This window comes from Blautia sp. AF14-40, assembly GCF_003479665.1.
Classification (GTDB): Bacteria; Bacillota; Clostridia; order Lachnospirales; family Lachnospiraceae; genus Fusicatenibacter; species Fusicatenibacter saccharivorans.
Window position 1 is genome coordinate 118,267 of the sequence record NZ_QUHK01000003.1, and the last position, 57,391, is coordinate 175,657.

The 57,391-nt window shown below is 46.6% G+C and carries 58 protein-coding genes, 1 tRNA gene and 2 pseudogenes (2 of these 61 running past the window's edge); 7 read left to right on the plus strand and 54 right to left on the minus strand.

All coding sequences use genetic code 11. The annotated features are described in order from the left end of the window. The 11 genes from selD to DWW13_RS03735 form a co-directional block, all read right to left on the minus strand. Positions 1–869, minus strand: the 5' portion of a protein-coding gene (gene selD / locus DWW13_RS03685; protein ID WP_055220516.1) for a selenide, water dikinase SelD. The gene continues 175 nt to the left of window position 1, outside the view; 869 of the gene's 1,044 nt are visible here — the first part of the coding sequence; the start codon lies at positions 867–869; the stop codon falls past the left edge of the window. A 21-nt stretch (positions 870–890) separates the two neighbouring features. Beyond that, a complete protein-coding gene (locus tag DWW13_RS03690) occupies positions 891–1,415 on the minus strand; it encodes a MogA/MoaB family molybdenum cofactor biosynthesis protein (protein ID WP_118719260.1) in 525 nt (174 codons plus the stop codon). Positions 1,416–1,457: 42 nt separating this feature from the next. Next, the gene (moaC, locus tag DWW13_RS03695; protein ID WP_118719399.1) at positions 1,458–1,937 is read right to left on the minus strand and encodes a cyclic pyranopterin monophosphate synthase MoaC; all 480 of its coding nucleotides are present in this window, start codon (positions 1,935–1,937) and stop codon (positions 1,458–1,460) included. A gap of 53 nt (positions 1,938–1,990) precedes the next feature. Next, a complete protein-coding gene (yqeC, locus tag DWW13_RS03700; RefSeq protein WP_118719262.1) occupies positions 1,991–2,827 on the minus strand; it encodes a selenium cofactor biosynthesis protein YqeC in 837 nt (278 codons plus the stop codon). A gap of 138 nt (positions 2,828–2,965) precedes the next feature. Beyond that, the gene (locus tag DWW13_RS03705; protein WP_118719264.1) at positions 2,966–3,721 is read right to left on the minus strand and encodes an immunoglobulin-like domain-containing protein; all 756 of its coding nucleotides are present in this window, start codon (positions 3,719–3,721) and stop codon (positions 2,966–2,968) included. Between the two features lie 5 nt (positions 3,722–3,726). Then, a complete protein-coding gene (locus DWW13_RS03710) occupies positions 3,727–4,431 on the minus strand; it encodes a polysaccharide biosynthesis tyrosine autokinase (protein WP_118719266.1) in 705 nt (234 codons plus the stop codon). A 15-nt stretch (positions 4,432–4,446) separates the two neighbouring features. Next, a complete protein-coding gene (locus DWW13_RS03715; RefSeq protein ID WP_055220504.1) occupies positions 4,447–5,190 on the minus strand; it encodes a YveK family protein in 744 nt (247 codons plus the stop codon). An 18-nt stretch (positions 5,191–5,208) separates the two neighbouring features. Further along, on the minus strand, positions 5,209–5,937 hold the full coding sequence (locus DWW13_RS03720; protein ID WP_055220503.1) for a CpsB/CapC family capsule biosynthesis tyrosine phosphatase: 729 nt from the start codon (positions 5,935–5,937) through the stop codon (positions 5,209–5,211). Between the two features lie 241 nt (positions 5,938–6,178). Continuing rightward, positions 6,179–7,360, minus strand: a complete 1,182-nt coding sequence (locus DWW13_RS03725; RefSeq protein ID WP_117802055.1) for a MerR family transcriptional regulator — start codon at positions 7,358–7,360, stop codon at positions 6,179–6,181. Between the two features lie 59 nt (positions 7,361–7,419). After that, positions 7,420–8,442: a dTDP-glucose 4,6-dehydratase gene (rfbB, locus tag DWW13_RS03730; protein WP_118719268.1), complete on the minus strand. Its 1,023-nt coding sequence runs from the start codon at positions 8,440–8,442 to the stop codon at positions 7,420–7,422. Between the two features lie 137 nt (positions 8,443–8,579). Further along, a complete protein-coding gene (locus DWW13_RS03735) occupies positions 8,580–9,419 on the minus strand; it encodes a MerR family transcriptional regulator (protein WP_118699954.1) in 840 nt (279 codons plus the stop codon). Between the two features lie 184 nt (positions 9,420–9,603). Between DWW13_RS03735 and DWW13_RS03740 the strand changes: the two genes are divergently transcribed. Beyond that, positions 9,604–10,950: an MATE family efflux transporter gene (locus DWW13_RS03740; RefSeq protein WP_118719270.1), complete on the plus strand. Its 1,347-nt coding sequence runs from the start codon at positions 9,604–9,606 to the stop codon at positions 10,948–10,950. 65 nt (positions 10,951–11,015) lie between these two features. Here DWW13_RS03740 and DWW13_RS03745 read toward each other — a convergent pair whose 3' ends face one another. From DWW13_RS03745 to DWW13_RS03760, 4 genes are all read right to left on the minus strand, one after another. After that, positions 11,016–11,270 carry a DUF6171 family protein gene (locus tag DWW13_RS03745; RefSeq protein WP_055220495.1) on the minus strand — a complete coding sequence of 85 codons (255 nt, stop codon included), beginning with the start codon at positions 11,268–11,270 and terminating at the stop codon, positions 11,016–11,018. 61 nt (positions 11,271–11,331) lie between these two features. Then, positions 11,332–12,834 (minus strand): alpha-N-arabinofuranosidase, encoded by a 1,503-nt coding sequence (locus DWW13_RS03750; protein ID WP_118719272.1) that lies wholly within the window; start codon positions 12,832–12,834, stop codon positions 11,332–11,334. A 200-nt stretch (positions 12,835–13,034) separates the two neighbouring features. Next, positions 13,035–13,108 (minus strand) — tRNA-Arg (locus DWW13_RS03755). Between the two features lie 153 nt (positions 13,109–13,261). Next, entirely contained in the window at positions 13,262–13,777 is a 516-nt protein-coding gene (locus tag DWW13_RS03760) for a transcription repressor NadR (protein WP_055220692.1), read from the minus strand. Positions 13,778–13,997: 220 nt separating this feature from the next. Between DWW13_RS03760 and sigG the strand changes: the two genes are divergently transcribed. Then, a complete protein-coding gene (gene sigG, locus DWW13_RS03765) occupies positions 13,998–14,783 on the plus strand; it encodes an RNA polymerase sporulation sigma factor SigG (protein ID WP_055220491.1) in 786 nt (261 codons plus the stop codon). A 10-nt stretch (positions 14,784–14,793) separates the two neighbouring features. Here the strand turns inward: sigG and DWW13_RS03770 are convergent, their stop codons facing one another. Beyond that, positions 14,794–15,597 (minus strand): AraC family transcriptional regulator, encoded by an 804-nt coding sequence (locus DWW13_RS03770; protein ID WP_118719274.1) that lies wholly within the window; start codon positions 15,595–15,597, stop codon positions 14,794–14,796. A 130-nt stretch (positions 15,598–15,727) separates the two neighbouring features. Here DWW13_RS03770 and DWW13_RS03775 point away from each other — a divergent pair, with 130 nt between their 5' ends. Both DWW13_RS03775 and DWW13_RS03780 read left to right on the plus strand, forming a co-directional pair. Next, entirely contained in the window at positions 15,728–16,858 is a 1,131-nt protein-coding gene (locus DWW13_RS03775; protein ID WP_118719276.1) for a glycoside hydrolase family 27 protein, read from the plus strand. Continuing rightward, the gene (locus tag DWW13_RS03780; RefSeq protein ID WP_022461561.1) at positions 16,858–17,049 is read left to right on the plus strand and encodes a hypothetical protein; all 192 of its coding nucleotides are present in this window, start codon (positions 16,858–16,860) and stop codon (positions 17,047–17,049) included. The genes DWW13_RS03775 and DWW13_RS03780 overlap by 1 nt, the downstream gene beginning before the upstream one ends. Before the next feature lie 64 nt (positions 17,050–17,113). Here DWW13_RS03780 and DWW13_RS03785 read toward each other — a convergent pair whose 3' ends face one another. The 24 genes and pseudogenes from DWW13_RS03785 to DWW13_RS03900 form a co-directional block, all read right to left on the minus strand. Continuing rightward, on the minus strand, positions 17,114–18,031 hold the full coding sequence (locus DWW13_RS03785; protein WP_118719278.1) for a metallophosphoesterase: 918 nt from the start codon (positions 18,029–18,031) through the stop codon (positions 17,114–17,116). Position 18,032: 1 nt separating this feature from the next. Further along, positions 18,033–19,043, minus strand: coding sequence for a glycosyltransferase family 2 protein (locus tag DWW13_RS03790; protein ID WP_118719281.1), 1,011 nt, complete (start codon positions 19,041–19,043; stop codon positions 18,033–18,035). Continuing rightward, positions 19,030–19,818 (minus strand): glycosyltransferase family 32 protein, encoded by a 789-nt coding sequence (locus DWW13_RS03795; RefSeq protein WP_070103219.1) that lies wholly within the window; start codon positions 19,816–19,818, stop codon positions 19,030–19,032. Before DWW13_RS03795 ends, DWW13_RS03790 begins: the two co-directional genes overlap by 14 nt. Next, entirely contained in the window at positions 19,808–21,103 is a 1,296-nt protein-coding gene (locus tag DWW13_RS03800; RefSeq protein WP_118719283.1) for an ABC transporter ATP-binding protein, read from the minus strand. The genes DWW13_RS03795 and DWW13_RS03800 overlap by 11 nt, the downstream gene beginning before the upstream one ends. Before the next feature lie 10 nt (positions 21,104–21,113). Next, a complete protein-coding gene (locus DWW13_RS03805; protein WP_118719285.1) occupies positions 21,114–21,983 on the minus strand; it encodes an ABC transporter permease in 870 nt (289 codons plus the stop codon). Positions 21,984–21,999: 16 nt separating this feature from the next. Next, complete coding sequence (locus DWW13_RS03810; protein ID WP_118719287.1) at positions 22,000–23,211, minus strand: Coenzyme F420 hydrogenase/dehydrogenase, beta subunit C-terminal domain; 1,212 nt, start codon at positions 23,209–23,211, stop codon at positions 22,000–22,002. Between the two features lie 12 nt (positions 23,212–23,223). Then, positions 23,224–24,375, minus strand: coding sequence for a glycosyltransferase WbsX family protein (locus tag DWW13_RS03815; protein ID WP_118719289.1), 1,152 nt, complete (start codon positions 24,373–24,375; stop codon positions 23,224–23,226). Continuing rightward, a complete protein-coding gene (locus tag DWW13_RS03820; RefSeq protein ID WP_118719291.1) occupies positions 24,362–25,354 on the minus strand; it encodes a glycosyltransferase family 2 protein in 993 nt (330 codons plus the stop codon). The genes DWW13_RS03815 and DWW13_RS03820 overlap by 14 nt, the downstream gene beginning before the upstream one ends. Before the next feature lie 3 nt (positions 25,355–25,357). Further along, entirely contained in the window at positions 25,358–26,137 is a 780-nt protein-coding gene (locus DWW13_RS03825) for a glycosyltransferase family 32 protein (RefSeq protein WP_118719293.1), read from the minus strand. After that, positions 26,134–27,204 (minus strand): glycosyltransferase, encoded by a 1,071-nt coding sequence (locus tag DWW13_RS03830; protein ID WP_118719295.1) that lies wholly within the window; start codon positions 27,202–27,204, stop codon positions 26,134–26,136. The genes DWW13_RS03825 and DWW13_RS03830 overlap by 4 nt, the downstream gene beginning before the upstream one ends. A 13-nt stretch (positions 27,205–27,217) precedes the next feature. After that, a complete protein-coding gene (locus tag DWW13_RS03835; protein ID WP_118719297.1) occupies positions 27,218–28,234 on the minus strand; it encodes a glycosyltransferase family 2 protein in 1,017 nt (338 codons plus the stop codon). Beyond that, the gene (locus tag DWW13_RS03840) at positions 28,227–29,333 is read right to left on the minus strand and encodes a polysaccharide pyruvyl transferase family protein (RefSeq protein WP_118719299.1); all 1,107 of its coding nucleotides are present in this window, start codon (positions 29,331–29,333) and stop codon (positions 28,227–28,229) included. The genes DWW13_RS03835 and DWW13_RS03840 overlap by 8 nt, the downstream gene beginning before the upstream one ends. A 2-nt stretch (positions 29,334–29,335) precedes the next feature. Beyond that, positions 29,336–30,535 (minus strand): glycosyltransferase, encoded by a 1,200-nt coding sequence (locus tag DWW13_RS03845; RefSeq protein WP_118697627.1) that lies wholly within the window; start codon positions 30,533–30,535, stop codon positions 29,336–29,338. Then, entirely contained in the window at positions 30,532–31,230 is a 699-nt protein-coding gene (locus DWW13_RS03850; RefSeq protein WP_173815180.1) for a glycosyltransferase family 32 protein, read from the minus strand. Before DWW13_RS03850 ends, DWW13_RS03845 begins: the two co-directional genes overlap by 4 nt. Positions 31,231–31,256: 26 nt before the next feature. Further along, complete coding sequence (locus tag DWW13_RS03855) at positions 31,257–32,087, minus strand: glycosyltransferase family 2 protein (RefSeq protein ID WP_118719303.1); 831 nt, start codon at positions 32,085–32,087, stop codon at positions 31,257–31,259. Beyond that, the gene (locus DWW13_RS03860; RefSeq protein WP_158579741.1) at positions 32,084–33,073 is read right to left on the minus strand and encodes an EpsG family protein; all 990 of its coding nucleotides are present in this window, start codon (positions 33,071–33,073) and stop codon (positions 32,084–32,086) included. Before DWW13_RS03860 ends, DWW13_RS03855 begins: the two co-directional genes overlap by 4 nt. A 145-nt stretch (positions 33,074–33,218) precedes the next feature. Next, positions 33,219–34,337 carry a glycosyltransferase family 4 protein gene (locus tag DWW13_RS03865; protein WP_243025997.1) on the minus strand — a complete coding sequence of 373 codons (1,119 nt, stop codon included), beginning with the start codon at positions 34,335–34,337 and terminating at the stop codon, positions 33,219–33,221. Between the two features lie 162 nt (positions 34,338–34,499). Continuing rightward, positions 34,500–35,123 (minus strand): sugar transferase, encoded by a 624-nt coding sequence (locus DWW13_RS03870; protein WP_118719309.1) that lies wholly within the window; start codon positions 35,121–35,123, stop codon positions 34,500–34,502. Then, complete coding sequence (locus DWW13_RS03875) at positions 35,120–36,616, minus strand: polysaccharide biosynthesis tyrosine autokinase (protein WP_158579742.1); 1,497 nt, start codon at positions 36,614–36,616, stop codon at positions 35,120–35,122. Before DWW13_RS03875 ends, DWW13_RS03870 begins: the two co-directional genes overlap by 4 nt. Before the next feature lie 16 nt (positions 36,617–36,632). Then, positions 36,633–38,036: a polysaccharide biosynthesis tyrosine autokinase gene (locus tag DWW13_RS03880; protein ID WP_158579743.1), complete on the minus strand. Its 1,404-nt coding sequence runs from the start codon at positions 38,034–38,036 to the stop codon at positions 36,633–36,635. 11 nt (positions 38,037–38,047) lie between these two features. After that, positions 38,048–38,923: an immunoglobulin-like domain-containing protein gene (locus tag DWW13_RS03885; protein ID WP_118600902.1), complete on the minus strand. Its 876-nt coding sequence runs from the start codon at positions 38,921–38,923 to the stop codon at positions 38,048–38,050. Positions 38,924–38,949: 26 nt separating this feature from the next. Then, positions 38,950–39,738: a tyrosine-protein phosphatase gene (locus DWW13_RS03890; protein ID WP_118719315.1), complete on the minus strand. Its 789-nt coding sequence runs from the start codon at positions 39,736–39,738 to the stop codon at positions 38,950–38,952. After that, positions 39,701–40,813, minus strand: a pseudogene (locus DWW13_RS03895) (UDP-N-acetylglucosamine 4,6-dehydratase family protein); the annotation flags it as partial. The pseudogene DWW13_RS03895 and the gene DWW13_RS03890, both read right to left, overlap by 38 nt. Before the next feature lie 63 nt (positions 40,814–40,876). Next, a complete protein-coding gene (locus tag DWW13_RS03900; RefSeq protein ID WP_147398312.1) occupies positions 40,877–41,338 on the minus strand; it encodes a hypothetical protein in 462 nt (153 codons plus the stop codon). Between the two features lie 410 nt (positions 41,339–41,748). Here DWW13_RS03900 and DWW13_RS03905 point away from each other — a divergent pair, with 410 nt between their 5' ends. After that, positions 41,749–42,147 carry a LytTR family DNA-binding domain-containing protein gene (locus tag DWW13_RS03905; RefSeq protein WP_158579744.1) on the plus strand — a complete coding sequence of 133 codons (399 nt, stop codon included), beginning with the start codon at positions 41,749–41,751 and terminating at the stop codon, positions 42,145–42,147. A 110-nt stretch (positions 42,148–42,257) separates the two neighbouring features. Here the strand turns inward: DWW13_RS03905 and DWW13_RS03910 are convergent, their stop codons facing one another. From DWW13_RS03910 to DWW13_RS03930, 5 genes and pseudogenes are all read right to left on the minus strand, one after another. Then, positions 42,258–42,917, minus strand: a complete 660-nt coding sequence (locus DWW13_RS03910) for a YkgJ family cysteine cluster protein (RefSeq protein ID WP_118719319.1) — start codon at positions 42,915–42,917, stop codon at positions 42,258–42,260. Between the two features lie 20 nt (positions 42,918–42,937). After that, a pseudogene (locus tag DWW13_RS03915) lies at positions 42,938–43,078 on the minus strand (glycoside hydrolase family 2 TIM barrel-domain containing protein); the annotation flags it as partial. Between the two features lie 114 nt (positions 43,079–43,192). Beyond that, positions 43,193–43,888, minus strand: a complete 696-nt coding sequence (tsaA, locus tag DWW13_RS03920; RefSeq protein ID WP_055220437.1) for a tRNA (N6-threonylcarbamoyladenosine(37)-N6)-methyltransferase TrmO — start codon at positions 43,886–43,888, stop codon at positions 43,193–43,195. Positions 43,889–44,095: 207 nt separating this feature from the next. Continuing rightward, positions 44,096–44,515, minus strand: a complete 420-nt coding sequence (locus DWW13_RS03925; protein WP_118719321.1) for a hypothetical protein — start codon at positions 44,513–44,515, stop codon at positions 44,096–44,098. A gap of 319 nt (positions 44,516–44,834) precedes the next feature. Next, on the minus strand, positions 44,835–45,548 hold the full coding sequence (locus tag DWW13_RS03930) for a DedA family protein (protein ID WP_226906300.1): 714 nt from the start codon (positions 45,546–45,548) through the stop codon (positions 44,835–44,837). A 473-nt stretch (positions 45,549–46,021) separates the two neighbouring features. On the opposite strand from DWW13_RS03930, the gene DWW13_RS03935 reads away from it, so the two are divergent. Beyond that, entirely contained in the window at positions 46,022–47,482 is a 1,461-nt protein-coding gene (locus tag DWW13_RS03935) for a DUF1846 domain-containing protein (protein ID WP_117802108.1), read from the plus strand. 86 nt (positions 47,483–47,568) lie between these two features. Here DWW13_RS03935 and DWW13_RS03940 read toward each other — a convergent pair whose 3' ends face one another. Continuing rightward, positions 47,569–48,000: a cytidine deaminase gene (locus tag DWW13_RS03940; protein ID WP_117760908.1), complete on the minus strand. Its 432-nt coding sequence runs from the start codon at positions 47,998–48,000 to the stop codon at positions 47,569–47,571. Between the two features lie 27 nt (positions 48,001–48,027). After that, positions 48,028–48,804: a uridine phosphorylase gene (gene udp, locus DWW13_RS03945; RefSeq protein ID WP_055220432.1), complete on the minus strand. Its 777-nt coding sequence runs from the start codon at positions 48,802–48,804 to the stop codon at positions 48,028–48,030. 206 nt (positions 48,805–49,010) lie between these two features. Here udp and DWW13_RS03950 point away from each other — a divergent pair, with 206 nt between their 5' ends. Further along, positions 49,011–49,898: a DegV family protein gene (locus DWW13_RS03950; RefSeq protein ID WP_118719323.1), complete on the plus strand. Its 888-nt coding sequence runs from the start codon at positions 49,011–49,013 to the stop codon at positions 49,896–49,898. 233 nt (positions 49,899–50,131) lie between these two features. Here DWW13_RS03950 and DWW13_RS03955 read toward each other — a convergent pair whose 3' ends face one another. The 7 genes from DWW13_RS03955 to DWW13_RS03985 form a co-directional block, all read right to left on the minus strand. Next, positions 50,132–50,704, minus strand: coding sequence for a VanZ family protein (locus tag DWW13_RS03955; RefSeq protein ID WP_118719325.1), 573 nt, complete (start codon positions 50,702–50,704; stop codon positions 50,132–50,134). A 5-nt stretch (positions 50,705–50,709) separates the two neighbouring features. Continuing rightward, positions 50,710–50,964 (minus strand): helix-turn-helix domain-containing protein, encoded by a 255-nt coding sequence (locus tag DWW13_RS03960; RefSeq protein WP_022462342.1) that lies wholly within the window; start codon positions 50,962–50,964, stop codon positions 50,710–50,712. Continuing rightward, entirely contained in the window at positions 50,964–52,163 is a 1,200-nt protein-coding gene (locus DWW13_RS03965) for an ATP-binding protein (RefSeq protein ID WP_117760621.1), read from the minus strand. Before DWW13_RS03965 ends, DWW13_RS03960 begins: the two co-directional genes overlap by 1 nt. A 138-nt stretch (positions 52,164–52,301) precedes the next feature. Next, the gene (locus tag DWW13_RS03970; protein ID WP_118719327.1) at positions 52,302–53,738 is read right to left on the minus strand and encodes a lipopolysaccharide biosynthesis protein; all 1,437 of its coding nucleotides are present in this window, start codon (positions 53,736–53,738) and stop codon (positions 52,302–52,304) included. 77 nt (positions 53,739–53,815) lie between these two features. Further along, positions 53,816–55,351 (minus strand): BCCT family transporter, encoded by a 1,536-nt coding sequence (locus DWW13_RS03975; protein ID WP_118719329.1) that lies wholly within the window; start codon positions 55,349–55,351, stop codon positions 53,816–53,818. Further along, the gene (locus DWW13_RS03980; protein ID WP_118719331.1) at positions 55,341–56,072 is read right to left on the minus strand and encodes an NTP transferase domain-containing protein; all 732 of its coding nucleotides are present in this window, start codon (positions 56,070–56,072) and stop codon (positions 55,341–55,343) included. The genes DWW13_RS03975 and DWW13_RS03980 overlap by 11 nt, the downstream gene beginning before the upstream one ends. Beyond that, positions 56,060–57,391: the 3' portion of a phosphotransferase gene (locus tag DWW13_RS03985; protein WP_118719333.1), read on the minus strand. Its footprint extends 447 nt past the window's final position; the window shows 1,332 of its 1,779 coding nt (coding positions 448–1,779); its start codon lies off the right edge, out of view — the gene reads right to left on this strand; its stop codon occupies positions 56,060–56,062. Before DWW13_RS03985 ends, DWW13_RS03980 begins: the two co-directional genes overlap by 13 nt.

Below are 57,391 nucleotides of genomic sequence, written 5' to 3' on the forward strand. Positions count from 1 at the left end.
TGCATGCCGAACGGTATATCCTTAAAGGTCACATGCTGCTCCAGATGATTCCGGTTCCGCTGGCCTGCCGCAGTGATCAGAAACTCCTCCGCCGCTTCCACAGCCCCCGGGAACACCGGAATCTGATCCGCCCAGATATGGCAGGACACGCCCGACTCCATCATCTCATGCAGATGTCCTAGGAAACTAAAGCCCGTTACATCGGTACAGGCATGAATGTTATACTTCCGTGCCGTCTCCGAGGCGTACTTATTCAGCGTCATCATCGATTCCACTGCCTTTTGAAATCCCCCCGGGTTTTCCTCCCCGACGCGGTGCGCCGCACAGAGAATGCCGGTTCCGAGCGGTTTCGTCAGAATGAGCAGATCACCCACGCGGCCAGTATTGTTCTGCCAGATCCGGTCCGGATGCACGGTTCCCGTGACAGAAAGGCCGTATTTTACACTGTCATCCGCAATCGAATGACCGCCGGAGAGCGATCCGCCCGCCTCCTGCACCTTTTCCGCGCCGCCGCGCATGATTTCTCCGAGGACATTCAGATCCATCTGTTCCGGAAAGCAGACGATATTCAGGGCTGTCCGCACCTCTCCGCCCATCGCATAGATGTCGCTTAAGGCATTCGCCGCCGCAATTTTTCCAAACGTGTACGGATCCTCCACCACCGGCGGAAAGAAATCCAGCGTCTGGACCATCGCAAGGTCGTCCGTCAGCCGGTAGACGGATGCATCGTCTTTGCTGTCATAGCCCACCAGCAGATTCGGATCCTTTTCCCCTTTCGGCAGCTTCTCCAGAATATGTTCGAGCACGCCTGCCCCGAGCTTTGCCGTACAGCCGCCGCTCTTACAGAAAATAATTTTTTCTTCTTCCATCGTTACCTGTTCCCTCTTTTTTCAGCTTCTTCCGCACTCTCCGTCCGTTCCGCGCAGAAGTCCCAGCGCATGCGGCAGGGTATCAAGTACAAATCCAAGACTCTCTTCCACCGCCTTCGGGCTTCCCGGCAGATTGATAATCAGCGTCCGATGACGGATTGCACTCACTGCCCGGCTCAGCATCGCCCGTTTTGTGATCGCCATGCTGCCCGCGCGGATCGCCTCCGCAATACCGGGTGCCACACGGTTTGAAACCGCCAGCGTTGCTTCCGGGGTCACATCCTGCAGGGAAAATCCCGTGCCGCCCGTCGTCAGAACGAGATCACACCGCTCCAGATCGGAAAGACGGATCAGCTCCTCTTCGATCCCTTCCTGCTCATCCGGCAAAATACGCATCGAAACAACCTCATACTGCTCTTTAGGCAGCAGTTCCCTGATTCTTGGCCCGCTTTTATCCTCACGCTCTCCCCGATAGCCTTTGTCGCTTAAGGTTACAATTCCTACCCGGAAAACCGCCGCGTTTTTCTTCTCTTCTGCTGTTTCCATCCTGTTTTTTCATCCTTTCTCTTACAGCTCTGATCCGCTCTTCTACTCCTCACACACATAATGTCCGCTTTTCCCGCCATCCTTTTCCAGCAGATGGATTTCACTGATTTCCATGCCGCGGTCCATCGCTTTACACATATCGTAAATGGTCAGCAGTGCCGTCGAAACACCGGTCAGCGCCTCCATCTCCACGCCGGTCTTTCCGACACACGATGTCGTGCAGACAGCCGTGATCGTACGGTCTGTTTCACACAGGGTAAAGGTTACCTCACAGTTTGTCAGCGGCACAATGTGGCACAGCGGAATCAGCTCCGCATTCTTCTTCGCCCCCATAATACCTGCGAGCCGCGCCACACCAAGGACATCTCCTTTTTTCGCTGTGTGATCCCGTACTGCCGCAAATACCTCCGGATTCACCCTGATTTTTCCGGATGCGCGCGCAATGCGGTACGTATCCGGCTTTTCATGGACATCCACCATGACGGCGCTGCCGTCCTTCTTAAAATGAGTAAATTCTGCCATTTTTTCTCCTCCGTTTTTTTCCTGTACGCTCCGGATCTTTCTCTCTGGATCTTTCACTCCGGCTCTTTCGCTCCGGATTTTTCTCTCTGGAGCGTGTCTGCCCTTCCATGCCAGGAACACGCCATGCTGCCTTCTCCCGTCATCTGGTTCTTTGGCACACAGGTGACGAAAATTTGTCGGATTCCACGCCTCTGCAGCAGCTCCGCAATTTTCCGAACCGCCTTTTTATGCTCCTTTTCCTCATACTGATGAAGAACCGCATAAAAAGCTCTGCCGTCCAGATCTTTTTGCTGTCCCCATTCTGCTGCGATCAACTGTGCCAGATCCTCTTCCGTGATGCGGTGATCCATAGGACATCCAAGCCGTTCGGCCGCAAGCTTGGCCCGAAAACAGCTCTTTTCAAGCGGCTGTCCAAGCGCCGAAAGTCCCGTCACGCCGACCACAAGATCGGAACAGGAAAGCAGCGCCGGCTCATGCTCTGCCGGCACCTTGCACGGCAGATGTTTTGTCCCGTCCGCCTCGATCAGGGTCAGATCTGCTTTTTTCCGTGCAGTCTCAAACAGCTGCTCCTCCGGCATCGCTATCTTTTTTGGATCCCGACAGTCACTTCCGATAATCGCCGCACAGCCTGCCTGAAATTTTCTTTCCACCTCTTTTAGGGTGCGATCCCGCCATTCTTCCGGTGGGCGGTAAAGATGCGTCGAGGTTGTAACCAGCACATTCTGTCCGTTTCGGACACCAAAGCCTGCCATCTCATACAGCAGCGTCGTTTTCCCACCGCCTCCAAGCAGCGAAACCACATGGTCTGGTTCCAGCAAAAATGGAAACGCCGTCTCCATTTCCACAGGCACCAGCCTCTGCCTTTCTGTCGCTTTCCAGATTCGAAGCATCCTTTTTGCCCCCTTCTTTACTTTCTTTTCTTTTTACTTTCTCACTCTACCATACTCATTTTTTGCTGTCAAATTTTCCCCTGACAAAGCGAAAAAAACTGCCCCGACAGGATTTTTCCCATCGGAGCAGTTCTGCTTTTACTGAACATGTACGGTAAGAACCGCCATATTTGATTGATTTCCGTTGCTGTCCGTCACATGGTAGGTCAGGGTATAATCTCCCGGTGTCGCGGTATCAACCTCACCGTCCACCTGAATGTCTGTAAAAAGCGTCTCCTGACTGTCTGCATCGTCCGTAATTTCTTTGATATAGCTGATTTTGTCCAGCTCACTTCCGGCTTTCACCGTCGTCTCGTACGTATTCAGATACATTCTCGGGCTTTCGGATGGCAATGCTTCGATTTCCATTTTGGCATTTGTCTCATTTTTCACACCCTCGGTATCATTCTGCTGTGCTTCTTCCGCCGCCGGAGCAGCATCGCTGCCCTCTGCTTCTGCGTTTTCCGCCGGTGCGGCATCACTGCCCTCTGCTTCCGTGTTTTCCTCCGGCGCAGTTACATCCCCTGCCGCTTTATAATTCACACGGCGCGTCACCTTCGTCACATTGTTGTGGCTGTCCTTTGCCGCATAGATTACCGATGCACCGGTACGGTCATCATTCGGAAAAATATTTTCAATGACCACGGAATCGGTCACATCTCCGTCCCTGTCATCGGTTGCCGTAACGCCTTCCAGCAGCAAAGCCGTATCGCTTCCCTCCTCATACGTCACATCCGCACCGGACGGAACCGCGATTTCCGGTCCTTTTCGGTCACTCGTTACCATCACTGCAGCTGTACCGGCAAAAAGCGCCAGCCACAGGACAATCAGACCTGCAAGAATTCCTTTTTTCATGGCTGTTACTCTTCCTCTTCCTGGCCGTACTCGCCATAATACTTATACTGGCCATACTTGCCGTATTTACCATAAGCCTGTTTCTGCATATCCACCTTGTTCAGGACAACGCCAAGCAGCGGACAGTTACTCTTTTCCAGCTGGCTCTTTACTTCCTGGGCAAAACGATAGCTGATGACACCGGACTCGATCACCATGATGGAACCGTCACAGATTTCTGCAACAATGGCGCTGTCGATTACGCTGCCGAGCGGCGGGGTATCTACGATTACATAATCATATACCTTACGGAGTGCATTTAAAAGACTGCGGAAATTCTTTCCTCCCAGAAGCTCTGCCGGGTTCGGCGGGAACGGGCCGGAATAGATCATGTAAAAATTCTTGATATTGGTAGCACAGATCACATCCTCCAGGCTTGCCTGTCCGGAAAGGAAATGTGCCAGTCCGCGAACCGATTTCTCTGTTTTTGTTCTTCCGAGAAGAACGGATTTACGAAGATCGGCATCAATCAGAATCACTCGTTTTCCGATCTCGGCCAGTGAAATACCAAGCTGCATCGATACGCTGCTCTTTCCTTCGTTCGGAGTGCAGCTCGTAATTGCAATGACTTTCTTATCTTCTCCGCAGAACTGAAGGTTGGTACGGAGAGATTTGTAGGCTTCCACAATCTGATAACCCGATTTTTCCTGTTTTACTACTACCTGATTCACGTTCCGTATCCTCCCTTATTTTTTTCTTCCACGGCCGTTTTTGTTTTTCTTCTTGCTCTTTTTCTGTCCTTCTCTGATCGGAATGATACCGAGTGTGCTGACACCCAGATAACGCTCTACATCCTCAGACGTCTGGATCGTGTCGTTGGTCAGATAAACAACAATGATAACAATGATTGCGATAAAGGCTCCTGCTACCGCACCGATCAGTCCGTTTTTCTTGATGCTCGGACTTACCGGCTCATCCGGGATATTTGCCTCATCTACCACATTTACGGCTTCGGTGTTCATAACGTTCTGGATATGATCTGCTGCTGCCACACGGATCGCATCCGCTATCTGGCTTGCCATATACGGATCCTCATCCTTTACCGTGATTGAAAGAATACGCGTATCGTTCTGCGTGGTAACGGTAAGTTTCTTCAGAAACTGCTCATACGTAAGATCCAGATTCAGCTGTGCAATGACAGTTTCTACCACCTGACGGCTCTGGATCAGCTCCGCATAGTCCTTGGTCAGAAGGGAGCTTGCCTGCAGGTCTCCGCTTGTTACGGTATTGCTGCTGTCCTGTTTGGACAGTACATACATTTTCGTTGTCGATTCATACTGCGGCTTCATCAATACTTTGCTGACCAGTACCATCAGAAGGCCAAGTGCCAGTGCTGCTAAAATCACATAGCCGATTTTGCTGCAGAGCACGCGGAGCAGTTCCAGTAAATCGATTTCAATTTCATCCTGATTCTGTTGATTCGTTTCCATCTTTTTCTCCTGACTGTTTTAGATTTCTCCGGCATCCCTTAAGATTTCCAATGGATTATCATGGAAAATCCGGTTGGCGTATGCCTCTCCCATTTTCTTTGAAACACAGGCAGCACCTGCTCCTATGTTCGGGATTCGTGTTTTTGTATTGTGGGAATCACTGCCGACAAAGCTGAGCAGATCCTCCTTCATCAGTTTTCTGCAGTACCGTTTTGCACCCCAGGTGTACTTTCCGAGAATACTTTCCACATTGACCTGCAGTTTTGCGCCCATGTCCACCAGATCGCCCGAAAATCCAACATCCTTTACCGTCGCCTGATAGCGCTCCACATGCGCGATAATCGGTTCATAGCCGCAGGACAGTACATTGTATACCCTCTCACGGATATGCTGTGCGGAATCTCCCTCGGAAAACTCCAGCAAAACATAAGACGAACCGGCCATGGTCACGTATTTTCGTTTTTCCAGAATTTCCTGAAGATCCATGTTGGAATGAAGCTCACATCCAAGATAAAGCGACAGATCCGGATACTCCTTTTTTGCCGCCTCCTGCAGCTTCTGAAACTGCTCATGTACCTTTTTTGCCGGTGTTTCAAACATCCGACGCCGATAATGCGGTGTCACGATGATGTTTCGGACTCCGTCCCGATACTCCATTTTCAGCATGGCCAGAGACTCTTCCAGATCCGATGCACCGTCGTCTACCCCCGGAACCATATGGCAGTGTACATCAAATAAATCCTTCATACCTTATCCCTCTTTTGTGTTTCTTTACATGCTCTAAGTTGCCCGGCACAGGAAACAGCAGACATTTCCTTGCCGTGTGAACCGTAGTTCTTTCTCCCAGTCACACACACTCAGACATTCTATTATAGTATACATCATTTTGTGATCTCTGGCAACAAAAAACATGCTCTGCCTTTGTTTTTACCAAAAAAGAGACCCACATCTTCCATGTCGGCCTCCACGTTTTTTCGTTTTACACATTTCATTTTCTGCAGATGAACACACCCGCTTCTTTTGTGATCGCAATTCCGCCATGTTTCTGAATTTTCTTTTCCAGAAATTCTTTGAATTCCCGCTGTCTCGGATACAAATACTCATTCTGATTTCCATGACAGGAAAGGATATAGTCCAGAAGCGGCTCCGGCCGGTCGACCCAAAGACTGTCCTCGTAGATTCTTTTCTCTACGCTGCCAAAATAAGGCTTTAACTGCTTTTCTCCGTGATCCAGACCAAAAATAGTATACAGCGCCACCTCCGAAAGATTGATCTGCGGATCAAACTCCTGTACCAGATCGGTAATCTCTTTCATATGGCCTTTTCCATACGTACTGCAGTAGAACACGCCGTCATCTGAAAGCACACGGCTGATTTCCTGCAGACCGCGGGACAGATTCTGGACATAGAACAAAACATGATTTGCAATAATCCGGTCGTATTCCGCATCCGGAAACGGAAGCTTCTGGCAGTCCAGTGTCCGGAAATCAAAACAGGATGCCTTTTCTTCTCCCAGATTTTCCGCCGCATCCCGGATCATGCCGTCTGACAGGTCAGACAGACAGATATACTTTCCTTTCAGCACGGATGGCTCCGCTTTTTTCCAGAGCTGTCCGTTTCCGCAGCCAATCTCCAGAATCCGGCGCGCACCGTCAAAATCCATCTGTTCCAGAAGCCACGGGAACCATCCCTTTTTATTTTGGGAATACTGCTCGTGCAGCGAAATACGGATATTCAGGTTTTCCCCGTTTTTGTACTGCTCCACCAGCATCTTTTCCATATCGGTCAGATGAATCAGGTTCAGAATGCCGGTCCAGTCGATCTGGTTCGTCTCCTCCAGAATCTGTGTCGTATTCTGCAGCGCCTTTTCCATCTGCTCCAGATTTTCCATCTTCTTGTGCACAAGTCCGATCTGCATTTTCAATGATTTCAGAATATCCGCACTCGTATCGTGAATCGTCATATTTCCGATCTCATTCAAGGAAAATCCGAGATATTTCAGCGATAAAATTTTCTGCAGCTTCAGAAAATCCTCATCCGAATACATCCGATAACCGGACTCGTTGATAAAGCTTGGCTTCAGCAGCCCTTTTTTGTCGTAATAGCGAATTGTCCGAATGGTCACATGGGCCATCCGGGCAAATTCACCAGTGGTATAATATTGATCCATATCCACCACTCCTTCGCAAAAGCCGCTTTTTTGCGGCCTTTGCATTTCACTTTTCTCTCTTACAGACGGTCTTTGTACATCTCAGCAAAGTAGTTCTGATACTCACCGCTGATGATGTGTTTCCACCAGTCTTCATTGTCCAGATACCACTGGATTGTCTGTGCAATTCCGGTATCGAAATTGTATTTTGGTTTCCATCCAAGTTCAGTCTCGATCTTGGTCGGGTCGATTGCATATCTTCTGTCATGGCCCGGGCGGTCTTTTACGTATTTGATCAGAGATTCCGGTTTGTCCAGAGCTTTCAGGATGGTCTGTACTACCTGAAGGTTTGTTCTCTCGTTGTGTCCGCCAATGTTGTAAATCTCGCCTACTTTACCTTTGTGGATAATCAGGTCGATTGCTTCGCAATGGTCGGATACGTGCAGCCAGTCTCTGACATTCTCACCGTTTCCGTATACCGGAAGCTCTTCGTCTGCCAGTGCGCGGCTGATCATAAGCGGAATCAGCTTCTCCGGGAAGTGATACGGGCCGTAGTTGTTGGAGCATCTGGAAACGGTAACCGGGGTACCGAAGGTTCTGTGGTAAGCCAGTACAAACAGGTCTGCGCTTGCCTTGGATGCAGAGTACGGGCTGGAGGTGTGGATTGGGGTATTCTCTGTGAAAAACAGGTCCGGGCGATCCAGCGGAAGGTCTCCGTAAACCTCATCGGTAGATACCTGATGATATCTCTTTACGCCGAATTTTCTGGAAGCATCCAGCAGTACACGGGTTCCCATTACGTTGGTCTGAACAAAGATGCCCGGATCCTCAATGGAACGGTCTACATGGCTCTCTGCTGCGAAGTTGACAACAACGTCAAATTTCTCTTTTTCAAACAGATCCATGATGAAAGCTTCGTCTGCGATATCACCTTTTACAAATTTGTAGTTTGGTTTGTCCTCAACCGGTTTCAGAGTCTCCAGGTTTCCCGCATAGGTCAGCAGGTCCAGGTTTACGATCTGATAATCCGGGTATTTGTTTACCATATGATGTACGAAGTTTCCGCCGATAAATCCGGCTCCGCCTGTTACTAATACTTTCATGCTTTTTCTCCTTTTTGGTGTGTTTATCGTCTCAGTTTTATGTCAATTCAACTTGTTGTACCCTCACTATAATGGGTGACGTTGCGTCATGGTCAAGAGGAGAATGAAAAAAGTTTGTTTTTTTCCCTCCTCCCTGTCTATCTTAAAATTTTTACGGCAATTCTCGTAATATACTGTTCCATTTCCTGACTGGTCAGCGCGTCCACCATATATTCCTCATAAAAGCGGTCATCCAGCAAAAGTTTCTGTTCCGTGGCATACCAGAACAGCTTCCGGTACGCCGCTTCAATTCCCTGCCATGGTCCTTTATAATAATAGCAAAGATACTCTCCTTCCGGCCGAACCGTGTATCGCACTTTCGCCGGCACACGATCAAAAATCAGATAAAAATCACGGTAATCCAGAAAATTCCCCGTTTCCAGTGTTTCCCGTTTCTGAACAAACCCCACATTATACGAACTTCGATTTCCGTATTGCCCGCAGTAAGCATAGAGCTCTCCGATTTTCTGATTGACTGCCAGATTATCCGCTGATTCGCTGTGATTTGTGACAAGATACTGCAATGGCAGGGTATGAATCCCTACAGGACAGAAGGGATCTTTTTCAAACGCCTCACGGCATTCCGCCGATGCCTGTGCCAGAAACCGCTTCTTTTCCCCAATCCAGCGCTGCATCTCGCGGAGCCGCTGCATTTTTTCGCGCACCACCTTCTCCTCCTGTTCCAGCAGTACTCCGAATTTTTCAGGACTTCGCTGTTCCAGATAATTTCGAATCTCTGCCAGCGGCATGCCCAGCTCCCGCAGCATTCCGATCACATCAAACGTTTCCATCTGATCCATCGCATAATACCGGTAGCCGTTTGTCCCTCTTCTTTTTGGTACGAACAGCCCAATCTCATCATAATGGAAGAGCGTTTCCTTTGTCGTGCCTACCAGCGCTGCAAATCGCCCCGCGCTTAAATACTCCTGTTTTCCCATTTCTGACTCCTTTTCCTGAATATGTGCTCTCGGAATTTTTCCTGTTTTTCACCTTTTTTGCACTTGACTATAGGGTTACCCTATCCTTTATAATAGCAAACGATTCAAATTTTCACAAGAAATCTTTCCCATCTAAAGCGTGTCTGAAAAAGGCTTTTCACACATAAAAAGGAGGTTTTTGATTATGAGCCAGTCACTCGCCAAGGATTTCAACTTCCGCTCTCTGCTGAAGTTTGCGTTTCCATCGATCATCATGATGATCTTTATGTCTCTCTACAGTATTGTGGATGGCTTTTTCATCGCACAGTACGTGGACAGCATGGCGCTTTCCGCCGCCAATATCGTCTATCCTGCCGTCAGCATTCTTCTTGCCGTCGGCATCATGTTCGGTACCGGAGGCAGCGCCGTTGTCGCCGCAAAGATCGGACAGGAAAAACAGGAGGAAGCCAACCGTAACTTTTCTGCCCTTACCCTTACCACACTGATCATCGGTATTCTGGGCGCAGTGCTCGGCAACCTGTTTTGCCGCCAGATCTGCAGTCTGCTCGGTGCAACGCCGGTGCTGATGGATTACGGTACCGCCTATCTGCGGACGATCCTTTCCTTTGCCCCGGTCTGTCTTCTCCAGGCGCTGTTCCAGTCCTTCTTTGTAACGGCAGGACGCCCGGGACTCGGACTTTCCCTTACGGTGTCCGCCGGCATTACCAACATGCTTCTGGACTATCTGTTTGTCGTTCCGCTCCATCTCGGTGTTGCCGGAGCTGCCCTTGCCACCGGCCTTGGCCAGTGCATTCCGGCCGTTGCCGGCATTTTATACTTTACCTTTGCCCGCAAAGGCCTTCGCTTCACCCGTCCGGAATTTTCCAAAGGCCTGCTCTCCACAAGCTGCTTCAACGGTTCCTCCGAGATGGTCAGCAATCTTTCTGCAGCCGTTGTCACTTACCTTTTCAACATGCTGATGCTGAAATTTGAGGGCGAAATCGGTGTTGCCGCCATCACGGCGATTCTGTACGGACAGTTTCTCTTTGTTGCGCTGTACCTCGGCTACAGTATCGGCGTTGCACCTGTGTTCAGCTTCAACTACGGCAGCCGGAACAAACAGCGGCTGATCCGGCTTTACCGCATCAGTATCCGTTTCGTTGTGGTAAGCTCTGTGATCATCGCACTTGTGGCCGCCTTCGGCTCTCCGGTCATTTCCGCCGTTTTCATGCAGAAAGGCACGTACGGCTTTGAACTGACCCGCCACGGCGGATACCTGTTCTCCATCGCTTACCTGTTCTGCGGTACGAATATCGTCGCCTCCGGCATTTTTACGGCACTGTCAGACGGAAAGACCTCTGCTTTGATTTCCTTTTTGCGCACTTTCGTCTTTATCGTTCTCTCCGCGCTGCTTCTGCCGCTCGTGCTTGGCACCAACGGTGTGTGGCTGTCGATTCCGGTCGCTGAGTTTCTGACGCTGTTCATCTCCGTGCCGAAGCTGTCCCGCTATTTCAGGGATCCAAAAGTCGCACTGGAGACAGAAACGCGTTGATTCTCAAAACCCCGCACAGGGATCCGTTGTTTTCACAGGATCCGCTGTGCGGGGTTTCTCTTTTGCTACCATTTTTTCCCCGGGCAGTCCCGCAGTGCAATCGCTGCCCGCATCTCCACGTAGCAGCCGCACATGCGGCACATGCCGGACAGCAGCTTTTCACACTCCTTACAGATGGAAAGCCGCCGCTCGTATTCCTCCTCCGGCGTTTTATCGTCCGCCGGAATTCTTGCAATATAATCATACATATTCTGAAAAAAGCCTGCCTCGTCCATCTCACGAAGCAGGCATTTTTTACAGATCCTGGTATTTCCGTCCATCAAACTCCTCCGGAACCGAATCTTTTTTCATCCCAGATATCTTCTGGTTTTTATGGTTTCCCTATTTTACGGCAATATGAAGCACACTGCACGCCGGAATGGTAAAGGAAATTCCCTCTTTTATTGCCTGCACACCGTCAAAGCCCTGAACGCCAACCGTCTCCGGCGCTTCAAAGGTGTTTTTATCCTGCATATGGCCGGTTACGATCTCGGCTTTGATCTCGCCGGCTTCTTTTCCAAGAAGTACCGCCTCTACCGGATATGCTTTCTCCAGATCCACATTCGTCATCGTAATATGAAGTACACCGTCTGCATCTACCGAAACAGATTCCGTCAGATTCGGAACCATGTATTCGTCTTCCAGACCAACCTGCTCCGTTTCCAGAGAGCTTGCCAGAAGATCATTTTCCTGATGTACCTGATACAGATCAAAAACATGATACGTCGGAGTTTTGACCAGCTTTTCACCCTCTGTCAGAATCATCGACTGCAGAACATTGACCATCTGTGCGATATTTGCCATCTTGACACGGTCGCTGTGTTTGTTGAAGAGATTCAGGTTGATCCCTGCGACCAGTGCGTCACGCATGGTATTCTGCTGATACAGAAATCCCGGATTTGTTCCAGGCTCTACATCATACCAGGTACCCCACTCATCCACGATCATGCCGACCTTTTTGTCCGGGTCATACTGATCCATAATGGCGCTGTGGCGGCGGATCAGCTCTTCCATATACATCGTCTTTTTCATGGTCTTATACCAGTCTTTTTCCGCAAACTCCGTTGCACTTCCCTTGTGATCCCAGGTTTCCGGCACCGTATAGTAATGAAGCGACAGGCCATCCATCATGCCATGCTGCTGTGGGGAGATTCTGCGGAAGCATGCTTTCATCACTTCCTGCGTCCACTCATAATCATCCGAATTGGCGCCGCAGGCAATCTTCCGGATCTTTTTGTTTCCATCGTAATCACGCACAAAGGTCTGATATCTGCGGTACATATTTCCGTAGAATTCTGGATTCATATTTCCGCCGCAGCCCCAGTTCTCATTGCCGACGCCGAAGAAATCGACGGTCCATGGCTTTTCGTGGCCATTTTCCGCACGAAGGTCTGCCATCGGAGATACACCGTCAAATGTCATATATTCAACCCACTCCGACATCTCCTGTACAGTACCGCTTCCCATATTTCCGTTGATATAGGTTTCACATCCGATCTGACGGCAGAGTTCAAAAAACTCGTGGGTACCGAAGCTGTTGTCCTCGACAACACCGCCCCAGTTGGTGTTGATCATTTTTTTGCGGCTTTCTTTCGGTCCGATACCGTCTTTCCAGTGATATTCATCTGCAAAACATCCGCCCGGCCAGCGCAGTACCGGAACTTTGATATTTTTCAGTGCTTCAACAACATCGGTACGCATTCCGTTCACGTTCGGAATATCGGAATTTTCTCCTACATAGAGTCCTTCATAAATACATCTTCCCAGATGCTCCGAAAACTGTCCCTGGATTTCCTTATTGATTTTTGAAAGCTTTCTGTTCGCATCAATTACTAACTTAGCCATAACTTGTCCCCTTTCGAGATCTTAAATTTGGCTTTATTATAGGAGATGTATCTCACTTGTGTCAATGAGCGTACAAGTTGTTTCCCCATGATTTTTTCAAAAAGTGCGGCCGTCTGGCTGCTGACCAAAAGGCCGCTTGTTTTATTTTTCATTCTGCATACGAAAAAACCGCCCTGGTTTTCACCAGGACGGTTACCGTCCGTGCGTTAGAGGATTCGAACCCCCGACCTTTTGGTCCGTAGCCAAACGCTCTATCCAGCTGAGCTAAACGCACATTTCTTTGTCGCTTTAGAACTCTTTGTTTATCACTCGTTCCCGCTGACATCATGTATATTACACTATCCTAAGAGAAAAGTCAACACCTTTTTGAAAAAAATTTAAAATTTTTTCGAATAACAGTTTTTTGTGAAAATAAGGGCTTTTTCCCCTATTTCACAGTCCGCACCAGGTAGTCTTTCTTTCGCAGTTCCTCTTCAATCAGATCCAGGGTCTGCGCAGAGTCTGCCGATACGGTATGAAAATGTTCCCCTGATGTGATATTCTTCAGCGGCCGTGATTTTCCCTGCCGGATTTCTTCCATAAACAGTGCCACCTTATTTCGTGAACTGATATTAAGTTCCGCCCGCAGTTCTCCGTAAACCTCGTGACGCACAATCACATCCAGCACAACGCCGCCGAAATCCACAATTGTATTCAGCTCGTCCTGCATCTGCTCATCCGTGTGATTCACCTCAAAGACCCGCGTCTCTCTCACCGGGCTGCTGCAGATGTAGCCGCGGTTTGTCGCAATCACATCGTATCCGGCAGCGCGGATCAGGGCAATGTCCTGGACAATCACCTGACGGCTGACTTCACAGCTCTTCGCCAGCGCTGCACCGGAGACCGGCGTCTTACTGTTTGTTATTCTTTGAAGAATCTCTTCTCTTCGTTCCTTTCCACTCATCATAAAACAAGACCTCGCATTTCGTACACTTCCCTTATCTTATCACACTTTCCGCCGTTTCTACAATAGCAGGAAATCATTTTCCAAAAGCTTTGTCAAGGACTAAAACTTTATGAAATTTTCCGGGCTCTCGTATATTCGTCCCGCCAACTGCCAATCATGAACGTATAACAGTAACGAACGGTAACCATACGTTCCATGTTTCAGGAGGATGCATACCATGGCGATCAATAAAGTTGAACTGTGCGGAGTCAATACATCACGCCTTCCCGTACTGAATGCCGAAGAAAAAGAGACTCTGCTGAAAAAGGCCCGCGAAGGAGATGCTGCTGCCCGCGAACGCTACATTCAGGGCAATCTGCGCCTTGTCTTAAGCGTGATCAAGCGCTTCTCCAACAGCAGTGAAAACGCCGACGATCTCTTTCAGATCGGCTGTATCGGCCTGATTAAGGCGATTGATAACTTCGACACGACCTTAAACGTCCGTTTCTCCACCTATGCCGTGCCGATGATCATCGGTGAAATCCGGCGGTATCTGCGTGACAACAATGCGATCCGCGTCAGCCGTTCCCTCAGGGATACTGCCTACCGCGCCATCTGCGCCCGCGAACTTTATCTCAAGCAGAACCAGAAAGAGCCTTCGATCGAGGAAATCGCCGCTGAAATCGGCATTGGAAAAGAGGATATCGTCTATGCCCTCGATGCAATCCAAAGCCCAATGAGTCTGTATGAGCCCGTCTACACGGAAGGCGGCGATACCCTGTATGTCATGGATCAGTTAAGTGATAAGAAAAATAAAGAAGAAAACTGGGTGCAGAACCTCGCCCTGCAGGACGCGGTCGCCCGTCTCAATGAGCGCGAACGCCAGATCATCCGCATGCGTTTCTATGAGGGGCAGACCCAGATGGAGGTTGCCCGGGAAATCGGCATCTCGCAGGCGCAGGTCAGCCGGCTGGAAAAGTCCGCCCTGCGCTCTATGCGGAATTATCTCTCCGACGAGCGGTAACGCCCGCCGTTCACTGAATTTCTGCAAACTCCAGCCGGTAATCCGACGGCGGCATTCCATAGTGTTTCCGGAACACACGGGAATAGTAAAAGGGATCTTCAAATCCGCACGACAGCGCCGTCTGTTTGACCGTCATCCCCATCTGCAGCAGCTTTTCTGACTGCTGCAGCCGATATTCCAGCAGATACTGTCCTGGTGACCAGCCGATTTTCTTCTGAAACAGACGGTTCAGCGTTGTGCGGCTGACCGCCATTTTCCGCGCAATTGTCTCCGCGCAGAACCCACTCCTATGATACCCTGCGGCAATCAGAGCCATCGCTTCCATGATCCGCGGATCTTCCTTCTTTCTCTCCTCCCGCTGCGGCTCCGCCAGATCCTGGTACACGCCCAGAAGCGCAAGCAGCACACCGACGGCCTCCTGGCTGTTCCGGCGATAGAGTTCCATCTGGCAGAGACGCTCAAAATACGGCAGAAGCCTTTCCTGACGGAGAGGCGGCGCCGCCGGCTGCTGTGGGTTCAGTACCGACCGTGCCAGAATCTGCCGGCATTGTTCCCCGACAAAATCAACCCACACATATTCCCACGGCTCGTTCTCATCCGGCGCGTACTGCACCACCTGCTCTGGACAGATTAAAAAGCTCTGTCCGGCGGTAAGTGTGTACGTCTTTTTCCCGCAGGTAAACGTTCCCTTTCCGCTTATAATATAATGTATAATATAGCACTGCCGTACACCCGGCCCCCAGGAATGCAGATCATGGCAGTCCTGCCGCCCGGCATCGACAGGCCGGATCCCGTTCATTTCTGATACAAGCATATTCTTTCCTTTTCCCGTATTTTATTCTTTATGAAGCAAAAATCCATGCTTTTGTCTTAAAATTCCATGGTTTTGCTCTGGAAATCCATCTATACTCAAAGTACATCAAAACTTACGGGAGGTCAATACTATGATCAAACTTACACCGCCGATGGGCTGGAATTCCTGGAACACCTTCGGAGAAAATATCAATGAAAAAATGATTTTTGAAACTGCTGATGTCATGGCCGAGAGCGGCCTGCGCGATAAAGGATACGAATATCTTGTCATCGACGACTGCTGGTCCTTACGTGAACGCGATGAAAACGGCCGTCTTGTGCCGGATCCGGAAAAATTTCCGCATGGTATGAAAGCCGTTGCCGATTACGTTCATTCCAAAGGGCTGAAATTCGGTATGTATTCCTGCGCCGGAAACATGACGTGTGCCGGCTACCCTGGCAGCTATGAGCACGAATTTGTCGATGCGGAAACTTTCGCATCCTGGGATGTTGATTTCTTAAAATACGACTACTGCTACCACAGCCCGATCCTGCACGGAAAATATCTGTACCGCCGCATGGGACTAGCACTCGAGAACTGCGGCCGCGACATTCTCTTCTCTGCCTGCTCCTGGGGTGCTGATGAAACGCATGAGTGGATCAAAGAAACCGGCGCTTCCATGTGGCGTTCCACCGGCGACATCTTTGATACCTGGGATTCTGTCAAAGATCTCGTGGCACAGCAGGAAAAACTGCATCCGTACAACGGCGTCGGCTGCTTCAACGATATGGACATGCTGATCGTCGGCATGCATGGAAAAGGAAATGTTGGACTGGCCGGCTGCAGCGATGTCCAGTATCAGACACACTATGCACTGTGGGCATTCCTTGGCTCCCCGCTGATGATCGGCTGCGACATCCGCGAGATGAGCGACGAAACCCGCCGCATTCTCATGAATGACGAAATGATCCGCATCAACCAGGATCCGCTCTGCCGTCAGCCGTATAAAGTGAAAAACCATGCATGGAATGACAACGTTCTGATTTATGTAAAAGCGCTCGCAGACGGAAATCTTGCTATCGGCATGTTCAATCTCAGTGATGAAAAATCGCGTGCAGCCATGAATCTGGATGAGATCGGCCTTCCGTTCTCCACTGGCCGTACTCTGGAACTTACTGAGGTCTGGACCGGCGAGAACCTGTGTGCAAACAATGCATCCCTTGTCACAGAACTCGAGCCGTTTGCATCAAAAGTATACCGTGCAAAGGTCGTAAAACTCTGATGGCACGCTGTATGCAGTGCGGCAAAGAACTCACACATAACGAGATCGGCGCCCACCGTAAATTTATCAACCGCGGCGCAGAACAGTTTTTCTGCAAGCAGTGTCTTGCCGAGCATCTCGGTGTAACGCCGGAGCTCATTGACGAAAAGATCGAACAGTTCAAGCGACAGGGATGTACCCTGTTTGTATAAGGCCGCTGCATGTAACGCACAGAGTCAGATTTCCATGCATCAGGAATCCGGCTCTGTGTTATTTTTATGTTTTATGAAGGTTTCCATCCGGAATCAGCTCCACGCAGACAATCTCGGGAATGTTATTGAACCGCGGAACCAATTCCGTATTTCCAAGTCCGGACGACAGCACCAGATGCCGTTTTCCATCCTCCGAGTCAAAAATCCCCTTCAGCTGTCCCGGAAACCATCCCATGTCCGGCGCATAAACACCGCCAATGCCAGGCAGAATGACCTGGCCGCCGTGAAGATGGCCGGAAAATACGCAGTCAATGTCCCACTCCTCCAGCCCGTCATTTTTCAGCCAGGCAATCGGAAGATGGCTGAGCAGGATTTTGTAACGGTCGGTGTTCTCAAAATCCCACAAGAACTTACACTCTTCTGGATCCGCTTCGCCAGTTTCCAGATATTTGTCCGGGAGACAGTAACCGTAAATGCCGCCGATACGGAGGGGCTGGCTGTTGATGGTGATGTCTTTATATTCATAGTTCAGGACGGTGGCGCCGGCGGATTCGTAGAGAGCGGTAATGTCTGTACCGTAGTTCTGCTCGTATTCCAGTTCATGGTTGCCGAGGGAGACGTATGTTGGGGCGATTGCAGATAATTCTGCCAGCAGCGTTACCGCAATATTATTATCTGGCTCATTTGCATTTAGAAGATCACCGGTGATCATAATCAAATCTGGTGACTTCATTGCTGCTTTAGAAATCAGATGTTTATTATCCGAACCAAAGATGCTGTTATGGAGATCTGTTATTTGTATCAGACAAATTTCTTCCGAAATTTTCTTCGATTGCAGTATATATGTTATGCTGTTTAGATTATATTTCGATTTTATAACACTTTTTCCTGTTATGCACAGAAGCATAACAACCAATATGCCCACTACCCTACGCAGCTTGTACCCGTTTTTGCATCGTTTTCTCATTCTATTTCTAACCATCTTATATTTTAGATCGAATCATTCTCAGCAGATTCTGCCATTGTCTTCTCACTCTAAAAAAGTTGACTTTCTCAGGATATGCTAATACATAAAAATCATAATTATTTTTAAAGCGTACAATCCCCTCTTTTTCTGCCTGCTCCAGTGCTTCTCTATACTGCTGTTGAAATTTTTCTCCTCGTTCTTTATCAAAATCTTCTTTCCATTTTTGGCACTTTATCAAATCCCACTGCGCTGAATTCAGCAGTTTTAACAATGCCGCCTGATAAAGTTCTTTACACCTTTTTTTCTTAAAAAATTTTATTCTTTCTTCCTGTGCATCATATTCATCAAATCGTTTATTGAGCGTCAAATTTTTTGTTATTCCACACGGATTTGTAAAATAGAAATAAAATACAATATCTGTTACTGCTATTCTCTCACTTCTATAATACAATTGATACGTAATATATTCATCTTCAAATAACCTCCCTTGCGGAAAACGGATTCCATTAAATACTGTTTTCTTAAATAATTTTCCACAACAGGATATATATTTTTCCACGTTTTGACCACAAAAAAGTTTGCTTTCAATTTCCAATCCAGACTGGATTTCCACACAATTCTTGATTTGTAACTCAGCGCATGTATCTACTTCTTCTATCTCAGCAAAACGTTTTAATCCGCAGATAAAGATATCCGCATTTTCCTCTTTCAAAACTTTCAGCTCTGTTTCAAGCATTTTACTATGCACCACATCATCCGCATCAATAAACATTACGTATTCCCCTGATGCAATTTCTAAGCCCGCATTTCTAGCAGAAGAAAGCCCCCCGTTTTCTTTATGAATCACCGTTATTGTCTTCTGTTTTTCAGCATATTCATCACATATCTCGGCCGAACCGTCTGTTGAACCATCATCCACTAAAATAATTTCATATTCCTGACAACTCTGTGCCAGAACACTGTCGATACACCGTTTTAAATAGCTTTTCCCTTGATAAACCGGAATTATAATACTAACCGTTATCATATCTGATCCATCCTTTTATTTTCAAGTAGATTTTTTCTCCCAAAAGCTTTTTAATCATACGATTCGGAAGATATTTCCAATCATTTTTCTTTTCCTCTAACAATGCCTGACGATGTTTCTTATGATACTCTTTTTCTGCTCTTTCCATCCAGCTTGCATGAAACCAATGAACCGAAATTGTTTTTTTTGATTTTCTTCTATATCCTGTTTCAAAATCAATGGGGCACATACAAATGGATGGTAAAATCATAATATTTCCCTCTAAAATCTGCTGCTTATCCTTTTGTTCCAGTCCGTGTTTCAAAAAGATTTCTGTATTAATAACCGGGCATGTCTTCTTATTTTCTGATCCGTCCTCTAAAATAAACGGGATCGTTTGATACATCTCCATCATTTCATACAACAAACCGCATCCCCGTTCAGCGCCAAATCCAAGCCCCGTAGAAATATATTTTTTATTTTCAAATCCAAAAAAAGCACTGTACTTTAGCAGAAAATCAATCTTTTTCACTAATTCTACATCTGTATCAAAATATATCCCTCCATATTCATACACAACCCGGAGTCTTACATAATCTGTAACAAATGCCCACTTTTTCCTATGATATGCGTCAATTACATACTGCGGGCATTCTTTTATATTAAAATTTTTTTCATTCCATTCTACAATAAGATAGTCTGGACAAAACTTCTGCCAGCTTTGCATGCATCGCCTGACCGAATCTGGAATTGGCTTTCCCCCAAACCAGCAATAATGTATTTTTTTAGGAATCATCTCTCTCACCCACGCATTTCAAATCGTCTAATCGAATTTTTCCCCAGGCATTTACGTTCCAGTTAATCTTTAAAGCATGTTTACTATCCTGAATTTCAAATGTAAATGCCGGAAACACCGCATCCAAGTCATCGTAAGTTCCCATTTCGTTTACATTATAAATCACCAGCAATACGAAATATTTTCCCGGTACAAGTCCACGCAGCAGCAATTCCATTTCCAATATTTTGCTTCTTCCTGCAAAAAAGGATGTAAATTCCTGCAAAATTCCCGCTGCAACAGCTCCTCCATCTGCTGATCTTATTTCTGCCCTCACGGATAGATTTGAAATATTTGTTTTGGCCTCAACCGACAAATCAAATTTCAGCTTTTCCTCAAATTCATATACCGGTACCTGTTTGTCCACAAGATGCACATGTGTCATTTTCGCCTTAATAACTGGCGGCAGATGTGCCATTCTCTTATTTTTCAGATCAATATCTACACTTCCGTTTTTAACAGCTGTATCCATATACAAATCAATTGCTCTTTCTACCCCGCCGTCAAATATCAGTTCGCCGTGATCCAGTACAAGGCAGCGGGTGCAAAGCTGACGAATGGTATTCATATTATGACTCACATAAAGAATCGTTTTTTCTTCTGAATTTGCCGCTTTTCCCATCCGTCCAAGACACTTCTGCTGGAATTTCATATCTCCGACAGCCAAAACCTCATCCATAATCATAATTTCACTATCCAGATGAGCTGCCACAGAAAATGCAAGTTTAACATACATCCCACTGGAATATCGTTTTACAGGCGTATCGATAAACTCTCCACATTCGGAAAATGCAATAATCTGATCCAGTTTTTCTCCGATTTCTGCACGGCTCATCCCCAATATTGCCCCATTCATATAAATGTTTTCACGTCCCGTTAATTCCGGATGAAATCCCGTTCCTACTTCAAGCATAGATGCCACACGGCCATTCATTCCAATGCTTCCTTTTGTTGGTGCCGTTACTCTTGACAGCAGTTTCAGCAATGTCGATTTTCCTGCTCCATTGTGTCCGATAATCCCTACTGCTTCTCCTTTTTCTACCTCAAATGAAATATCCTTCAGCGCCATAAAACGTTTTCCATACTCTGGTGTTTTCTGGCCTATTTTCAGTGTCGGATCTTCTTTTTTTCTTATTTTTGCATGGAATCGTTCCAGATCTTCCCGTAATGTTGTTCCCCCGATTGCACCCAGTCTATATTCTTTTGATACATGATCTATTTTGACCATAATCTGTTTTTCTGCCATCCTGTTCTCCTTAAATGGTATCCATAAATGTTCTTTCCACTTTATTGAATAACACAATTCCAAGTACAAATAAGATCATTGTGCTTCCCCACCCCATTCCATAGTATCCTGCATGAAAATATCCTGTTCCGAAAAAAATATAGCGGAATGAAGTGATGATCGGTGTCATTGGATTCAGCATATAAATCTTCATATATTTTTCAGGTACAAGCCGCAATCCATATGCAACTGGCGTTCCATACTGCCATAATTGTAATCCAAAGCCTATCAGCATCGCCAAATCACGATATTTTGTTGTAAGCGCTGAAACAATAATTCCAACTCCCATCGCCAGCATCATCATCTGAATGATCAATATTGGAAATAGAAAGAGATACCCGGACAATCGAATTTCCATTTTCCCTTTCCATATAAAATACAGCAAAAAAATCAAAAACATGGCAAATTGAATACCGAAGGAAATCAAATTAGATATGGTTGACGCTGCCGGAGATACCAGCCTTGGAAAATATACCTTTCCCATAATAGAACTGTTTGTTATAAATGTGTTTGCCGTACTGCTGACCGTCGATGAAAAATAGCTCCAGCAGATCGTACCTGCCATATAGAACAGAAATGCCGGAATTACGGTTTCTTCTGTTGCTTTCACATCCAGCGTAGTCAGGTTTGCCAGTGAACCAAAAATCACAGTGAACACTATGGTTGTTAACAGGGGCTGTATCACCGCCCACAAAGGCCCTAAAATTGTCTGTTTATATTTTGAAACAAAATCTCTTCTCACAAATAAAAAAATCAGGTCTCTATACTCATATGTTTCCTTTAAATGAAGATTGATCCATTTTGAATTTGCCGTAATAACTGTTTTAAATTGTTGTTCCATCTTTTTCTCTCTAACCTTAAACTTTGATTTTTCTTATAAATATTTTGATTCTTTTCGGTATCATGAAACGAAGTTTTCTCACAAACAGAATTCTGTTTCTTCGTTTCTGATACCACCGTTCCACACATGCATAGTTCTGTTTTTGCAGTTTCATTACTTTCTCCCGCTGCCGTTTCAGTACAGACGGCTGTACCAGCTGTGCATTATATTTTGCTGCCCGCTGATAAGATGACGGATATTTTATAATGTTACTTCCATATTTCGCAAGCATAGTCCTTCCCTGATCATTATTCACAATCAGACAGGAGACTCCTTTTTCTTTCTCTATTTCACCTCCATATTTTTTCAAATATTCCGGGTGCACCAGCTCTATCCCCCAATAATCTCCTATGGTAATATCACCCTGACGATATTCTGATGCAAACGGACAAAAATAGCAGCTTTTCCGGTATGTGTATCCATTTAAAAACATTTGATAATAGGAGCTTTCTTCCGGTTCAAAATATCTTTCTTTCTGACTTCCATCCCTGTTCTCCAATATCATTTTTCCGTATAACTTCCACCCGCTGCTTTTATCTCGAAAATAAAATCCTGCTATTTTTTTTCCTTCTTTCGATTCTATGTATCCTAAATAATTCTGGAATAATTTTGCGCTCGGTACACCATGACATATAATTTCTATTGTATATAAATTTGCATACGTTCTCTGAAGGTATCCTCTCAGTCCTGCTATCTGACAAGGCGTTCCACTAAACAACACAGTCTCGTTATGTTCCAGATGCCGCTTAATTTCAACATATACATTTTCCAAATTGCTTTGTACATATTTTGAACCCTTTAATTTACAAAGTTCCTCTATTTTATCTATCCCGATATGTTTTATTACTAAGTTTTGGTTTTCATAAAGCATAGCACATCCATAGACAATTCCTTTTCTTTTTAGCACTTCCTGCGCCAGCACGGTAAAGATTCCCCCCGAAGCATTTTCTTCCAGATCAGCGTCCTTTGCCTGTGCCGCATACGTTTCTTTTCGTGATTGCTCTTTTTTCTCAAAACTGCAGACTTTTAAACATTTTCCGCACTCCGTACACTTCGATTCATCTATTTTAGGATAATCAAAACCATTTTCATCCTCTTCCATGTAAATCGCATGTCTGGGGCAGCATTTACTGCAGGCTCCGCATCCACAGCAATTTGTCTCATTCTTTTCGGAAATTATATTTCTCATTTACCCTTTTCCCTATTCTAATGCTTCTTTTATTGCTTCAAGCTTTCGATACTGATATCTTGTGTCCGGTTCCAGAAAAGCACCTTCTCCCCATTCATTCCATGCATTAATAAATATTACCGGCTTTTCCTCTTTCCGTGCTCTTTGTACCAGTATTTTCATATATTCAGCAAACTTTTCTACGGAAAATCCACTGACCATAACTCCATGTTTATTTCTTGGCGTATTATCCCAATCCACAAAACACCCCGGCCAAAAATTTTTCTTCCATTTCGCATTTAAAATCAAATCCCATATCTCATCGTAAAAATACATTCCCAGACTCTGCTCTTTCTTCCAATACATTCTTCCTTTCTTCTTTCGACATTTTCGATAAAACGACACCATTTCCTCTCCACAAAATTTTCTGATCAAAGAAATTTTTCTGCTTGTTCCAGGTAGCTCCTGGCTTTCGATATTTCGTGAATATACAGGCTCAAATTCAATTTGATAATCAAAAATATCGTTTCTGTAATACATATCTGAATAATACGCCGGAAATTGAAATGCCAGACATAAATCCGGAAAGCCTTCTTCTTTTGCTCTTCTTCTAAAATACGATGCCATCTTATAAATATCGATCATTTGTTCCGGCTTATAAACAACGAGCAATGGGCGCCCATCTACTGTTATATATCGTTCATCTTGAAAAAAATTCAGCAGATACTGAAAGTGCCGTTCCCACTCTTCTTTTCCGCCATAATCCTGCTCCATGATGATTTCCTGATCTCCACCATCCCAGTTCTTACTCCAGTTTTCATTGGCCCAGCAAAAACAAAATGGGATCTCTATTTTTTTGTTTTTCAGCATTTGTTCCGCCGGTTTTTCCAACAACTTCTCACCATGTTTAAACCAATAATGATAATAGCAAAATCCGAAAATCCCATATTTTTTTGCCAGATTACTTTGCCAGATCTTTACCTGATCATCCATTAAATCATAATAGTTAAGGTCCAGTGGGATTTTGGGCTGATCATGCCCGGAAAATAATGCTTGTGCTTTTCGTACATTTGTCCATTCGGTAAACCCCTTGCCCCAGCATTGGTCGTTCAATGGTATTGCATGAAACTGAGGCAGGTAAAATGTAATCAGCTTAACTCCTTTCCCATCCTTAACTTCTGCCATTTTTCTTCCCCTCACCTTCTGTTTTTTCCATGATTTTTTCAAAACATTCCAAAAGACATCTCAAACGAGTTTCAAACTGAAAGCTCACACCGCTTTTCTTCTGAATCTCAGCAATTTTTTTGAGTCTCTGATATCTTAATGCACGAAATTTATAAAATTGATATATGCCTTCTCTCCCATATCGTTTCCAGAAATACGTCATCGTTCCATTTATTCGAAGGGTGAATTGTTTTTCATTAAAATCATGCTGTTTCTCTAAAGTCGCTCCCTCCAGATGAATAATCTTTGCCTGTGGTATATTATAAATTTTTTCACCTCTTTTTTTAATTCTCCAGGACAGCTCTTCCTCCTCTGCATACATAAAAAAATCCTCATCAAATCCTCCCAACTGCTCAAAGAGTTTTTTCTTCACCATCATGTCTGCCCCAAATATATAGGCAACTTCTATCTTTTGATTCGTATCGTTAAAATCTTTTCTTCGTATCTGCAATGCAGGATGTTTTCTGTATAATTTTTGTTCTGCTTTTGACAGCATCAAATACCGCCAGGATGCATATCTCTTTTCCGTTCCCAAATCATCAAACCTTAAACAAAAAGACGGACACGGCATTCTCTCCGGTGTATATAAATTTCCGCCTGTACATCCCATATCTGGATTGTTTTTCATCTCTTCCCATAAAATTTTTACTGCATTGTTCATCAAAACCGTATCGGGATTAAGAAAAAATACATAATCCCCCGCTGCGTATTTTGTTCCCAGATTGTTCGCTTTTCCAAATCCAAGATTTGTTTCTGCCTCTATCATCTTAACGCTGTTTTCAAATTCCGCCTGTAATCTTTCTGCTTCTTTGTTCTTTGATGCATTATCCACGATAATAATCTCAAATTTTACATCCGCAGTTTGTTGAAATATTGAATTGACACAATCGATTGTTAAGTCTATGGAATTGTAATTAACAATAATAATTGAAACATCCATACGCTATCCTTTCCATTTTATTTTTTCCTTTATGCTCTCATACCTCTCTTTTCCTAAAATACTTCTGCATATTCTGTTCGGCAGATGAATCATACAGTCCATATTTCTTAGATATTTTCTTTTTTTCTTTTCTTTTTCTGTAAGCCATGATGCTTTAAAATGATGAATCGAATATGTATTATCTGTCAATTCACACTTATGACTTTTCCAATTGATCGGGCAGAAATACTCTGCTGGATAAATATGAAACTTACAAATTTCCTGTTCCACATTTTCTTTCTTCATTCCCAGTTTTACCAGTGCCGCTGTGTTATAATAAGGACACGTTTTTAAATTTTCTTTTTTCTTCTCAGCAAAATCAATCTCTTTATAAATATCCATCATCGCCTTCACGACCGGATGAAAAGCAGATGCGCCAAACCCCTGTCCCGTATTCACATAAACCTCATCACATTCTTCATCCACTTTCTTCTCAAATCCGATATAGCCATCTGTTTCTAACAAATCATCCAGTGATCGAATTAGTTCGACATCCGTATCAAGATAGATTCCTCCATACTGGTAAATAATATCCAGTCTGGCATAATCAGATACAAACCCCCAGCGTTTTGCCTGATACGCCTGCTCCATATATTTATTTTTATGAACATCATAATTCTTGCTGTTCCATTCCATAATTTCATAATCCGGACAATATTTCTGCCAGCTCTTAATACATTCAATTACCAGCAATGGTTTTTCGTTTTCCCCAAACCAACAATAATGAATTTTTTTCGGTATCATATAAACTCCTGGCAATAAATAGAATATTTTGCATAATCTTTATTTAAAATTGCTTTTGCAAGAAAATAATATCTGTCCTTTTTTTTCAAATACTCTTTAAAATTAGTACAGACAAATTCACATTCCCCTGCAAATACAGCCCTTTTTATTTTTTCCGGCAGCATAACAATCCTCCGGCAGGTAAATACAATCTGTCTCATTACCCTTTGATAATTCTCGTAGTCAAAAGGAATCTCCATTTTCTTTTGAATCTCAGCCATTAACAGCATAATCCAATAAGAATCTACTCTTTTTAGATTTTCATCATGCTTCTGTGTAATACTCTCTCCATGAATTCGATATGCATACACTGCATCAGACAAACAATCCACTTTATTCGCCATTGGAAAAATCACAGCTCCGATAATTGCATCCTCATACCAATAGCTCTCCGGAAATTTCAATCCTTCCCACAGTTTTGCTTTCATCACCTTTAAACAGGGGCCTCCCCAATATTGATTTCTTTCTTTTGGCAAATGTTCTTTTTTTATCATTCCAAGAAAACCATTTTTATCAAAGCGATAGCCATTTCCCTCTACAATATCCGCATCTTCCAGATACGCTTTTGACAGCAAACACTCTATTGCATTCGGTAATAAAACATCATCCGAATCAACAAACATAATGTATTTGCTTTTTACTCTTTCAAGTCCTGCATTTCTTGCACCCGAATACCCTTTATTCTCCTGCCGAATAACTTCTACACATGGATTTTTTATGTATTGATTTAAAATTTGCCCGCTTCGATCCGTCGATCCATCGTCAATTGCAATTATCTGAAAGGAATATTTTGTTTTTTGCAGGACGATCGACTCCATACATTCCTTCAGCCAGTTTTCCGAGTTATATACAGGCACTATAATCGTGAGATCATATCGAATCTCTCTGCTCCTGTTTTCAGAAAATACATCCGGCGACACGGGCGGTGCAACATCCATCAGTATTCTCTTCGCATCCTGTGAAGAAAGTGTAATCTTTTCTTCCCGTATCTCATAAGCAATCCATGCCGCTATTCTTTTAAAAATCATTTTCAACCTCCCTTTAAATCAGGCTGAATATCCACCACCAGTTTTTCTTTATCATATACAACAATATTTTTTGTTTTTCGGGCACATCAAATTCCTGTATTTTTAATGGACATCTTCTCACTACAGGATCGTTCAGTAGTTTCCTACAATACACTTTTCTCTCACTCCTGTCTGTCATTTTACCTCTTTCCTTCAGTCCGACTAATATAACAAACCATGTCAGCCAGTTCAATTGCTGCTCAAAACAATACTCTTTTCTATTTTTGAATTCTATCTCTGCATGTTCTATTATTTTCTTACACGATTCCCATCTTCCCTCTCGAAATGATTTCGAAATAGAATCTGGATTATACCAGTAATGATAAATTCCGGCTTCTTCTTTATAGTAAAATTTTTGTGTACATAAAATCACTTTTGCACTGAAAAGGATGTCTTCACTAAACTTAATCTCTTCGAAAAAAAATATCTGATTTTTCTTCAAAAAATCCGTTCTATACAATGCTCCCCATGCTCCAACAACAGGTCCCAAAGTTAATTGCCTCGTAGCCAGCAGTCTTGGATATATTTCTTGTAAAATTCTCTTTCTATCATAAATTCCTCCCTGCATTTCTCTTACTGTTTCCACTCGACATGGAACATTTCTTTCCATCCCTGGCCATTCTGTCCGAAATGCTCTATATCTGACGAAATCTACCTGATATTTCTGCGCCAGCTCATAGAGCTGCTGCAGACCGTCTTTTTCCAGCCAGTCATCACTGTCCAAAAAGAAAATATATTTTCCAGTTGCCACTGTTATTCCCCTGTTTCTTGCAGACGCAAGTCCTCCATTTTTTTTATGAATCACTCGCACTCTTCTATCTTTTTCCGCATATTGATCGCATAAAACCGGACTCTGATCCGGTGATCCATCATCAATCAATATGATTTCTATATTTTCTACCGTTTGATTCTGCACGCTGTTTACACAACGTTCTATGTAGGCTTCGACGTTATAAACGGGGATAACAACAGATATTATCGGCCTATTCATTTTTCTTTTCTCCTGTTATTTTCGCTAAATATTCTTCTGCTTCTTTCCTCTCTTTCTGCAGGATGGACTCGATCCTTTGCCAGTTTATCTTTTTTGCTGTCTGCAGTTTTTTCACATGATCCATCTTCCTGTCCTCCACTCCAAATACTTTCAATAAATCATTCATCCGCGTATTGATACGTTCTTTTCTTTCGATCACAAAAAATTCTTTATGGAAAATTAATGCAAACGCTGTTGCATGAAATGAATTAGAAACTACAGCTTCCGCATTTAAAATTAAATTTACAAATTCCAACGGCCCAATATCTGCACATACTTTGTCACAGATTTCTGTTTTAAAAACCGACCAGATCTCTGTTTTTGTTTTTTTAGAAATTTTTTCCGCAATTTCCTCTGCCACGCAGTTTTTATCAAAATCATAAAGCAGCACATACTTTTTATTCGTCTCTGTTTCCGGCAATATTTTTTTCCACTGACACTGTTTCAGCAAAAAAACGGGATCACAATTTCTTTGAGACTGAAGTCCCATTTGCTTCACCAATGCAGCTCCTGTCTGCTCTCTGACCGAAACAGCATCAAAGGATTTAAGCCATTCCTTCATACGCTGTCGGTCTTCTTCTTTTAACGCATCAACTGCAAAACTCGCCGCATACGATGCCCTTCTTCCCTTTTCCGTAAATTGCAGAAAGAATGCAGGATCTTTTCCATTTGGAAAGATTGGATTCCATATCTGATCGCTCCCTGCCAGATACAGGTCTGCTTCTTCTATATTTTTTAGTTCTTCACACGTTCTATATGTTGTATCTGTCAGTTCTAACGCATTTTTCCGGAAAGCATCAAATCTATATTTTCTTTTACTGAATAATTTTTTTATTCTTCCTGGCATCTTCACCAGCAAATAAATCTCTCGAATTCCTGCCCTGTCATATTCTGGATTATTTACCGCTTTCAGACTATAATGCCTGCTTAGGTAGTCCGGCTTATAGTCAATAATTTTTACCTCATGACCGCAGTCTTTCAAATATTGCATTAATGCATATGCCTGTAAGCTTGCGCCTGCATTATATACATCATGGCAAGTGATAATTCGTATTCTCATTTCTATCCTCTGCAAATACACTCTATTTTGTTGATTTCCTGCCTGTTAGAATAATCCTTTTTCCTGCACTCCTGCACCAGCTTTTCAAGCCGTTTCGGTTCCCGTAATATTTCACTGATTTTTTCTCCACACGCTCTGTTTTCCAGCGGCACTATGATTCCATCTATTCCGTTTCTCAGCTGACTTTCTGCTGTTGGATATCCCGTAATAATCACCGGTTTTCCAAGCATTTGAGCTTCCCTTACAGCTACACAATTCCCCTCATATCTTGATGGCTGCACATAAACATCACACGCCCTGATATATGGATATGGATTCTCTTTTTTCCCCAGAATTTTTACATATTGTTTCATTCCTGTCTCACATATTCTTTTACGGATTTGCTTTTCATTTTTTCCAAAACCAATTAAATACCAGGTTACTTCCAATCCATTCTGCCTGATTTGCCGACAGATATCCGGCACATTATCAAAATTTTTAGCATAGCAGAATCTGCCAATTGACAATATTTTTATCCCCGATGCATTCATTTCTTTTTCCACCGAAAAACTTTCTGCCTGTCTTTTGATGAGCTGTTCCGGCAAAATATTTTTTATCAATATCATTCTATTTTTTAATGTAGGAAATTTCTTCAAAAATTCTTTTGTAACTGCCTCTGAGATAGATGCGATATAATCATATGCCTTCCACATTTTTGTTTCGGATAAAATATCAATCTGCACCTGGGAATAGTCCGTATGGATCCATGCGATCTTTTTCTTGGCATTTACTTTCTTCGTTACAATATAATGTGGTGTCAGAAAACTTACCGCCAGATCATACTCCTTTTGGGGTTGTATTCGCGGCATAAAAGGGCTGGTATATTTATGGCTATATTCTAAGTTCACATCACTATCTCGGTAATTATGCTTATGATCATAAATCACCGCCGCTGTTTTTCCATATAGCCTTGCCATTGTTAATAAAACATGTCCCTCTTTTAAAGTTGCCTTCATTGGGTGCGCCAAAACTGTATACGCAGCTTTTTGCGGAAGCAGATGAACTTTATCCGGAATCGCATCCATTAATTCTCCTTCCTGACGAAGCAAAAAAAGATCTATTTCCCATTTGCTTTCATCCAGTGCTTCTAAAAATCCTATCAGACTTCTTTCCGCACCACCCAATTCCAATGCATGTGATACAATTAACATTGTTCTCTTCATATTCGAAACCTCTTAAATACATCTACTCCCCAAATCCTATGAATCGGTCTTGTTATCTTCCCTCGTAATTTTTGTGTCTTGTTCATCCAGGATGCCGCGTACCAGTGAATAGAAACCGTATCTGCTGTTTTTTCCAACTTTCCCGTTGCACTGTCATATGGATTCAAAACATTCACCGGATACACTGCCGCTTCCCATACTTTTTGTTTCTGCCCATTCTGTTTTAAGCCTAATGCTGTCAATGCTTTTGTATTCAGTTCCGGACACATTCTTACTCCATTCTTTCCATCCAACAGCACATCATATTCTTTCAGCATCGCCTGAATTACTGTTCCATGCGCAATGGACCCAAAGCCCAGTCCCGTATTTACATACCGCTTATTTTCAAATCCGAAATATGCATCTTCCTGCAATAGCTTTTCCAGTGGCCGAATCACTTCCACGTCTGTATCCAAATAGATCCCTCCATACTTTTCCACCGCCCAAAGTCTGACATAATCGCTTAAATATGCATACTTTTTTTCCGCATAGCACATTCGTGTATATCCATTCATGTCTATGTCAAAATTTTCTTCATTCCATTCGATCATTTCATAGTCCGGGCAATACTGATGCCAGCTTTCTATGCACTTTAAAGCTAATCGGGATTTCTTCCCTTTCCCAAACCAACAATAATGTATTTTCTTCGGTATCATGTATCCATCCCTTTCTATCACACCTTTTATTCACTGGCTATCATTCTTGCATTGCTTTCTAATTTTCTTTTATGAAAATAGTCATAGACTTTCTCTGGCAAAATTCCCACAAGAATTGGCCGCATCGTACATAGGTATCCGCTTATCGGCAGCCCCAGTTTTCGGACCGCTATTCCTTTTACGTAGGCCTCATTTATTCTGTATCGAAGCTTTCTTCTCTTATATGCTGCTCTGTCATCCCGCATGAGATAAAGCTGTTTTGGAATATTTTTACCTCTGTATCCCGCCTCATACATTTTTATCCATAAATGATAATCTTCTACCCGTAAAATACTTTTTTTCTCTGTGTATCCAGCCACTGCATCGTATGCTTCTTTTCTTACCATACATGGTGCATGGCAAAACGGAGATCCATACAGAAAATCCTTTTTCTTTGGATATTCCGGATGACTTATCTTTCCCCATATTCCTGTTTGATCAAAATATCCCATATCTGTGCTTACGATTGAAATTGTTTTCTCTGTTTCCAATGTTTCATATTCAGCCGCAAATCGTTCCGGCAGACAGATATCATCCCCGTCCATTCTTGCAATGTACTTTCCTTTGGCCGCTTTCAGACATCGGTTCAAGGTATAATTAAGTCCCCTGTTTTCTCTGTTTCTCAGTAAAATCATTTTTTCCGGATATCTTTTCATATAAAGCTCTGCCACTTCGTACGTTGCATCGGATGATCCATCATCGCACATAATCAACTCCCATTCTTTCATTGTCTGGTTTAAAATCGACTCAATTGCTTCTGACAGCGTATCCGCACAGTTATACATTCCCATAATTACACTGATCTCTGGATTTTTCATATAAGCCCCCATATAAAATGCATCTGATAATAAAAGAATCCAATATATCCCAAAACAGCAGCACTTTTTATAATTTTCGCCGAATTCTCTGTAAAAATATTTTCCATTTCCCAGGGAAGCAAAATGGACGCAGAATACACAGATCCATAGGAAATCAGCCGTCCTATGAATATACCGGAAGTTTTCATCGATACAACTGCAATTCCACTTGTTAAGATTGAGAAGTTTGTCATAATGTTAATTACCGGGTTATCCGCTTCTTTGATCTGCCTGCGTCCAACCACAGAAAAAATCATAGGAATAGAATAGACGAATACTCTGATTGGATTGGTTCCATTATCCTCCCACTCTTTCCAGTCCGTTACCATATTAGAATACTGTGTATTTGACAGCGCATCGTTCATCCCATCTGTAAACCTGTTTACAAATATCAGTATTAAAATGCATCCTAAAATACACAGCACACTCTTTTTATTCCATGCTTTCCCCTGCACAATAAAGATAATCGGTACCATAAGAAGCGCTGACGCATGGAACGTTGCCCCTAACAGGATAATTACTGTCAGTGATACATATTTTCTTTTCAGAAGCAATGGAAATCCCGCCATAATAATTGCAATTGCCAAAAACTGGCGAATACCATTCTGACACCAGGACATGTAATCCGTTCCTGCAACAAAAATAAATATACTCATCCAATAGTTTTCACTATATTTCCGGTAGATAAATGCCATGCATAACATTTGTATTGCAGCTATGATCAGAAAAAAACAAACAGATGAATTTCCAATAAAGCTTTTTAAAACCACCATGAAAACGGAAAAACCTTTATCTTTTTTTATTCCCTGAAGATAGAATGGGAGCTCAGCTATCCTATTCGGTGCTTCGCTGAAAACTCTCCGGTATGCATAGGTGTCTCCAAAATTATCAGATCGTAATGCTGCTGCTATTATGTACGGAATCACCAGCAGCACCGCCGGTGCCATCTGCCATCTTTCTTCGATCCTTCCCATAACGATCTCCTGCTTTTTCGGCAGAAATCTTGTCAGAATTATCCCTGCTGTCAAAATCCAAATTAATTGAAACCAATAGTTCGTTATGGACATCTTTCACATCCCTCCTTTTGTTTTACTAAAAGTCTCTTTTTTCATCCTCTCGCAGACTCTGCACTGTTTTCTCCACCACAACTTCTTTCCGAAACTCTCTCTCCATCTTCTCTCTCCCCGCCTGTCCCATCTGCTCTCGTTCTTCTCTGCTGCAATGCAGCATCTCTTTCATTGCGTCATACAGCATCTCTTTATTTTTTACCTCAACCAGCAGACCGCTTTTCCCATTTTCTACGCTCTCCCTGCACCCCGGAATATTGCTTGTGATGACTGGGCGGCCTGTGGCGGCGGCTTCTAAAATGACATTGCTCATTCCTTCATGGTAACTGGGGAGCACTATGCAGTCTGCTTCTATGTAAAACGGACGTGGATCCGACTGAAAGCCGTAGAAATGGGCGATGCTGTGTTTTTCCAGTTCTTTTACCTGCTCTTTGTATTCATCTTCAAAAAAACCAACCAGATCAAGGACAAAGTTTTCGTTTTCTTTTTTCAGATGCCGGACGGCATAAAACAGTTCGTCGATTCCTTTTTCTTTCATAATTCGTCCAAGATACAGGAAATGGATTCGTGTGTGCTTCGGATAAGGCTGCATTTTGTATCTTTCCAGATTAATTCCTGCTCCGGCCAGGACGATCTGGCGATCGGCGGATATGATTTTTCTTTTACAAAATTCACTGGCATTTTCTTTGTTTTCAAAAAAGACGTATTTCACTTTTTGGAACGCTTTTCGATATAAAATTGTAACAAGCCCAGTTAAGACTGGTTTTTGAAATGCTGTTCCCAACCCCTGTACATTGGCATAATACGGAATTTGCTTTCGGCCGCTGAGCAGGCCTATGTAGATATTCGGTTTTATGGAATAGGTGAGTATACGATCTGGTTTCACTTTTTTCAGCAGACGCTCATAATCCCATAGCAGCTTTGCTTCCGTAAATGGATTCACCCCACGGCGGTTCATGGATATTGGAATGCACTGGATTCCCATGTTCTGGAAATCTTCTTCATTCCCGACAAATGGCATCGCCAGAATCACTTCATACTCTTTCTGCAATGCTTCCGCCAGTTCTCTTCGAAACTGCCAGAACATATACGAATGGTTTGTTACAATCAGAAGTCGTTTTTTCATTGCTCTTTCCCGTTTCATGTAATATCCCGCATCATTTAATTACTTATTTCATTATTTCTTTTATAAATTGTATCATTTCTCCATTAATATGCAATTACTTTTCTCATTATTTTCCAGTAATTTTCTTTCGTTTTCGACAGCATCCACTCTGCTTTTACTTTTTTCTTCTCTCTTCCCCATTTACTGCCATCTGTTTTCCATCATTCCCTCATGAATTCCCTCCTGCCGCAGTACCGCGCCGGCTGTCTTACAGAGGCATTCGAGATCCATTCCTAATGCAATGTGATGCACATAATATCCGTCCAGTTCCGCTTTCTCCCGGATCGGAAGTTTATCCCGCCCATGGATCTGTGCCCAGCCGGTGAGGCCCGGACGGACACTGTTTGCGCCGTACCGCTCCCGCTCAGAGATCAGATCCTCCTGATTCCAGAGCGCCGGACGCGGACCGACGAGCGCCATGTCGCCTTTTAAAATATTGAAGAGCTGCGGCAGCTCATCGAGGGATGTTTTCCTGAGAAATCGTCCGACTCTTGTGATAAAGAGATCGGGATGGTTCAGCAGATGTGTCGGCATATCATGCGGCGTGTCGATGCGCATCGTGCGGAACTTGTATATGTAAAAATACTGCCCGTTCCGGCCCACCCGCTTCTGCCGGAACAGCACCGGTCCCGGAGAATCCAGGCGGACTGCAATGCCGACTCCCAGCAGCAGCCACGATAATGCTGCCGTTCCCACAAGCGCCAGCAGACGGTCCAACAGATTTTTCAGATACTTTTGATAAACTCCTTTTTTCTTCTCCCTCATGCTTTTTCTCCCTGCTCCCTTGCTGTCCGGTCACTGTTCCGGCGTTCCTTCTCTTTCCCATAGCCGTACTTTCCGTAACCATATTTTCCATACCCGTAGCTGCCATAGCTGCTGTATCCGTAGCCCGTCGTGCCCTCCTGCACACCGTTCAGCACATAGCCGCAGACCGGAATCTGCGAATCCTCGAAAAATTCCAGCGCGCGCCGGACTTCCCGGTCTTTCGTTGTTCCCTGATGTACCACGAGAACTGCTCCGTCGGCAATTCCGCCGAACAGTGCCGCATCCGAAAGCACTCCGCACGGCGGCGTGTCGATGATCAGAAGATCGGCCTCTTCTTTCAGGCTTTCGATCATGGTCTTTATCCGTACCGAGCGCAGCAGCCCTGCAGGATTCTGCGTGCTTCCCGCTCCCGGCAGGATTTTCAGCGTCAGATCCCGGCAGTCGGTAAGTGCCTCCTCCCAATCCATCTGTCCCTTCAGCACGGCAGCAATTCCACGCTCTTTCCGTCCGATCAGTCCCATACACTTCATCACCGAAGGATTCCGCAGATCTCCGTCCAGCAGTACTACGCGGTATTTCTTCTTCGCGAACGCCTCCGCCAGGTTCACGGCAACCGTCGTCTTTCCCTCCCCCGGCACGGCACTCGTCACAAGAAGGACCGGACAGTCACTTTTTCCAATTATTCTGTCCTCCGTCCTTGTCCGGATCAGCTGCACCGCCTCTTTGAAGGCATCCGGCACTTTTGGATTGCAGATGGTAATGGTCTGTTCCTTTACGCTGCTTCTTTTTTTTATCTTCGCCTGCGGCAGATTTCCAAGGAATGCCGCATTCGTCAGCTTCTTAATATCATCCGCCCAACGGATGGTTTTTCTTGTTCTCACATAGAGGAACAGCAGCAGGAAGGCCGCTGCAATTCCTGCTGCTGCACCATACGTGCCGGCCCGCAACGCATCCTGGCTGTTAACCGGCACTGCCGGAACACCGCTTTCATCCACCACCGTCAGTGTCGTCGCACCAATGATATACTCTGCCACCTCCGGATAATTCGTGATAACGGATTTCATCACCCGATACGCCGCCTCCGGTGACGCGTCCTGCACACGGATAGTAAAAAGATTGGTATTTTCCATCACGCTCGCCTGAATTTCTGATGTCACCGCCCCGATTCCAAGATCCCGCGCTACAACATCCTTCAGTACGCCGCTTGTCACAAGATACGGAAAGGTCTTTCCAAGCTGCTCTGCCGTTACATTATCGTAATAAGAATAACCGACCGCACGGTTCGATCCGACCACGAACGATGTATATGCCTCATAGACCGGCTGATACCGCAGCTTTGCCGTCAGAAAGGAGCCGCCTCCTGCAAGGATTACAAGTGCCAGCACACCAAAGAAAAATTTCTGGAACGCCTGGAAATACTCCGCCAGAAAGGCGATCAGATCTATTTTCTCTGGTTCCGCTGCGGAATAGGTTTCATACGTTTCTCTGTTCATGCTCTTTTGCTCCCTCTCATCGTTCTGCCCTGCTATAGGCGCCGTATCCGTAACCGTAACCATAGCTGCCTCCGATCCGCTCGCCGAATCCCGGATAAACATTGCCGAACACACAGCCGATGACCTTTTCTTCTTTCTGGTTCAGCGCGTCGATGGCATCGTTGATGTCCCGTGTCAGCACGCCGTCCTGCCGAACGGCAAGAACCGCACCATCAGCCAGCTCCACAAGCTCCTCCGCATCCGCGGCCGCGCCCATCGGCGGCGTATCCAGAATAATATAATCCATGTTTGTCCGGCATGTATCCAGAATCCGCCGGAAAATTTCACCGCCGACTGCTTCCGACGGTTCCTCCAGCCGTTCCCGGCAGATGCCCATGTAAACATTCGTGTCCTTGTATTTTTCAAAAACGCTGGACGCCGACTCCTTTCCGACTGCTACCTGTCCGAAATCTTTTCCGGCCTTTTGCGGAAGTTCAAAAATCTTATACAGCGCCGGCTGACGAAAATCACAGTCCAGCAGAAGGACACGGTTCTGTTCCTCTGAAATGGCAAGCGCCAGATTGGCGGCAAGCGTCGACTTTCCTTCATTTTCCGCCACACTGGTCACCAGCAGCACTTTTCCCCCTCTCCGGTCGAGTCTTCCGCGCACACGGGAAGCAATGCGCTTCAGGGATTCCACATAGGGAAAGCTCCGCGCCGGATTCGTGATCAGCATGGAGCTGTTTTTCCTCTTTTTTTCATGGTACACGGTTCCCAGCAGATCCGCATCAATCTTGCGGCCAAATTCCGTTTCATTTTTGACGGTATCCCGCAGAAAGGAAAAGAAGCCCACCAGCGCCGCCGTACCAAGCGCGGCCGCCAGAAATGCCATTGCAGCGTACTTTTCCGTCGGAATCCGGTTCGACGGATTGCCGGAAACCTGCGGCTGCTGCAGTGTCTCCAATACTACATTGGGAATAATATAATCTGAAATGGTTGTGTAATTCTTCAGCACCGACCGCAGTACCCGAAAGGCTGTTTCCGGCGAATCGGCTGTCACGGAAAGCTCCATTAAATTGGATTCCGGCACAATTGAAGCGCTCATGTCCGCCGGAAAGGATGAGCATCCCAGCTCCTCCATCACTTTTTTCTTTAAAATATTGTTTTCCAGAATCGCCTGAAATTTCTGCGTCATCTCATACGTCGAAGAAAGGCTCGATGCTGCATTTGCATTCTCGCCGCGCCCCATCACGGCAAACGTGGTTTTCACCGTGTACTGATCCCGATGGACTGCCGTCAGCACCGTGTAGGTTATCATCGCCGCCGAACAGGCAATCAGAAGGATGATCCACCAGTTTTTTGCCATATCACACAGAATGCTCCGAAGATCCCAGTCTGCTTCGCCGTTCTGTCCGTTTCCTGTTCTGTCGTATTCTCCCATCTGGAACCTCCTCATTCATTGACGCAGACAATCAGGCGGATGGAGCTTGTCTGTCCCTCCTCCGATGTCACAGTATACGTTACTTCATAGACACCTTCCTTTCCGGTGTCAACCGGATTCTCTATGGAAAGTTTTTCTTCCCCAAGGATCTTGTCTTCCGCGGAAACCGCGTGAAGTTCATCGTCCTCTCCTTTTTCATACGTCATCTGATCCACATTCACCTGCTCCAGATAATCCTTCGGATCGAACGCCTGCTGCAGTTCCAGATGGATCAGATACTCGCTTAAGGTAATCTGCGGCTTTCCGCTCTCCTCCGCCGGGTCGTAGAGTTCCACTGTCACCGGAAGACTCGTCACATCACCGGCACGGTTGGCAGCAGAATACGTTACCTGATACAGCCCGGGCGTGCTGCTGATCTCATCCTGATACGAGAGCCGGATGCGGTCCGTAATCGTTCCATCCAGACAGTCCTCTGCGGAAAGTCCTTCCGTCAGGTCATCTGCATTCACACTGAACCGGAGCGGCCCATCCAGAGAAAAGACCGGCGATGTATAGTCGTTATAGACCATTTCCCGTTCCGCGTGGGTGACATTGTTGTCCGAATCAAAGGCAACGATGCTGATTTTCCGCCGCCCTTTTTCGATAAAGTTGGAAATATGTTCTACCGCAAGCGAATCCGTCACATCGCCGTCCTTCGCATCGTACGCCGTCACGCCGGACAGAAGCTCCGCCTCATCCGCGTGGATACTGACCGAAATTTCACTGTTATCCATTGAAATCTCTGGCCCTTTCCCGTCTTTTCCGGTTCGCTGCCGCATCAGGCACCCGCCAAACGCGAGCGATGAGGCAAGAAATAAAATCAGAACAGCCGCTCTCATTTTGTGCATATCCTTTTGATGTCTCCTTTCGTTTTTCAGACAAACCAGCGTCTTTTCCGCCTTCGTTCCGGAGACGGCTCATACAGAACCAGCCGGTTCTCCAGAATTCTCCTTGGATTTACCTTCAGCAGAAGCTCCGCATACGATTCGCCGTACCACTTCGACAGAATTTCCCGGATCGGTCTCATGTCCGGTGTCCGGTAATTGGCGCGGTGGGCATCGCTTGCCGCACAGCCTGCCAGACGGTTTTCCAGCAGATACTGTGCTGTCCGCTCTGCTTCTTTTCCAAATCTTCCAAATACGCTTCCTTTGTTCATCTGCAGAACTGCGCCCATTTCCCGGAACTCATACAGAAGCTCCGGCGAATCCTGCACGCAGAAATACCGCTCCGGATGTGCCAGCACCGGGATCTTTCCCATGGCCGGAAATTCCATCAGCCGCCTTCTGATCCCGTCCGGTGCCATGTCAAACGGCACCTCGATCAGATAATAGCGGCTTTCATGAAGCGGTATCAGCTTTCTCTCTTTGATTTTTTCGTTAAGCGGCCCGATGCTCATAATTTCCATGCCGCGCACCAGACTGACCGGGATGTGTTCCTTCCGGATTTCCTGTTCCAGACGGTAAAACAGCTCCAAAAGCTGCTCCGAATCGTAATTGACATACCCATCCTCCACGCCCTCGATTCCCGTCTGGTTTGCATGCGGTGTCACAGCAAGGATACGCACTCCGCTCTTTGCCGCAATTTCCGCCATCTCAAGGGATGTGGACAGATTCGGGGAACCGTCGTCAACCCCCGGCAGAATATGTATATGAAGGTCCGTCATGCTTCTTTTCTCCTTCGTACTGATATTCCGGCACCATTCTCTTTACCCTCTCGCAGATGTCCGGACATTCGTTTTCCGCCGCCCGCTCGAGTTCTTTCATCTGTTTTCGGAATACCGTCTCATCAAAAGCAATCTGCCGGCCGATAAAAATGCGGGTGTTTTCTGTCGTCTGCATCCCCTCCTCATTCATCAGCAGCTCCTCATACAGCTTTTCGCCCGGCCGCAGGCCAATGTACTTGATCTCGATTTCCACTCCCGGCTCATACCCGGAAAGGCGGATCATGTTTTTCGCAAGGTCCGCAATTCGGACAGGATCTCCCATGTTCAGGACAAAAATCTGGCCGTTTTTCGCATACGCGCCCGCCTCGAGCACCAGACTGACCGCCTCCGGAATCGTCATAAAATAACGGATGATGTCCGGATGCGTCACCGTCACCGGCCCGCCGTGCTCAATCTGGCGGCGGAACAGCGGAATGACGCTGCCGTTGCTGCCAAGTACATTTCCAAAGCGCACCGCCGCAAACTCCGTGGTGCTGTGTTTTCCAATCATCTGAATCACCATCTCGCAGAGCCGTTTGCTCGCTCCCATGATGTTCGTCGGATTGACCGCCTTGTCTGTCGAAATCAGAATAAATTTTTTTACGTGATACCGGCTTGCCGTGCGCGCCGTCTTTAAGGTTCCGATCACGTTATTTTTGATCGCCTCGTTCGGACTGTCCTCCATCAGGGGCACATGCTTGTGCGCCGCTGCGTGAAAGACGATATCCGGCCGGTAACGGGAAAACATCGACTGCAGCCGCCGTTCATCCCGCACCGAACCGATCAGCACCGTCATGTGAAGCCTCGGGAACTCCCATTCCAGCGATTTCTGGATCTGGTATGCATTGTTTTCATAAATATCAAAAATGATCAGATGACCGACACCGTGGCCAGCTAACTGTCGGCAGATCTCGCTGCCGATGGAGCCTCCTCCTCCCGTCACAAGAACCGCTTTCCCCTGGACATAATCGAGAATCGCATCGAGATCGACGCGGACCGGATCCCTAGGCAGCAAATCCTCAATTTTAATTTTTTTTCTGATCTTTTTTTCTTCCTTCATAGCTCCCGCTCTCATTCTATTCGACATCTTCTCCCGTTTTCAGGCATCCTGTTTTTCCTGCTCCTGCAGACAGTCTTCGAGCAGATACAAAAGCTCCAGCGCCGAACGGAAACCGGCTTTCTGCTTTCCGCAGATCAGAAATCCCTGCAGACTGCAGTGCTGGCGGAACTGAATCTGAATGCTGACCATCCGCTCGGTTCCGGCCGGAAGCGTGGTCTCCTGCCGGTTTTTCATATCCTCCGTAAATTCCCATTCGTCTTTTTCTTCTTCCCGCAGGCTTCGCATACAGCTTCCCGCATCCGGCATACCGAGCAAATCATAAATCCGGTTCATCCGAAGCAGCATTTCCCCGTATCCCGCAAACGGAACATCGTAATGCAGAAGCGGCAGGCGGATCACACCTTTGGAATGGCTTCCGTTCAGCTCCTGAAAACATAAGAATAATGCTGCATCTGCTGTTGTATGTACCTTTTCTCTGATTTCTTCCATTTCTTTTCTCATAATCTTCTCCATCTGCTCTTTGTATTTCTTTTTATAGTAATGTTATATGTAATATTTATTTTTGGAATATTATACCAAATCTATCTCACATCGTCAATCTGCTTATGCCTCCTTTTCTTTCGATTTTCACTTTCTTTTCTGTGTTTTTTCTACATGGAGTTTGCTTTTTTGATCTTTTTCGAGTTCTGGTGTCGCGGTGTGTCACTGTTCGTCGAACGATTTTATCAGAAGTGAGGCCTTTCGGCTTGAATGAAATCCTATGGATGTGCTAAACTACAGTTTGTAATCGTATGATCGTTCCTGTAATGATTTCATAGTTACAGTATCATGTTTTCCTGCGCCGGACAACCGCTTCGACGTGAACGGCTGCACATCGACGCAAACGGTAAGTAATTCAGGAGGTGGTAATTTTGTACTCAGAGTTGATTTTTCCATTGAATTCCAACGATCCGGTTCTTCTCGAAATTCCGGTCATCATCACACAGGGCGCCTCGGAACGAATCCGGTTTCCGCTGGATGATCTCATCTATGTGGAGGCCTGTCAGCACCGGCTGATTCTGCATACCGTTCAGGGTGACTTTTCAACCCGGTGCACATTTGCCGGCCTGACGGTATGTCTTGTCTCAACCGGCCGTTTTTTCCGCAACGGAAAAGGTCTGCTGATCAATTTCTCCCACGTTGCGCTCGTGCAGGCAACCGGCGAGGTTCTGCTGAAAAACGGACAGACCGTCTTCTGTAGCCGCAGACGGAAGCGTGAAACCCGCGAAGCCTTCCTCGCTTATGCCAGAACACTGTCCCGCCGCTTATAATATGATTTTGATTTTCTATGTCCTGCAGCCTTTGCTCCACCGATACAAAGAACAGCAGCCGCTGGTTCTGTTTTCGAACCAACGGCTGCTGTCCTGTTTCTGTTTATTTTTCAGTTTTTCCCTGCCGCTTCCATCCGCGCCGCAAACTGCGCATAGAAATCGGTCTTTGTGTCATACGGAAGCAGATAAAACAGCTTCAGAATTCCCATGCTGATCTGTTGCCGCAGCGCGTCATCCTCTGTCCGGCACGCCTCGTTCTGTTTTTCTTTCAGATAATAATGCCATTCGTTCGTAAACGCTTCATACTTTCCGAGCTCCGGCGTGTCGAGCCAGCGGCGGACTTTGACTTTTGTCTTATTCTCCTTCGGACATTCGCTGACCTGAAGAAAATAGGAAAATGTTCCGTTCTCATACAGCCGTCCCAGCGGAAACATCCGGCAGAAGCCCGGCCGCGCATCGTGAATGCTGCACCGGCCCTCATCATTTAAGAAACTGCACTGGTCTGACTGCTCCGTCATTTTCAGATGCGGCAGAATCACACCGTCCACTACGCGGAGTGAAATATATCCCGCCGTCAGAATCTCCTCCATCGTTTTGCCGAGTTTTCTCTCGAGCCGGTAAAGATCCATCGGGTCGAGCACAATCGAGTCGCCCATCCCGCGGCAGCAGGCGGAGCATCCGCGGCAGTCGTCGCAGCCCACTTTTACCATATCATTCGCTCCATATCGTTTTCCATCTGAAATCTTGTCTATATCTACGTTCCGTTCCATACTTTCTTCCTGTCTGTTCTTTATTTTTTATACTCAAAATCCGGAATCTGATGCCATCTCTCCCGGAAATAATGTGCCGCCAGTTTCGGCTTGCGGTCGCGGGTGAAGATTCCCTTCTTGTTGCCCTGCACGCGCAGGAGACTCTGGCTCGTCGCAAAGTCCCAGATGCCCGAAAGGTCACTGACAAACCGGGACGGTGTCATACTTGGATATAACATACTTTTGTTTCCTCCTTCTCCATTTTTCTTGTATATCCCCCTGCTTTTCCTGCCGGTTTACGTTCCGGCGCGCTCTGCCCCCACGACATGCAGCACCTGGTCCTTTACCTGGAATTTGATTTCCATTCCCGCAAAGGAAAGCCCGTAAACGCGCTCTTCACTGTTCTGATACGATGGGCGCGGGTCCTGCTCCAGCACTTTTTTCAGTGCCTCCCGGCGGTCCGCCGGAATTTTTTCCAGCAGCTCATCCGGAATTTCAACGGGAATAAAGTATTCCTTCGTCTTTTCCGTAAAGCTGCCAAGTGCCTCCGCATGGCTGTCCACATGCGGCAGATACGGTTTGATGTCCAGAATCGGCGTACCGTCCATCAGATCTGCCCCCGATAGATGAAGCACCGGCCCGAGTGCCGGATGCTGCTCCACACGCTCCAGCTTTACCGAAGAAAGCCCGATCGGATTGGGCCGGAACGGAGAGCGCGTTGCAAATACACCGACCCGCTTGTTTCCGCCAAGCCGCGGCGGCCGCACCATCGGTGACCAGGTGTCGCGCACAGCCTCGGAAAACTCCCAGATCAGCCAGAGATGGGAATATTCCTCGATGCCGCGCAGCGCATTCGCATCGCGGAACTCCGGTTCAAAGACGATCGTACTCTTTAATTCTTCAATCAGCCCGCTCTGCCGCGGAATCCCGAACTTTTCCGGGAAATCCGTGTGGATCCGGGCAATCACTTTCACTGCAATTTCTTCTGCCAAAACGGTTTTCTCCTTTATCCTTACCAGACTTTGAATAGGTTTATTCTAACATTTTGCCGGAAAAAAGTCCACCTGCCAGCCGGCGGTTGGCGGAAAAGTGTCAGAAAAGGACGGATTTCTCATAATTTGCAAATCCGTTTTTCTATCCTATGACCGCAAAAAAAGAACAGGAACCGTTTTGCTGTTCCGATTCCTGTTCTCTCCTCTTTATGCTCCAAGTTCCCGCATGCCTTTCAGCAGTCCTTCAATCTGTTCTGCTATTTCTTTTACTTTCGTTTCCAGTCCCAGCAGTTCCTGGCGGTACATCTGATTTTTCTCTGTCGTATCAAAAGTATGTACCGTCTGAACCAGAAACGCTCCCGCCTTCGGCTGAAGTTCATCCGGCAGGTGCGTTTCCTTTAAGCGGATCCGAAAGCTTTCCAGGTCATTCCCTGCAGCCCTTAAATACTGATTCATGTGGATCCCTGTGTGGCGCATCATCGCTCTGCCCTCGCCGCGCACCTTTGCATACGTTCTCTGGCTTTTGGCTGCGTACAGTGTCATCTGTACATACATCAGACTGGTCAGTGCCTTTTCTCCGGTCATTGCTGTTTCGTATAATTCTTTTTTCACTCTCTCGCTGCTCATACATTCCTCTTTCCGCCACTTTTGTTCCGCTGGCAACGGTTTGGATTGCTCCGGCAGTTCATGTTGTCTTTGGTATTCAGGAGTATAAAAAAAGACTCCTATCATGACGACTGCCACAATAAAAGTCTTGCGTTCTCATTTGATACGGACGTCTCTCGACATCGGCTGACGATTTCAAACCCACCCGGGATGCGTTTTTGTTTCCCGCGGCGTTTCGCTACTCCCTTTTACTTGTTGATGTGTATATTAGCACACTTCCTGTCGAATTGCAAGTATATTTTTTGCATTTTGTCCCTCATTTCATGCAACTTACGTTTTTTCATTTGTGTTTCTTCCTATATAAATGCACCGCCGGAAAGCATACCGCTCCGGCTGCCAGCACGAGAAAAACGATATCTGCATACATCTTCACATATCCCGCCGCCTGCTCCCACGCCGCACCGACCGCAGCACCGGTTCCGACGAGAAGAATGTTCCACACCGTGCTTCCGATGATTGTAAACAGCAGAAATTTCGGCATCTCCATCCGTGCCATCCCGGCGGGGACGGAAATGAGGCTTCGGATGATGGGAATGCATCGGCCGAACAGAACGGCCCGCTGGCCTTTCTTCTGAAACCATGTAATCGTTTTCCAGGCATCCTCCGCGTGAAATCCGAGAAGCTTCATCGGGCGGCTGTCGAGCAGTTCACTAAGGCTCTCCGGGCTGACAAGCGTTCCCGCTCCATAGAGAACCAGCGCCCCGAGAAGCGATCCTGCCGTGGATGACAGCACAACGCCCGCCGGATGCAGACGGGTGCATGTCGTCAGAAAACCGCCGAACGTCAGAATCACCTCGGAGGGAATCGGCGGAAAGACATTTTCCACGGCAATCAGAATCAGGACGCCGACATATCCAAAGCGGTTGACCATATCCAGGATTACGTTCTGCAAGCTTTCTCCGTTCCAGCAGCTCCGCACCGTTTTGAGACCTGCGGCGTTTTCCCGTCTCTGCTCCGCGTCACAGAATCGCTGCTTTTTCTTCTTCCCCTGCATTCTATGCACCGCTGCCCCTCTGCATGACCCCTTTTTCCGCCAAAACTTTCCTCTGTTTACGATTCCGTCAGATTTTCTTTGTTTTGTTTTCATCTTCTCTTCAGAAAAGCTTTATCTCATGTACACATTCTGGTCACAATTTTTCCGTATACTAATCTCATCAACAACGAAGGAAACAAACACAAACCTCTATTGTTTTTATATAAATTTTAACCAGGAGACAGCAAAGCACCCTTGGAAGCATGTCTCCAATGCCAACCTTTCTAATAGATAGATTTCTTTTTCATACCGCCGGGGCCCTAACAAGTCCCGGCCTCTCTCCTTTTTAGGAGATTTTTTTATTTTCAGCTCTTTTTTTCCTTAATTTTCTAAAGTTCCCACGATAATTTTTTCTTGCACAGGACTTTTCCGTATAGTAAAATGAAAATAGTTGTTTTTAACAGACACCATGGATAAAAAGGGAGAAAAATACCATGAAGATTGGATTTGACAATGAGAAGTACCTGAAAATGCAGTCTGAGCATATCCGCGACCGCATCAACCAGTTTGACAACAAGCTGTATCTGGAATTCGGCGGAAAGCTGTTCGACGATTTCCACGCATCCCGCGTTCTTCCGGGCTTTGCACCGGATGCCAAACTGCGCATGCTGATGCAGCTCTCCGACCAGGCTGAGATCGTAATGGCGATTTCCGCAGCCGATATTGAGAAAAACAAAATCCGAGGCGACCTCGGCATCACCTATGACAGCGACGTGCTCCGTCTGATTGATGAGTTCCGCGGACGCGGCCTCTATGTCGGCAGTGTTGTCATCACGCAGTATTCCGGACAGCACAGTGCAGACGCTTTCAAGAAGAGACTGCAGAAGCTCGGCATCCCGGTTTACATTCACTACACGATTCCGGGCTACCCGCATAATGTGCCGCTGATCGTGAGCGATGAGGGATACGGAAAGAACGAGTACATCGAGACAACCCGTCCGCTCGTTGTCGTTACCGCACCGGGACCGGGAAGCGGAAAGATGGCAACCTGCCTTTCCCAGCTCTACCATGAGCACAAACGCGGTGTAAACGCCGGTTATGCAAAATACGAGACCTTCCCTATCTGGAATCTGCCGCTGAAACACCCGGTCAACCTGGCTTACGAGGCTGCTACCGCCGATCTGAACGATGTCAACATGATCGACCCGTTCCACCTCGAGGCATACGGCGTGACAACCGTCAACTACAACCGTGATGTCGAGATTTTCCCGGTTCTGCGTGCGATCTTCCAGCAGATCTTCGGCGAGAGCCCATACAAATCCCCGACTGACATGGGCGTCAACATGGCCGGAAACTGTATCATTGATGATGAGGCATGCCGCGAGGCTTCCCGTCAGGAGATCATCCGCCGCTACTACACTGCTGTGGACGGTATCGCAGACGGCTCCCGCTCCGAGACCGAGGCTTACAAGATCGAGCTTCTGATGAAACAGGAAAACATCGTTGCCGCAGACCGCACCACCGTTTCCCCGGCTCTCGTCCGTGCCGAGGCGACCGGTGCACCGGCTGCTGCCATGGAACTGCCGGACGGACGCGTCATCACCGGAAAGACCGGCGATCTGCTTGGATCGAGTGCAGCGCTTCTGCTGAATGCGTTAAAAGAGCTCTCCGGCATCGACCATGACGTACATGTTCTCTCACCGGAATCCATTGCTCCGATCCAGACCCTGAAAACCAAGTACCTCGGAAGCAAGAACCCGCGTCTTCATACCGACGAGGTTCTGATCGCGCTGTCTGCTACTGCTGCACAGAGCGAGGATGCACAGAAAGCACTCTCCTGCCTGCCGCAGTTAAAGGGCTGCCAGGTGCACTCCAGCGTTATGCTCTCCGATGTGGACCGCAAAATGTTCCAGCGTCTGGGATGCGATCTGACCTGTGAGCCGAAATTTCAGTAAATAATTTTTATATCTTGGACATAAAAAATCCAGGGCATACGGTACTTTCCGTACCTGCCCTGGATTTTTTCTTTTCCGGCTTCTGTTTATAAATTTTCTTTTCCAAATCCCATCGGCAGCAGCTCCTCGAGTGTCATTTCTTTCCAGGAACCGTCGCCCTTGCAGAGAAGGACGAGAAATTCGTTCGGATCAACGAATTCCCGCAGCACCTGACGGCAGACACCGCACGGTGTGCAGAAATCCTCCGGCTCTGCCTCTCCCGGGCCGCCGCAGACGGCGATCGCGTCAAATTCCGTTATGCCCTCGGATACGGCTTTGAAGACCGCGGTGCGCTCCGCGCAGTTTGTCGGTGTATACGCCGCATTTTCAATGTTGCAACCGGTATAAATCGCTCCATTCTTTGCCAGAACCGCCGCGCCTACGCGGAATTTCGAATACGGCACATACGCAAATTTCCGCGCTGCCAGAGCCTGTTTTACCAGCTCCTGTTTTATTTCTGTACTAATTTCCTGTTTCATATCCAGTATCCCCTTATTTTTTCTTTCTTATTTCTGATCTTCCCGGATCAGAATCCGCAGTGCCTCGATGGCTACCTGGATCGCACCTTCCGTATCGTGCGTAATGTGGTTCTCCATGCCGCGTTTCACTCTCTCCTGATTTCCCATCACAAGAAAATCCGATCCGGCACGGACGCCGCGGGCACTTGCCACGATAAAGAGTGCCGCCGATTCCATCTCTGACGCTTTGCATCCAAGCTTCATCCATGCATCCCATTTTTTCAGCAGCTCATCGCCGACCGGCATCTGCTCCGGGTCGTGCTGGCCGTAAAAGGAATCCTTGCACTGTACCACGCCCGCATGCCATTTTTTCCCAAGATTCTTTGCCGCCTGCACCAGCGCATTCGTCACGGTAAGGTCTGCGACTGCCGGGAACTCGATCGGTGCGTATTCCTTTGACGTTCCCTCCGCACGGATCGCTCCCGTTGCCACCACGATATCGCCGCCCTCTACATCGAGTGCCATACCGCCGCATGTTCCGACGCGGATAAACGTATCGGCGCCGCACTGGATCAGCTCTTCCATCGCGATGGAAGCCGACGGACCGCCGATGCCGGTAGATGTAACGGAAACCTTTACACCGTCCAAAGTACCCGTATAAGTCACAAATTCCCGGCTGTCTGCGACGAGCACCGGGTTCTCAAAGTAAGCTGCAATTTTTTTACACCGTTTGGGATCTCCCGGCAGAATCACGTACCGTCCCACATCGCCTTTTCGGATCTGCAGATGATACTGCAGCCCTTCTTCTCCTGAATAATTCTGCATATGCAAAAACCTCCTTTGTATTTTCGTATTCTCATAGTTCTATTTTACCACAGGCCGCACCGCAAATACAAGGCTTGACACCATTTCGCTTTCCCTTTCATTACGGATATAATCACGTTCCGCAGTTGCCTTTTCCCATTCGGGATGCTACAATAGGCACAGAAACCAGAGTTCTTACTTTCATTTTTACGAGGAGGGATTATTTTATGAGTTCCTATGTCATTAGCTGCTGCTCTACGGCAGACCTTACCGAAGAGCATTTCTCCAAACGGGAAATCTCATACATCTGTTTCCATTACAAATTAAATGACACCGAGTACGCGGACGATCTCGGCAAATCCATGCCGTTCGATCAGTTCTATGCCGCCATGGCCGCCGGCGCTTCCACGAAAACATCCCAGGTGAATGCCGATGAATTTGAAGCCTATTTTGAAACATTCCTGCAGGACGGCAAAGACATTCTCCACGTCTGCCTCTCCTCCGGCATTTCCGGTGTCCTGAATTCTGCGATGATCGCCAAAGCCGACCTTGAAGAGCGCTACCCGGAACGGAAAATCCTCATCGTGGATTCCCTCGGCGCTTCCTCCGGCTACGGTCTTCTGATGGACCGCCTTGCCGACCTGCGCGATGAAGGAAAACCGCTGGAAGAGGTTTACGATTTTGCGATGAAAAACCGCCTCAAAGTCCATCACTGGTTCTTCTCCACGGACCTCACCTTTTACGTGCGCGGCGGCCGCATCTCCAAAGCCTCCGGCGCAATCGGCGGCCTCCTCGGCATCTGCCCGCTGCTCAACATGGACAACGAAGGACGGCTGATTCCGCGTTTCAAAATCCGTACGAAGAAAAAAGTCATCAAAAAAATCGTCGACCAGATGGAAGAAAACGCCGAGGGCGGCCTCTCCTACTCCGGCAAATGCTACATTTCCCAGTCCGCCTGCTACGACGATGCGCGGGCCGTTGCGGATCTTGTCGAGGAACGCTTTCCCAATCTGAACGGAAAAGTCGAGATCAACAGCATCGGAACCACCATCGGCAGCCACACAGGGCCGGGAACCGTTGCATTGTTTTTCTGGGGGAAAGAACGGGTGGATTAACTCTCCTGCACTTCCATCTATAGCAAGACCCGAAAATAATGCAAAAAAGGCAGTGCTGCAGAGCGCGAATTGCAAGGAACAGATTTGAAGGCGTACCGGGGTACGACGAAAATCTGTGACGCAGTAATTCACGCTCTGCGGTGCTGAATTTTTTGCATTATTTTCGGGTCTTGCTATAAAAACAGGGAAGAAAAAAGCTCTGTCCATTTGGGCAGAGCCTTCTTGTTTTCCTTCTATTCTTCTATCTTCCCTCTCCAACATTTCCGCACCAGTGCAAACACCAGATACCCGATGGCTGCTCCAAGCGTATTCGTCACAACATCATCTAACTGGCAGTAGCCGCGCTCTGTTAAGAGCTGCACTGTTTCCAGCATCATGCTTGTGGAAAACGCCGCATAGACGCAGCACCATCCTTTCCGAAGAGACGGAACCGCCGCCGGCAGCAATACGCCGAACGGGAGAAACAGCAGAATATTTTCCACAAAATACCGGTCCGGCAGCCGCTGGTTTCCCCAGGTTTCAAACAGCTTCACATCCACGCCCGTTCTCGAACCCGGTTCTCTGGAAAACAGCGTAATAGAAAACATCATCGCAAAATAGACTACTACCAGAAACCACAGCAGAAGCTGGGTGCCAGGAACCGCATGCGCATGCTCCAGCCGTTTTTGTTTCTTTATCATCTGCCGGTTTTTCCACGCCGCCGCAACCGTCACAAAGCCGACACCGACTGCAACCGCATGCGGCAGATACCGGAATGTATCAAAAATATCCTGTTCAATCGTTGTCAGATAAAGAGGAATTGCCATTTACATCACCTTCCGTATTTTCGCGGCTGATCGGAAACACCCGCGAGATAATCGAGACTGCAGTCATACAGCTTTGCCAGCGTAATCAGACAGTCCAACGGAATCTCACGGATGCCTTTTTCATACCGGTTGTAGGTGTCCGGGTGACTGAAAATCTTCCGCGCTGCCTGTGTCATCGAGTAACCGCGTTCCAGACGGAGCTCTTTCAGCCGGATCAGCATTTTCTCCCGCTCCGGCGTTTCTTCTATTTTTCTGTGCATTACTTTCCTTCTTTTTCCTGCTCCGTTTCCGCCGCTGCTTTTTCTGCCTCCGGCACATAACCCGGATTGTCGTCGTATCCTTCCAGGAAATTGTGGCGGATGCCGTGCTGCTTGTAGCCGACCACGGTGTCAATGTTGACATTTTCGACACTGCGGAAAATATTGCTCTCCACGAACGGATTCACCTTTTTCAGGTTTTTGATCAGTTCCTTGATCTCCACGCGTTTCGAACGATTCTCCTCGTTATTGCAGGTCGTGCAGGTATCGGTAAACTTGCAGGCACACTGGATGAAATGCAGACCGTTATAATCTCTCCACGCCTTGATATCATCCTCGCGCACCAGATACAGCGGGCGGATCAGCTCCATGCCCTCGAAGTGGATGCTGTGAAGCTTCGGCATCATCGTCTGCACCTGCGCACCGTAGAGCATTCCCATGAGGATTGTCTCAATGACATCATCGTAATGATGGCCGAGTGCAATCTTGTTGCAGCCGAGCTGCTGTGCAAAATGATACAGATGGCCGCGGCGCATTCTCGCGCAGAGATAACACGGGGAATTTTCCACATGGTAGACCGAATCGAAAATGTCTGTCTCGAAAATGGTGATCGGAATGTGGAGGCTCTTTGCGTTGTCCTCGATCACTTTGCGGTTCTCCGGGCTGTATCCCGGATCCATGACAACGAATTTTACTTCGAAATCAAATTTATTGTGAAGCTTTAACTCCTGAAAGCATTTCGCCATCAGCATCGAATCTTTTCCGCCGGAAATACAGACAGCAATTTTGTCGCCCGGTTTTACCAGCTCGTACGTATTGATCGCTTTCGTAAATTTGGACCAGATCGACTTTTTGAATTTTTTGCGGAGACTCTTCTCCACGTCTGCCGCCTTGTCCTGCTCCTCCGGCGCGCTCATCACATCCATCAGCCAGGCGATGTAACCGCCCTCCAGGCTCACAGCGTCCCAGCCCTTCTCCTGTAATTCTTCCGCCGCTGCGACACTGAACCGGCCGCGGCTGCAGCAGATAATCGTCTTTTTGCTCCGGTCAATCGCATCACTTGTCTCGATTTCTTCTGTCTTCATCACAAGCGCTCCCGGAATCGCGCCGTGGGAGATCTCTACCGCATCGCGGATATCGACGATCTGATAGCTTGACGGATCGAGCTCTTTTAGTTCTTTTATTGAAATACTGGTGCTCATGTAATTTTTCCTTTTCTAATTTAAAATGCCTTACTTTTCTTCATTCTTTCATTGTATCGTTTTTTCTGTGACTGTCAAGAAAAAACGCGCAAAAACGGGGAGTCTCTGAACATTCGTTTCAAATCCTCCCCCACTTTTTTATTTTTTCCGAATATCCGCCATCGTCTTCAGCAGAAGTTCTTTCTTCCAGAAGACCAGCCCTGCACTTGCGAGCAGAATCGCGTAACGCAGGATTCTGTACGGGAAAATCAGATTGCAGATGATGCTTGCTCCAATCAGAAAAACGGAGCACGCCACAAGAAATCCTGGACTCATCAGATTTTCCTGGATTCCTTCGTTCACCAGAATCCGTTTGCTCACAATATAATGGCCGACCGAATACAGCATATAGCATGCCAGCGTCGTGTAACCGGCCGCGATGTAACCGAACAGGCGGATAAAAATAAAGTTCAGCACCACATTCGCTCCAGCCGCCGCCATGGATGCAGCCATCAGAAACTGTGTTTTTTCATAATAAAACTGCGGCATCGAGAGAATATTATAAATGAAGATAAAGAACACACTCGCTGCCACCGGCGGAATGACGTACACCGCCTCGCGGTACTTCGGTGATCCGAAAATCAGCACCAGCTCCGGGCTGATCAGCATCAGCGCCACGGCTATGCCGACCACTACAACACTAAGAAGCTGCAGCACCTTCCGCATTGAACGGATGTCGCCCTTTTTGATTTTGCTGTACATCCACGGTGTCAATGCACTGTTCATACCGCTGATGAAAAGCTGCACCAGCATACCAATGCTGTACGCCAGTCCGTACAGCGCAACCTCCGTCTTTCCGACCATCTTGTCGATCATGATGCGGTCGCCCTGGTTCAGGATAATGCCGGACAGATAATGCGGCACAATCGGAATCCCGATCCGCAGCGCATAGCCCCAGTATTCTTTCGAAAAAAACTCTTTTCCTTTGCAGAACTGGAACACAATAATCGGCACACAGATGCAGACCTGCACCCCGACGATACCTAAGATCCGCATCATGGCCGTACCGCCATTCATGCGGATCAGCACCAGGCTCGCAATCGGGTTCATCAGCGCCTGCAGAATCGTCACACAGACCAGAATCCGGTACCGATACTCAAACCGCTGCCGCCCCGACCAGTAGGAAAGCGCCGGACTCAGCAGCGCTTCCAGAAACATCAGCAGAATCATGGATTTCGGCAGATTTAAAATCTTCTCCCAGAAACCCGATGTAAAACAATACAATGCAAAAACCGCACCCGTAATCACAAGCGTCAGTCCCTGCATTGCAGATGTATATTCATCCCGCTGCTTCTCGTACTTTGCCATCGCATTGTCATAAACACCATTAAATAAATACAGCGATGTCATAATCGTCAAAATCTGCAGCCAGGACAGATAAACCGTATAGGTTCCGTACTCCTCGGTACTCATCAGACGCGTGAAAATCGGAACTGTGATGAACGAAATGCCTTTCTGTAAGAAACTGCAGATCGTAAACCAAAGCGCCGCCTTCGCCTGAACGGAGAGAGAACGGTATTTTGAGGTAATGTTCATGTAATCTCCTTGCTGTTTGGGTTATTTGCGTGTTTTATGGTAACACAAAAGGGGATGGAGCGCAAGAGAAAGATCCATTAACCCCCCTGCAGTTCTTCTAAATACTGTTTTGCATCTTTTAAGAAGCTGACCGCAATCATTACGATCACAATGCCGATCGGAAATGCCGCTACAATACTGACGGACTGCAGACTGTTCATGGAACTCTCTGCGAAGAGAAGTGCAATCGGAAGCAGGATCAGCAGAATACACCACATCAGCTGAATTCCTTTTGCCGGCTCTTCGCCGTCTTCCAGTTTCCGGTAGCTGTAGCACGATGCTGTCAATGCGATCGAGTCGAACGATGTCGCATAAAATGCAACCATCGTAACTAATACAACAACCATAATCAGCGGTGCACACGGCATGGTTTTGATCATCGACACAATCAGATGATATAAATCTCCATTTTCATTATACTGCGAAATGAAATCAATTGCACCTGAAATCTGCTTTCCCATCGAATAATTTCCAAGAATAATAAAGCTGACAAGCGTGGAACCCACACCAAAACCGTATCCGCCGAGAATCGTCTGGCGCACGGTTCTTCCACGGGAAATGCTGCCAATGAAGAACGGTGCTGCCACACACCATACCATCCAGTATGCCCAGTAATAAATGGTCCAGTTCTGTGGGAAGTTTGTCGTACGCATCGGGTCCGTATACGTTGATAAGCCGATAAAGTTCTGAATCATTTTTCCAAGAGAAGAAAATCCAGTTTCAATAATATACCGCGTCTCTCCCCCAAACAGCAGGACGAAGGCAAGGAGTCCAAAAAACAGATAAATGCACACCTTGGCCAGAATGCTGATTCCTTTGAATCCATGCAGAAGAGAATAGGTATAAACACAGCAGGTGATCAGAAGAATGATAATATTAATCACAGTTCTGCTGACTTCCATATGGAACAGCTCGCCGATGATTTCCGCCATCAGAGGAGTTGCCACACTAAAAGTGGTAGCAGTTCCGGCCAGCAGTGCAAAGACAGCCAGAAGGTCAATCAGACGGCCGCCAATTCCATCTGTCTGTTTTCCCAGAATCGGACGGCACGCCTCGCTGTATTTCTGACGGTTTCGTTTTCTTACATGAAGCATAAAGCCAAACGCAACAGCCAGTACCAGATAGAATCCCCACGGGATAAAGCTCCAGTGAAACAGTGGAAATACGCCTGCCCAGTCCTGAATGCTGCCAAGTTCTGCGATGTGAGGATCTGTTGCGTACAAAATCCACTCAGAGAACGAATAAAACAGAATATCTGCTGCCAGACCACAGGTAAACATCATGCATCCCCATGCAAAAAAGGAATATTTTGGCTTCTCATCCGGCTTTCCAAGCACAATATTTCCGTATTTGGAGCCTGCCAGAAACAGAGACAGAAAGAAAATGCCAAGTCCGATGACCAGGTAATACGTTCCAAAGGTGTCTCCAAACAGAAATCGAATCTGGCCAAGTACCTGATTCGACTGCTCCGGTGCAAAGAAAAATACGATACATAGAGCAACGATCAGCGCCAAAGGCACCAGCGTGATCATCCAGTCGATTTCTTTTTTCTTCTGTTGGTTTTTACTGTTCATTTTCTTCCCTTTCTGCGTAATCCGCATACGATGCATCGAGTGCAACAAGCTCTCTGAAATTGTCTACTTCTATGATATCCTCTGCCTTCATTGGCCGGATGCCAAGCTGATACTCTTTCGGGTAACAGAACATTGCCACATCGTCCCAGTAAATCTGACGGTTTTTCTTTACTTCAAACTCCTGCTCCAGATGGCCTTTCAGCCGCTTTCCATCTTCTGCTGTCCATCGGGAAATGCTGTATAGCTGCCATCCGCCCTTTCCGCCGGTTCTGCTGCAGCCTGTCACAATGCCGTTTTCCACGGTCTGCAGCCACTCGTCGGTCTCATCATCGGTCCACACGCTGTTGTAACCGGATCGCTCAAACTCCGGTGCCAGAATTTCCGGATGATAGATGATCTGGTCACCGTCAAGAATAATCGCATTTTCCAGATGTTCCCGCGCCACATACAGCGATGCGATGTTGTTGCAGGTATCGTACCACGGATTGTCGATCAGCTTCAGACCCGGGTACTCCTCTTCCAGTGTCTGGAACTGTTCTTTGAGGTAACCGACTACCACGTAAATCTCTGTAATTCCGTTTTTATGCAGCCCGTCGATGACGGTATCAATCATCCGCACACCGTTTACCCGGACCAGCGGCTTCGGCGTTTTTAATGTCACCGGCTTCATCCGGTTTCCCAGACCTGCTGCCATAATAATGGCACGCTCTACTTTGTACATGTTTCTTTTTCTTCCTCTCCCAGTTCCTGCTGGACAATTTTGTAATAATCTTTTGCGTAACGGTACTGCCGCAGAGAATACTCTCCGAATTCTACGCCTAAATTCCGTTTGTACTCGCACCAGTTGCTCCAGAGCAGACCGCAGACCGCGATGTAGCAGTAGATTTTTATGCGTGTTCTGTCGTCACAGTTTCCTTCAAAATAAAGATCAATCAGATGATCCACCTGCTCTTTTTGGTAGAGAGAATAGATACAGAACATTGCGATATCCACATGCGGATCCTGCATTCCGGCGTATTCCCAGTCGATCAGGCGGATCTCCTCTTTTCCGTTTTCTTCCACAAACAGAAAATTGTCCGGCACGGCATCAATGTGGGTGAGCACCCGCTCTCCGGCATTTGCTTCGATGTAATCCTTTAACTGAAGCACATGCGCTTTCGTCTTTTCGTAATCTTTATATGCTGACGGAGTTCCTTCCCAGAGGCTTTCATAGTATTCCATCTGTCCGAACAGGTCGAAGGAATGGTCTACTCTTAATTTCTGCCCGTGAAACTCCCGCAGTTTCTTCATGCATTTCTGAAGATCTTCTTCCTTTTCTGCATCGCAGACCCTCGCACCGTCGAGATATTCTGTGATTTTATAGCCGTTCTCCGGATTAATATAGGCAATCTCATCGCAGATCTTCCGTCCGGCGATCGTCTGATAGACGGCTGCTTCCTGGCGGCGGTTGATCAGCTGATCTGTTCCCTCTCCCGGGATACGCATAATGTATTTTTTATCTTTGCAGGAGAATAAAAAGGATCGATTTGTCATTCCCTTTTTCAGAACTGTAATGTTTGTTACTTCGTCCTGCTGTGCTCCAAGTGCTTCACAGATCACCTGAATGGCATCCGTCTGCAGCTGGCTGGAATCGCTGTCGATCTCGCGCAGCTGCTCGTATGTGTTGATTTCTACAGCATCTGCGGCATGTACAACGCGTGCTGTCACAATCATTCTGTCTTTCTGATATAAGGTTTCCTCCCAGAACGCTCCATCGTATCGGGAATCTCTTCCCAGTTCTTCCAGACGCTCCCGCACGACCGCTGCTTCCGCTTCCAATAGATAACAGATACCGATCATGGCGTTTCCGCCTGCCTGCTCTTTCTGTACGACCAGCTCCTGCTTCCGGTTTACGCGGACGGTACTGTCATCATCCACCAGATCACTGACCATGTACCAGGAGTATAATTCGTTTCTGCTGTATGGATTCTTTTCACACCAGATATCACAGGGAATGATGTAGCTGTTTGATAAATGGTCTGCCGCCGTTTTCAGGGAATG

What these genes read in the sequence shown, in the direction of transcription:
- DWW13_RS03740 (WP_118719270.1), top strand. Translation starts at nt 9,604, where the DNA reads ATGAGCCAGTCACTCGCCAAGGATTTCAACTTCCGCTCTCTGCTGAAG.
- yqeC (WP_118719262.1), bottom strand. Translation starts at nt 2,827, where the DNA reads ATGCTTCGAATCTGGAAAGCGACAGAAAGGCAGAGGCTGGTGCCTGTG.
- DWW13_RS03825 (WP_118719293.1), bottom strand. Translation starts at nt 26,137, where the DNA reads ATGATACCGAAAAAAATTCATTATTGTTGGTTTGGGGAAAACGAAAAA.
- DWW13_RS03870 (WP_118719309.1), bottom strand. Translation starts at nt 35,123, where the DNA reads ATGAGGGAGAAGAAAAAAGGAGTTTATCAAAAGTATCTGAAAAATCTG.
- DWW13_RS03820 (WP_118719291.1), bottom strand. Translation starts at nt 25,354, where the DNA reads ATGGATGTTTCAATTATTATTGTTAATTACAATTCCATAGACTTAACA.
- DWW13_RS03800 (WP_118719283.1), bottom strand. Translation starts at nt 21,103, where the DNA reads ATGGCAGAAAAACAGATTATGGTCAAAATAGATCATGTATCAAAAGAA.
- DWW13_RS03885 (WP_118600902.1), bottom strand. Translation starts at nt 38,923, where the DNA reads ATGCACAAAATGAGAGCGGCTGTTCTGATTTTATTTCTTGCCTCATCG.
- DWW13_RS03890 (WP_118719315.1), bottom strand. Translation starts at nt 39,738, where the DNA reads ATGACGGACCTTCATATACATATTCTGCCGGGGGTTGACGACGGTTCC.
- DWW13_RS03965 (WP_117760621.1), bottom strand. Translation starts at nt 52,163, where the DNA reads ATGAGCACCAGTATTTCAATAAAAGAACTAAAAGAGCTCGATCCGTCA.
- udp (WP_055220432.1), bottom strand. Translation starts at nt 48,804, where the DNA reads ATGCAGAATTATTCAGGAGAAGAAGGGCTGCAGTATCATCTGCAGATC.
- DWW13_RS03725 (WP_117802055.1), bottom strand. Translation starts at nt 7,360, where the DNA reads ATGGATCAATATTATACCACTGGTGAATTTGCCCGGATGGCCCATGTG.
- DWW13_RS03860 (WP_158579741.1), bottom strand. Translation starts at nt 33,073, where the DNA reads ATGGCACCGGCGGTGCTGCTGGTGATTCCGTACATAATAGCAGCAGCA.
- DWW13_RS03925 (WP_118719321.1), bottom strand. Translation starts at nt 44,515, where the DNA reads ATGAGCAGCGAGAGAGTGAAAAAAGAATTATACGAAACAGCAATGACC.
- DWW13_RS03960 (WP_022462342.1), bottom strand. Translation starts at nt 50,964, where the DNA reads ATGCACAGAAAAATAGAAGAAACGCCGGAGCGGGAGAAAATGCTGATC.
- DWW13_RS03795 (WP_070103219.1), bottom strand. Translation starts at nt 19,818, where the DNA reads ATGATTCCTAAAAAAATACATTATTGCTGGTTTGGGGGAAAGCCAATT.
- DWW13_RS03805 (WP_118719285.1), bottom strand. Translation starts at nt 21,983, where the DNA reads ATGGAACAACAATTTAAAACAGTTATTACGGCAAATTCAAAATGGATC.
- DWW13_RS03720 (WP_055220503.1), bottom strand. Translation starts at nt 5,937, where the DNA reads ATGAAGGATTTATTTGATGTACACTGCCATATGGTTCCGGGGGTAGAC.
- DWW13_RS03690 (WP_118719260.1), bottom strand. Translation starts at nt 1,415, where the DNA reads ATGGAAACAGCAGAAGAGAAGAAAAACGCGGCGGTTTTCCGGGTAGGA.
- moaC (WP_118719399.1), bottom strand. Translation starts at nt 1,937, where the DNA reads ATGGCAGAATTTACTCATTTTAAGAAGGACGGCAGCGCCGTCATGGTG.
- DWW13_RS03750 (WP_118719272.1), bottom strand. Translation starts at nt 12,834, where the DNA reads ATGGCTAAGTTAGTAATTGATGCGAACAGAAAGCTTTCAAAAATCAAT.
- DWW13_RS03850 (WP_173815180.1), bottom strand. Translation starts at nt 31,230, where the DNA reads ATGATACCGAAGAAAATACATTATTGTTGGTTTGGGAAAGGGAAGAAA.
- DWW13_RS03745 (WP_055220495.1), bottom strand. Translation starts at nt 11,270, where the DNA reads ATGGACGGAAATACCAGGATCTGTAAAAAATGCCTGCTTCGTGAGATG.
- DWW13_RS03935 (WP_117802108.1), top strand. Translation starts at nt 46,022, where the DNA reads ATGAAGATTGGATTTGACAATGAGAAGTACCTGAAAATGCAGTCTGAG.
- DWW13_RS03840 (WP_118719299.1), bottom strand. Translation starts at nt 29,333, where the DNA reads ATGAGAATACGAATTATCACTTGCCATGATGTATATAATGCAGGCGCA.
- DWW13_RS03775 (WP_118719276.1), top strand. Translation starts at nt 15,728, where the DNA reads ATGATCAAACTTACACCGCCGATGGGCTGGAATTCCTGGAACACCTTC.
- DWW13_RS03830 (WP_118719295.1), bottom strand. Translation starts at nt 27,204, where the DNA reads ATGATTTTTAAAAGAATAGCGGCATGGATTGCTTATGAGATACGGGAA.
- DWW13_RS03970 (WP_118719327.1), bottom strand. Translation starts at nt 53,738, where the DNA reads ATGAACATTACCTCAAAATACCGTTCTCTCTCCGTTCAGGCGAAGGCG.
- DWW13_RS03875 (WP_158579742.1), bottom strand. Translation starts at nt 36,616, where the DNA reads ATGAACAGAGAAACGTATGAAACCTATTCCGCAGCGGAACCAGAGAAA.
- DWW13_RS03865 (WP_243025997.1), bottom strand. Translation starts at nt 34,337, where the DNA reads ATGAAACGGGAAAGAGCAATGAAAAAACGACTTCTGATTGTAACAAAC.
- DWW13_RS03880 (WP_158579743.1), bottom strand. Translation starts at nt 38,036, where the DNA reads ATGGGAGAATACGACAGAACAGGAAACGGACAGAACGGCGAAGCAGAC.
- DWW13_RS03810 (WP_118719287.1), bottom strand. Translation starts at nt 23,211, where the DNA reads ATGAGAAATATAATTTCCGAAAAGAATGAGACAAATTGCTGTGGATGC.
- sigG (WP_055220491.1), top strand. Translation starts at nt 13,998, where the DNA reads ATGGCGATCAATAAAGTTGAACTGTGCGGAGTCAATACATCACGCCTT.
- DWW13_RS03950 (WP_118719323.1), top strand. Translation starts at nt 49,011, where the DNA reads ATGAGTTCCTATGTCATTAGCTGCTGCTCTACGGCAGACCTTACCGAA.
- DWW13_RS03910 (WP_118719319.1), bottom strand. Translation starts at nt 42,917, where the DNA reads ATGGAACGGAACGTAGATATAGACAAGATTTCAGATGGAAAACGATAT.
- DWW13_RS03780 (WP_022461561.1), top strand. Translation starts at nt 16,858, where the DNA reads ATGGCACGCTGTATGCAGTGCGGCAAAGAACTCACACATAACGAGATC.
- DWW13_RS03975 (WP_118719329.1), bottom strand. Translation starts at nt 55,351, where the DNA reads ATGAACAGTAAAAACCAACAGAAGAAAAAAGAAATCGACTGGATGATC.
- DWW13_RS03930 (WP_226906300.1), bottom strand. Translation starts at nt 45,548, where the DNA reads ATGCAGGGGAAGAAGAAAAAGCAGCGATTCTGTGACGCGGAGCAGAGA.
- DWW13_RS03770 (WP_118719274.1), bottom strand. Translation starts at nt 15,597, where the DNA reads ATGCTTGTATCAGAAATGAACGGGATCCGGCCTGTCGATGCCGGGCGG.
- DWW13_RS03705 (WP_118719264.1), bottom strand. Translation starts at nt 3,721, where the DNA reads ATGAAAAAAGGAATTCTTGCAGGTCTGATTGTCCTGTGGCTGGCGCTT.
- DWW13_RS03785 (WP_118719278.1), bottom strand. Translation starts at nt 18,031, where the DNA reads ATGGTTAGAAATAGAATGAGAAAACGATGCAAAAACGGGTACAAGCTG.
- rfbB (WP_118719268.1), bottom strand. Translation starts at nt 8,442, where the DNA reads ATGAAAGTATTAGTAACAGGCGGAGCCGGATTTATCGGCGGAAACTTC.
- DWW13_RS03900 (WP_147398312.1), bottom strand. Translation starts at nt 41,338, where the DNA reads ATGAGAAAAGAAATGGAAGAAATCAGAGAAAAGGTACATACAACAGCA.
- DWW13_RS03845 (WP_118697627.1), bottom strand. Translation starts at nt 30,535, where the DNA reads ATGAAGAGAACAATGTTAATTGTATCACATGCATTGGAATTGGGTGGT.
- DWW13_RS03715 (WP_055220504.1), bottom strand. Translation starts at nt 5,190, where the DNA reads ATGGAAACGAATCAACAGAATCAGGATGAAATTGAAATCGATTTACTG.
- DWW13_RS03940 (WP_117760908.1), bottom strand. Translation starts at nt 48,000, where the DNA reads ATGAAACAGGAAATTAGTACAGAAATAAAACAGGAGCTGGTAAAACAG.
- DWW13_RS03955 (WP_118719325.1), bottom strand. Translation starts at nt 50,704, where the DNA reads ATGGCAATTCCTCTTTATCTGACAACGATTGAACAGGATATTTTTGAT.
- DWW13_RS03735 (WP_118699954.1), bottom strand. Translation starts at nt 9,419, where the DNA reads ATGGGAAAACAGGAGTATTTAAGCGCGGGGCGATTTGCAGCGCTGGTA.
- DWW13_RS03855 (WP_118719303.1), bottom strand. Translation starts at nt 32,087, where the DNA reads ATGAAAAATCCAGAGATCAGTGTAATTATGGGAATGTATAACTGTGCG.
- DWW13_RS03980 (WP_118719331.1), bottom strand. Translation starts at nt 56,072, where the DNA reads ATGTACAAAGTAGAGCGTGCCATTATTATGGCAGCAGGTCTGGGAAAC.
- DWW13_RS03760 (WP_055220692.1), bottom strand. Translation starts at nt 13,777, where the DNA reads ATGAGTGGAAAGGAACGAAGAGAAGAGATTCTTCAAAGAATAACAAAC.
- DWW13_RS03835 (WP_118719297.1), bottom strand. Translation starts at nt 28,234, where the DNA reads ATGAATAGGCCGATAATATCTGTTGTTATCCCCGTTTATAACGTCGAA.
- DWW13_RS03790 (WP_118719281.1), bottom strand. Translation starts at nt 19,043, where the DNA reads ATGATAACGGTTAGTATTATAATTCCGGTTTATCAAGGGAAAAGCTAT.
- DWW13_RS03815 (WP_118719289.1), bottom strand. Translation starts at nt 24,375, where the DNA reads ATGGCAGAAGTTAAGGATGGGAAAGGAGTTAAGCTGATTACATTTTAC.